The 52,659-nt window shown below is 41.4% G+C and carries 76 protein-coding genes (1 of these 76 only partly in view); 14 read left to right on the top strand and 62 right to left on the bottom strand.

The window, feature by feature from the left end; translation table 11 throughout:
- From ACTQ40_RS07170 to ACTQ40_RS07120, 11 genes are all read right to left on the bottom strand, one after another.
- Nucleotides 1–43, bottom strand: the 5' portion of a protein-coding gene (locus ACTQ40_RS07170; protein WP_432490341.1) for a hypothetical protein. 266 nt of this gene lie to the left of the window's left edge; 43 of the gene's 309 nt are visible here — the first part of the coding sequence; its start codon is at nucleotides 41–43; its stop codon lies beyond the left edge, outside the window.
- The gene (locus tag ACTQ40_RS07165; RefSeq protein ID WP_431455408.1) at nucleotides 44–214 is read right to left on the bottom strand and encodes a hypothetical protein; all 171 of its coding nucleotides are present in this window, start codon (nucleotides 212–214) and stop codon (nucleotides 44–46) included. It lies immediately after the preceding gene.
- 3 nt (nucleotides 215–217) lie between these two features.
- Entirely contained in the window at nucleotides 218–424 is a 207-nt protein-coding gene (locus ACTQ40_RS07160) for a hypothetical protein (protein WP_441541097.1), read from the bottom strand.
- Nucleotides 424–690: a hypothetical protein gene (locus ACTQ40_RS07155; protein ID WP_441541095.1), complete on the bottom strand. Its 267-nt coding sequence runs from the start codon at nucleotides 688–690 to the stop codon at nucleotides 424–426. The genes ACTQ40_RS07160 and ACTQ40_RS07155 overlap by 1 nt, the downstream gene beginning before the upstream one ends.
- Before the next feature lies 1 nt (nucleotide 691).
- The gene (locus tag ACTQ40_RS07150) at nucleotides 692–835 is read right to left on the bottom strand and encodes a hypothetical protein (protein WP_441541093.1); all 144 of its coding nucleotides are present in this window, start codon (nucleotides 833–835) and stop codon (nucleotides 692–694) included.
- Nucleotides 836–1,443: 608 nt separating this feature from the next.
- Entirely contained in the window at nucleotides 1,444–1,716 is a 273-nt protein-coding gene (locus ACTQ40_RS07145; protein WP_432490388.1) for a hypothetical protein, read from the bottom strand.
- Nucleotides 1,717–1,922: 206 nt separating this feature from the next.
- Entirely contained in the window at nucleotides 1,923–2,162 is a 240-nt protein-coding gene (locus ACTQ40_RS07140; protein ID WP_441541091.1) for a hypothetical protein, read from the bottom strand.
- 186 nt (nucleotides 2,163–2,348) lie between these two features.
- The gene (locus tag ACTQ40_RS07135) at nucleotides 2,349–2,750 is read right to left on the bottom strand and encodes a hypothetical protein (protein ID WP_441541089.1); all 402 of its coding nucleotides are present in this window, start codon (nucleotides 2,748–2,750) and stop codon (nucleotides 2,349–2,351) included.
- Entirely contained in the window at nucleotides 2,737–3,009 is a 273-nt protein-coding gene (locus tag ACTQ40_RS07130; protein ID WP_441541087.1) for a hypothetical protein, read from the bottom strand. Before ACTQ40_RS07130 ends, ACTQ40_RS07135 begins: the two co-directional genes overlap by 14 nt.
- Entirely contained in the window at nucleotides 3,010–3,408 is a 399-nt protein-coding gene (locus ACTQ40_RS07125) for a hypothetical protein (RefSeq protein WP_441541085.1), read from the bottom strand.
- A gap of 39 nt (nucleotides 3,409–3,447) precedes the next feature.
- Nucleotides 3,448–4,239 (bottom strand): hypothetical protein, encoded by a 792-nt coding sequence (locus ACTQ40_RS07120; protein ID WP_441541083.1) that lies wholly within the window; start codon nucleotides 4,237–4,239, stop codon nucleotides 3,448–3,450.
- Nucleotides 4,240–4,629: 390 nt separating this feature from the next.
- Between ACTQ40_RS07120 and ACTQ40_RS07115 the strand changes: the two genes are divergently transcribed.
- On the top strand, nucleotides 4,630–5,052 hold the full coding sequence (locus tag ACTQ40_RS07115) for a hypothetical protein (protein WP_441541081.1): 423 nt from the start codon (nucleotides 4,630–4,632) through the stop codon (nucleotides 5,050–5,052).
- Between the two features lie 54 nt (nucleotides 5,053–5,106).
- Nucleotides 5,107–5,607 (top strand): hypothetical protein, encoded by a 501-nt coding sequence (locus tag ACTQ40_RS07110; RefSeq protein ID WP_441541079.1) that lies wholly within the window; start codon nucleotides 5,107–5,109, stop codon nucleotides 5,605–5,607.
- Nucleotides 5,608–5,649: 42 nt separating this feature from the next.
- On the opposite strand, the gene ACTQ40_RS07105 is transcribed toward ACTQ40_RS07110, so the two are convergent.
- The 22 genes from ACTQ40_RS07105 to ACTQ40_RS07000 all read right to left on the bottom strand — a co-directional run bounded on the left by ACTQ40_RS07105 (nucleotide 5,650) and on the right by ACTQ40_RS07000 (nucleotide 27,679).
- A complete protein-coding gene (locus tag ACTQ40_RS07105) occupies nucleotides 5,650–6,678 on the bottom strand; it encodes an N-acetylmuramoyl-L-alanine amidase (protein WP_441541077.1) in 1,029 nt (342 codons plus the stop codon).
- Nucleotides 6,679–6,718: 40 nt separating this feature from the next.
- The gene (locus ACTQ40_RS07100) at nucleotides 6,719–7,813 is read right to left on the bottom strand and encodes a BppU family phage baseplate upper protein (RefSeq protein WP_441541075.1); all 1,095 of its coding nucleotides are present in this window, start codon (nucleotides 7,811–7,813) and stop codon (nucleotides 6,719–6,721) included.
- 11 nt (nucleotides 7,814–7,824) lie between these two features.
- On the bottom strand, nucleotides 7,825–7,977 hold the full coding sequence (locus ACTQ40_RS07095) for a CD1375 family protein (RefSeq protein WP_441541073.1): 153 nt from the start codon (nucleotides 7,975–7,977) through the stop codon (nucleotides 7,825–7,827).
- 1 nt (nucleotide 7,978) lies between these two features.
- On the bottom strand, nucleotides 7,979–8,218 hold the full coding sequence (locus ACTQ40_RS07090) for a hypothetical protein (RefSeq protein WP_441541071.1): 240 nt from the start codon (nucleotides 8,216–8,218) through the stop codon (nucleotides 7,979–7,981).
- Nucleotides 8,219–8,229: 11 nt separating this feature from the next.
- The gene (locus tag ACTQ40_RS07085; RefSeq protein WP_441563691.1) at nucleotides 8,230–11,955 is read right to left on the bottom strand and encodes a phage tail spike protein; all 3,726 of its coding nucleotides are present in this window, start codon (nucleotides 11,953–11,955) and stop codon (nucleotides 8,230–8,232) included.
- 18 nt (nucleotides 11,956–11,973) lie between these two features.
- Entirely contained in the window at nucleotides 11,974–14,085 is a 2,112-nt protein-coding gene (locus ACTQ40_RS07080; protein ID WP_441563690.1) for a distal tail protein Dit, read from the bottom strand.
- Nucleotides 14,082–16,982, bottom strand: coding sequence for a phage tail tape measure protein (locus ACTQ40_RS07075; protein WP_441563689.1), 2,901 nt, complete (start codon nucleotides 16,980–16,982; stop codon nucleotides 14,082–14,084). Before ACTQ40_RS07075 ends, ACTQ40_RS07080 begins: the two co-directional genes overlap by 4 nt.
- Before the next feature lie 11 nt (nucleotides 16,983–16,993).
- Nucleotides 16,994–17,377, bottom strand: coding sequence for a hypothetical protein (locus tag ACTQ40_RS07070; protein ID WP_441541065.1), 384 nt, complete (start codon nucleotides 17,375–17,377; stop codon nucleotides 16,994–16,996).
- A gap of 448 nt (nucleotides 17,378–17,825) precedes the next feature.
- Complete coding sequence (locus tag ACTQ40_RS07065) at nucleotides 17,826–18,518, bottom strand: phage major tail protein, TP901-1 family (protein WP_441563688.1); 693 nt, start codon at nucleotides 18,516–18,518, stop codon at nucleotides 17,826–17,828.
- 16 nt (nucleotides 18,519–18,534) lie between these two features.
- Nucleotides 18,535–18,966 (bottom strand): tail completion protein gp17, encoded by a 432-nt coding sequence (gene gp17 / locus ACTQ40_RS07060; RefSeq protein ID WP_441541063.1) that lies wholly within the window; start codon nucleotides 18,964–18,966, stop codon nucleotides 18,535–18,537.
- A 10-nt stretch (nucleotides 18,967–18,976) separates the two neighbouring features.
- Nucleotides 18,977–19,342 (bottom strand): hypothetical protein, encoded by a 366-nt coding sequence (locus ACTQ40_RS07055; RefSeq protein ID WP_441541061.1) that lies wholly within the window; start codon nucleotides 19,340–19,342, stop codon nucleotides 18,977–18,979.
- Nucleotides 19,324–19,698 (bottom strand): hypothetical protein, encoded by a 375-nt coding sequence (locus tag ACTQ40_RS07050; RefSeq protein WP_441541059.1) that lies wholly within the window; start codon nucleotides 19,696–19,698, stop codon nucleotides 19,324–19,326. Before ACTQ40_RS07050 ends, ACTQ40_RS07055 begins: the two co-directional genes overlap by 19 nt.
- Before the next feature lies 1 nt (nucleotide 19,699).
- A complete protein-coding gene (locus ACTQ40_RS07045; RefSeq protein WP_441541057.1) occupies nucleotides 19,700–20,107 on the bottom strand; it encodes a phage head-tail connector protein in 408 nt (135 codons plus the stop codon).
- A 55-nt stretch (nucleotides 20,108–20,162) separates the two neighbouring features.
- Nucleotides 20,163–20,603: an Ig-like domain-containing protein gene (locus tag ACTQ40_RS07040; RefSeq protein WP_441563687.1), complete on the bottom strand. Its 441-nt coding sequence runs from the start codon at nucleotides 20,601–20,603 to the stop codon at nucleotides 20,163–20,165.
- Nucleotides 20,604–20,685: 82 nt separating this feature from the next.
- Complete coding sequence (locus tag ACTQ40_RS07035; RefSeq protein WP_441541177.1) at nucleotides 20,686–21,495, bottom strand: N4-gp56 family major capsid protein; 810 nt, start codon at nucleotides 21,493–21,495, stop codon at nucleotides 20,686–20,688.
- A gap of 32 nt (nucleotides 21,496–21,527) precedes the next feature.
- Complete coding sequence (locus ACTQ40_RS07030) at nucleotides 21,528–22,211, bottom strand: DUF4355 domain-containing protein (RefSeq protein WP_441541175.1); 684 nt, start codon at nucleotides 22,209–22,211, stop codon at nucleotides 21,528–21,530.
- Between the two features lie 101 nt (nucleotides 22,212–22,312).
- Complete coding sequence (locus tag ACTQ40_RS07025) at nucleotides 22,313–23,059, bottom strand: hypothetical protein (RefSeq protein WP_441085769.1); 747 nt, start codon at nucleotides 23,057–23,059, stop codon at nucleotides 22,313–22,315.
- A 12-nt stretch (nucleotides 23,060–23,071) separates the two neighbouring features.
- Entirely contained in the window at nucleotides 23,072–24,601 is a 1,530-nt protein-coding gene (locus ACTQ40_RS07020; RefSeq protein WP_441541173.1) for a phage portal protein, read from the bottom strand.
- A 58-nt stretch (nucleotides 24,602–24,659) separates the two neighbouring features.
- A complete protein-coding gene (locus ACTQ40_RS07015) occupies nucleotides 24,660–25,946 on the bottom strand; it encodes a PBSX family phage terminase large subunit (RefSeq protein ID WP_441085683.1) in 1,287 nt (428 codons plus the stop codon).
- Between the two features lie 56 nt (nucleotides 25,947–26,002).
- A complete protein-coding gene (locus ACTQ40_RS07010) occupies nucleotides 26,003–26,275 on the bottom strand; it encodes a hypothetical protein (protein WP_432490425.1) in 273 nt (90 codons plus the stop codon).
- A complete protein-coding gene (locus tag ACTQ40_RS07005) occupies nucleotides 26,262–26,672 on the bottom strand; it encodes a hypothetical protein (protein WP_441085682.1) in 411 nt (136 codons plus the stop codon). Before ACTQ40_RS07005 ends, ACTQ40_RS07010 begins: the two co-directional genes overlap by 14 nt.
- A 404-nt stretch (nucleotides 26,673–27,076) precedes the next feature.
- Nucleotides 27,077–27,679: a terminase small subunit gene (locus ACTQ40_RS07000; protein ID WP_441541170.1), complete on the bottom strand. Its 603-nt coding sequence runs from the start codon at nucleotides 27,677–27,679 to the stop codon at nucleotides 27,077–27,079.
- A gap of 456 nt (nucleotides 27,680–28,135) precedes the next feature.
- Between ACTQ40_RS07000 and ACTQ40_RS06995 the strand changes: the two genes are divergently transcribed.
- From ACTQ40_RS06995 to ACTQ40_RS06940, 12 genes are all read left to right on the top strand, one after another.
- Nucleotides 28,136–28,720: a hypothetical protein gene (locus ACTQ40_RS06995; protein WP_441085680.1), complete on the top strand. Its 585-nt coding sequence runs from the start codon at nucleotides 28,136–28,138 to the stop codon at nucleotides 28,718–28,720.
- On the top strand, nucleotides 28,717–29,193 hold the full coding sequence (locus ACTQ40_RS06990) for a hypothetical protein (RefSeq protein WP_441541168.1): 477 nt from the start codon (nucleotides 28,717–28,719) through the stop codon (nucleotides 29,191–29,193). Before ACTQ40_RS06995 ends, ACTQ40_RS06990 begins: the two co-directional genes overlap by 4 nt.
- Entirely contained in the window at nucleotides 29,194–29,403 is a 210-nt protein-coding gene (locus ACTQ40_RS06985) for a hypothetical protein (RefSeq protein ID WP_441085678.1), read from the top strand.
- Nucleotides 29,404–29,584: 181 nt separating this feature from the next.
- Nucleotides 29,585–30,274: a DNA-methyltransferase gene (locus tag ACTQ40_RS06980; RefSeq protein WP_441085677.1), complete on the top strand. Its 690-nt coding sequence runs from the start codon at nucleotides 29,585–29,587 to the stop codon at nucleotides 30,272–30,274.
- A gap of 291 nt (nucleotides 30,275–30,565) precedes the next feature.
- Nucleotides 30,566–30,790, top strand: coding sequence for a glutaredoxin domain-containing protein (locus ACTQ40_RS06975; RefSeq protein WP_441085676.1), 225 nt, complete (start codon nucleotides 30,566–30,568; stop codon nucleotides 30,788–30,790).
- Nucleotides 30,790–31,089 carry a hypothetical protein gene (locus ACTQ40_RS06970; protein ID WP_441085675.1) on the top strand — a complete coding sequence of 100 codons (300 nt, stop codon included), beginning with the start codon at nucleotides 30,790–30,792 and terminating at the stop codon, nucleotides 31,087–31,089. Before ACTQ40_RS06975 ends, ACTQ40_RS06970 begins: the two co-directional genes overlap by 1 nt.
- Nucleotides 31,090–31,101: 12 nt before the next feature.
- Nucleotides 31,102–31,650 carry a hypothetical protein gene (locus ACTQ40_RS06965; protein ID WP_441085674.1) on the top strand — a complete coding sequence of 183 codons (549 nt, stop codon included), beginning with the start codon at nucleotides 31,102–31,104 and terminating at the stop codon, nucleotides 31,648–31,650.
- Nucleotides 31,651–31,917: 267 nt separating this feature from the next.
- Complete coding sequence (locus ACTQ40_RS06960; RefSeq protein ID WP_441085673.1) at nucleotides 31,918–32,043, top strand: hypothetical protein; 126 nt, start codon at nucleotides 31,918–31,920, stop codon at nucleotides 32,041–32,043.
- Nucleotides 32,040–32,375, top strand: a complete 336-nt coding sequence (locus ACTQ40_RS06955; protein WP_441085672.1) for a hypothetical protein — start codon at nucleotides 32,040–32,042, stop codon at nucleotides 32,373–32,375. The genes ACTQ40_RS06960 and ACTQ40_RS06955 overlap by 4 nt, the downstream gene beginning before the upstream one ends.
- Complete coding sequence (locus ACTQ40_RS06950) at nucleotides 32,369–32,707, top strand: hypothetical protein (RefSeq protein ID WP_432490328.1); 339 nt, start codon at nucleotides 32,369–32,371, stop codon at nucleotides 32,705–32,707. The genes ACTQ40_RS06955 and ACTQ40_RS06950 overlap by 7 nt, the downstream gene beginning before the upstream one ends.
- On the top strand, nucleotides 32,701–33,519 hold the full coding sequence (locus tag ACTQ40_RS06945; protein WP_441085671.1) for a hypothetical protein: 819 nt from the start codon (nucleotides 32,701–32,703) through the stop codon (nucleotides 33,517–33,519). Before ACTQ40_RS06950 ends, ACTQ40_RS06945 begins: the two co-directional genes overlap by 7 nt.
- A 64-nt stretch (nucleotides 33,520–33,583) precedes the next feature.
- Complete coding sequence (locus tag ACTQ40_RS06940) at nucleotides 33,584–34,438, top strand: HNH endonuclease (RefSeq protein ID WP_441085670.1); 855 nt, start codon at nucleotides 33,584–33,586, stop codon at nucleotides 34,436–34,438.
- 1,359 nt (nucleotides 34,439–35,797) lie between these two features.
- On the opposite strand, the gene ACTQ40_RS06935 is transcribed toward ACTQ40_RS06940, so the two are convergent.
- The 29 genes from ACTQ40_RS06935 to ACTQ40_RS06795 all read right to left on the bottom strand — a co-directional run.
- The gene (locus ACTQ40_RS06935) at nucleotides 35,798–36,145 is read right to left on the bottom strand and encodes a hypothetical protein (protein WP_441563686.1); all 348 of its coding nucleotides are present in this window, start codon (nucleotides 36,143–36,145) and stop codon (nucleotides 35,798–35,800) included.
- A 22-nt stretch (nucleotides 36,146–36,167) separates the two neighbouring features.
- Entirely contained in the window at nucleotides 36,168–36,395 is a 228-nt protein-coding gene (locus ACTQ40_RS06930) for a hypothetical protein (protein ID WP_441563685.1), read from the bottom strand.
- 82 nt (nucleotides 36,396–36,477) lie between these two features.
- Nucleotides 36,478–36,768 (bottom strand): hypothetical protein, encoded by a 291-nt coding sequence (locus ACTQ40_RS06925; RefSeq protein ID WP_441563684.1) that lies wholly within the window; start codon nucleotides 36,766–36,768, stop codon nucleotides 36,478–36,480.
- 192 nt (nucleotides 36,769–36,960) lie between these two features.
- Nucleotides 36,961–37,128 carry a hypothetical protein gene (locus ACTQ40_RS06920; protein WP_441541161.1) on the bottom strand — a complete coding sequence of 56 codons (168 nt, stop codon included), beginning with the start codon at nucleotides 37,126–37,128 and terminating at the stop codon, nucleotides 36,961–36,963.
- Between the two features lie 15 nt (nucleotides 37,129–37,143).
- On the bottom strand, nucleotides 37,144–37,554 hold the full coding sequence (locus ACTQ40_RS06915; protein WP_441541159.1) for a hypothetical protein: 411 nt from the start codon (nucleotides 37,552–37,554) through the stop codon (nucleotides 37,144–37,146).
- Nucleotides 37,547–37,840 carry a hypothetical protein gene (locus tag ACTQ40_RS06910; RefSeq protein WP_441541157.1) on the bottom strand — a complete coding sequence of 98 codons (294 nt, stop codon included), beginning with the start codon at nucleotides 37,838–37,840 and terminating at the stop codon, nucleotides 37,547–37,549. The genes ACTQ40_RS06915 and ACTQ40_RS06910 overlap by 8 nt, the downstream gene beginning before the upstream one ends.
- The gene (locus tag ACTQ40_RS06905; protein WP_441541155.1) at nucleotides 37,840–38,562 is read right to left on the bottom strand and encodes a hypothetical protein; all 723 of its coding nucleotides are present in this window, start codon (nucleotides 38,560–38,562) and stop codon (nucleotides 37,840–37,842) included. The genes ACTQ40_RS06910 and ACTQ40_RS06905 overlap by 1 nt, the downstream gene beginning before the upstream one ends.
- 33 nt (nucleotides 38,563–38,595) lie before the next feature.
- Entirely contained in the window at nucleotides 38,596–38,829 is a 234-nt protein-coding gene (locus ACTQ40_RS06900) for a hypothetical protein (protein ID WP_441563683.1), read from the bottom strand.
- A gap of 1,124 nt (nucleotides 38,830–39,953) precedes the next feature.
- Nucleotides 39,954–40,637, bottom strand: coding sequence for a hypothetical protein (locus ACTQ40_RS06895; protein WP_441563682.1), 684 nt, complete (start codon nucleotides 40,635–40,637; stop codon nucleotides 39,954–39,956).
- On the bottom strand, nucleotides 40,613–40,852 hold the full coding sequence (locus ACTQ40_RS06890) for a hypothetical protein (protein ID WP_441563681.1): 240 nt from the start codon (nucleotides 40,850–40,852) through the stop codon (nucleotides 40,613–40,615). Before ACTQ40_RS06890 ends, ACTQ40_RS06895 begins: the two co-directional genes overlap by 25 nt.
- Entirely contained in the window at nucleotides 40,843–41,247 is a 405-nt protein-coding gene (locus ACTQ40_RS06885) for a hypothetical protein (RefSeq protein WP_441541149.1), read from the bottom strand. The genes ACTQ40_RS06890 and ACTQ40_RS06885 overlap by 10 nt, the downstream gene beginning before the upstream one ends.
- Nucleotides 41,248–41,251: 4 nt before the next feature.
- Nucleotides 41,252–41,506, bottom strand: coding sequence for a hypothetical protein (locus ACTQ40_RS06880; protein ID WP_441541147.1), 255 nt, complete (start codon nucleotides 41,504–41,506; stop codon nucleotides 41,252–41,254).
- Between the two features lie 257 nt (nucleotides 41,507–41,763).
- On the bottom strand, nucleotides 41,764–42,387 hold the full coding sequence (locus ACTQ40_RS06875) for a hypothetical protein (protein ID WP_441541145.1): 624 nt from the start codon (nucleotides 42,385–42,387) through the stop codon (nucleotides 41,764–41,766).
- Nucleotides 42,388–42,963 carry a hypothetical protein gene (locus tag ACTQ40_RS06870; RefSeq protein ID WP_441563680.1) on the bottom strand — a complete coding sequence of 192 codons (576 nt, stop codon included), beginning with the start codon at nucleotides 42,961–42,963 and terminating at the stop codon, nucleotides 42,388–42,390.
- A gap of 213 nt (nucleotides 42,964–43,176) precedes the next feature.
- Nucleotides 43,177–43,725, bottom strand: coding sequence for a crossover junction endodeoxyribonuclease RuvC (locus ACTQ40_RS06865; protein ID WP_441563679.1), 549 nt, complete (start codon nucleotides 43,723–43,725; stop codon nucleotides 43,177–43,179).
- An 8-nt stretch (nucleotides 43,726–43,733) separates the two neighbouring features.
- Nucleotides 43,734–43,982: a hypothetical protein gene (locus tag ACTQ40_RS06860; protein WP_441541141.1), complete on the bottom strand. Its 249-nt coding sequence runs from the start codon at nucleotides 43,980–43,982 to the stop codon at nucleotides 43,734–43,736.
- A gap of 10 nt (nucleotides 43,983–43,992) precedes the next feature.
- A complete protein-coding gene (locus tag ACTQ40_RS06855; RefSeq protein WP_441541139.1) occupies nucleotides 43,993–44,469 on the bottom strand; it encodes an NUMOD4 domain-containing protein in 477 nt (158 codons plus the stop codon).
- Nucleotides 44,469–45,530: a hypothetical protein gene (locus ACTQ40_RS06850; RefSeq protein ID WP_441563678.1), complete on the bottom strand. Its 1,062-nt coding sequence runs from the start codon at nucleotides 45,528–45,530 to the stop codon at nucleotides 44,469–44,471. Before ACTQ40_RS06850 ends, ACTQ40_RS06855 begins: the two co-directional genes overlap by 1 nt.
- Nucleotides 45,517–46,065 (bottom strand): HNH endonuclease signature motif containing protein, encoded by a 549-nt coding sequence (locus tag ACTQ40_RS06845; RefSeq protein ID WP_441541135.1) that lies wholly within the window; start codon nucleotides 46,063–46,065, stop codon nucleotides 45,517–45,519. Before ACTQ40_RS06845 ends, ACTQ40_RS06850 begins: the two co-directional genes overlap by 14 nt.
- A gap of 4 nt (nucleotides 46,066–46,069) precedes the next feature.
- Nucleotides 46,070–46,315: a hypothetical protein gene (locus ACTQ40_RS06840; protein WP_441541133.1), complete on the bottom strand. Its 246-nt coding sequence runs from the start codon at nucleotides 46,313–46,315 to the stop codon at nucleotides 46,070–46,072.
- A complete protein-coding gene (locus ACTQ40_RS06835; RefSeq protein WP_441541131.1) occupies nucleotides 46,305–46,745 on the bottom strand; it encodes a hypothetical protein in 441 nt (146 codons plus the stop codon). Before ACTQ40_RS06835 ends, ACTQ40_RS06840 begins: the two co-directional genes overlap by 11 nt.
- Before the next feature lie 12 nt (nucleotides 46,746–46,757).
- Nucleotides 46,758–47,294 carry an NUMOD4 domain-containing protein gene (locus ACTQ40_RS06830; RefSeq protein ID WP_441541129.1) on the bottom strand — a complete coding sequence of 179 codons (537 nt, stop codon included), beginning with the start codon at nucleotides 47,292–47,294 and terminating at the stop codon, nucleotides 46,758–46,760.
- Nucleotides 47,284–49,674, bottom strand: coding sequence for a DNA polymerase (locus ACTQ40_RS06825; RefSeq protein ID WP_441541127.1), 2,391 nt, complete (start codon nucleotides 49,672–49,674; stop codon nucleotides 47,284–47,286). Before ACTQ40_RS06825 ends, ACTQ40_RS06830 begins: the two co-directional genes overlap by 11 nt.
- Before the next feature lie 73 nt (nucleotides 49,675–49,747).
- Nucleotides 49,748–50,164, bottom strand: a complete 417-nt coding sequence (locus ACTQ40_RS06820; protein ID WP_441563677.1) for a hypothetical protein — start codon at nucleotides 50,162–50,164, stop codon at nucleotides 49,748–49,750.
- A 4-nt stretch (nucleotides 50,165–50,168) separates the two neighbouring features.
- Nucleotides 50,169–50,498, bottom strand: coding sequence for a hypothetical protein (locus ACTQ40_RS06815; RefSeq protein WP_441563676.1), 330 nt, complete (start codon nucleotides 50,496–50,498; stop codon nucleotides 50,169–50,171).
- Entirely contained in the window at nucleotides 50,491–51,006 is a 516-nt protein-coding gene (locus tag ACTQ40_RS06810; RefSeq protein ID WP_441541121.1) for a hypothetical protein, read from the bottom strand. Before ACTQ40_RS06810 ends, ACTQ40_RS06815 begins: the two co-directional genes overlap by 8 nt.
- A gap of 179 nt (nucleotides 51,007–51,185) precedes the next feature.
- Nucleotides 51,186–51,728 (bottom strand): hypothetical protein, encoded by a 543-nt coding sequence (locus tag ACTQ40_RS06805; protein ID WP_441563675.1) that lies wholly within the window; start codon nucleotides 51,726–51,728, stop codon nucleotides 51,186–51,188.
- Nucleotides 51,729–51,953: 225 nt separating this feature from the next.
- Complete coding sequence (locus ACTQ40_RS06800) at nucleotides 51,954–52,157, bottom strand: hypothetical protein (RefSeq protein ID WP_441541115.1); 204 nt, start codon at nucleotides 52,155–52,157, stop codon at nucleotides 51,954–51,956.
- Between the two features lie 54 nt (nucleotides 52,158–52,211).
- Nucleotides 52,212–52,659 (bottom strand): hypothetical protein (locus tag ACTQ40_RS06795; protein ID WP_441563674.1); only part of this gene is annotated, 448 nt, incomplete at its 5' end.

Below are 52,659 nucleotides of genomic sequence, written 5' to 3'. Positions count from 1 at the left end.
CATCTGAGCTAATTCGATAATCTTCTACACGCATATCTAACATCTATTCTTCCTCCTGTTCACGAACTACTCCAACTATTACAGTATCACATTCATGGAACGTCTTAGCATGCTCTAAAGCTTCTTCATAGCTTGGGAAAACGTGGTCTAAGATATCCAGAGGGTCTCCTCCAATAACATAAACGCCATACTCTTTTTCAACATTTTCTAACATCTATTATTCCTCCTTCAATGTAATATATAAGAAGCTGGCATCGTAGTCGTGTTCTGTTTCAATCTCTTCAACGAGCCGTTCCCCATAATACTCCACAAGATACTCGATGGAGTACAGCTTCATAAAGGTAGACCCAGCTACATTAGAAACACCGTCAATGTACAGTGAAGTATTTGGGTAGATAACTTCTGCAAGCTCTTTGACTTTCATCACTCTTCCTCCTCATCTGGTAAAGCCATTAAAGACTCTCCAAAAAGCATGCGATAAGCATATTCATCATGCTCTGCCCACTGCTCTGGGAATTGGTCAGCAAACGTGTTAGCCCAGTTTCTAACAGCTTCTCCTAACGTGAAGTCAATCTTTCGGTTAGCTTCTTCAACGGATTCCCAAGTAAGCATTGGCTCGTATTCGTAGTAATTAGGAAGCACTGCCTGAGCCTCTACACATTCATGTTTCAAGTTTTCCAAAAGTTTCATATTAATTCTCCTCCTTAATAATTTCAACAATCTCTTCGACACCTTGTATAGTGGAGGCTATCCAAGCAGCTTCTTCTTGGCTGTTTGCACAGAGCCAGAAAACGTCATGGGCGCCTTTCCAAGTGATATAGTATACTTTATACATAGCTAACCTCCATAACTTTGATAAACCTATCATACCACGTAGTCAGCCTCTTGTCAAGCTTTTATATAAACAAAAAGACAGCCTCTGGCAAGACTGTCCTTCTCTTCTTGGATTTGTTTTCGTAAGGAGTTGGTTAAATTAAATGGGAAAGGTATTTCTGTGAGTCCAAAGGCCTTGGATAGGGGAGTATCCTCAGCCTCTAGAAACACGGACTGTGACAAGACAGTCAACAAACTATTCACGGCTAGTGACAGGTTTCGAAGGACTTCGGCAGGGTTTCCTAGTCCGTTCTTTTTCGACTCATTCACTCTTCGGAAAGCTACTCTCTAAGTCTAAGCCAATATTCTGGAAGATTTCTCCGAAGCGTATCTCCCATAAACCCTTGCAGAAGCTTGTTCCTCAGCCTTCCAAAATAACTGAGGCAAGCCGCCCTACCAACAGCTTCTACTTACATGCTACTGTATGGTTCGTGCACTTGATCCATCTCGTAGACTCGTCCATCCCAAAGCCCAAAAAGATGACTGGAGCAGCCGTTCAACCTCTGTGAGCTGTTGGGCTTGCTCTTTTTGAAGAACCTCGTCAGGAGCTTCCAGTGGGCTAATTGCTAGTTACTCTTCTTCCACCCCATAGTCTTCCAACATACGGTCAACTAGGTTTCTTGCCAAAGGCTCTACCATATCGGGGTCGTCTTTGAAGTTGTCGCCAACTGTCCACTTAGCTAATGGAGTAGCTTCTCCATCAAGCTTTGCTTGGGCTACGTACATGTCGCCTTTGAAGTCAGGCTTCTCAACTCCATGTTCAACAGTTACTTGCAAGTCTGTAACCTCTTTGCCAGTATCCGCAAGAAGCTCAGCGATACGTTTTTCAACAGTTTCTAACATGTTTATTTCCCTCCTTTGTAAAGGCGTATCCAACTAATTTAGACTTGTGGAAGGTTGCTGCCCGAGTCTCATTAGTAGATACTCCATCATAAGTGAAATTGATTACTTCTTTGTCGTCGGAAAAGTCTCTGACATTCTCAAACTTTAATGTGCCAACGTCATCTACCCAAATGATTAATGATCGCTTCATTCAGATTCCTCCAATCTTAGGCGAATACATCCAGTACACCATCTTTAGCAGGTAGTACAACAACTGAGTCAGATACTTCTACTTTAATAGTTCTACCATCCTCTTCCTCAACAACTCGAATGATAATAGCATTGCCATCTCCATAAGGCTGTACGATAACGTACTCGTCCTCTTTAAGATCAATTTCTAGCTCTTCTAGAATAGGTTTAGCAGCATCGGCTGTTTCATTGATCTCTTTGTTAGTATCGTACTTCATTAGCTTCCTCCAATCTTTGCAAACAGATAGCCCATCTGAATGAGCTTATCGTTTCCTGAATCATCTATAATGATACCATGCTTTGGCTTAGTTGTCAAGCGGACTACTTCGTAAGTCTTTCCCTTAGTCACTGTGTTAGCACAGGTAGTTCCTTGGTACAAAACTTTGTCGCCCACGTACAGTCTGCTATAATCCATTGATAATCATCTCCGGAAGCTGTGCAATAACTGTTCCAAACTTCATCACAGCCCAGTTAGCAAGGTCGTTCTCAACTGTTTCGCTCATGTCTTCGAAGTCAATGAAGTCGTGTAAGTTATACTCTTTATGGAACTCTACGCAGAGCCCTTGATATACTATGTGTGCATACACTACAATGTCTTTGTGGAAGTTGTCAGCAGCCTCTGCCACAACATCGTAAGCAGCTTCTCTGGCAGCCTCCGTAAGAGCTGCGGTAAACAACTCTTTTGTAGGGAGGCCTCCAATATACTTTGTCGATTCTATGTGCACGTCATCTAAGTAGAACTCGGACAACGTCTGGTAAACATTATTTCCATGGAGGTAGCCGGCTATATAACTAAACTTGCTCATAGTCTTCATCCTCTCCATGATTGTAGGTTACGTCCATGACTAACTCTACTGAGTCAAGGTCATTGCCAAATTTTGCTCGATAATATTTTTCAATAGCATCCTCAAATAAATCTAGCACCTTTTGGAAAGGCTCATCGTCAGCTTCGTCAATAGTAACGGAAGCCAAATGGACGATTGTCCATAGCACCCACAGAGCCCCTGCCAAAGCTGCCAGAAAGGCTACTAAGATGATTAGTAAGATCACTCCAACAACTGCCATCTAGTTTCCTCCGTTCAGACCAATTTTACCTACAGCTACTTGAGCTTCTTCTTCTGAAAGTCCATTCTCTACAAGACGTTCAATAGCTTTTTCACGGAACTTATCGGTAGACTCTTCGATAGCTGCTAGGTCAGCTTCTGGTAAGAAGTGTTTCCAGCGTGTTACCAAGACATCTGAAAGGTTTAGCAAATGCTTGCGAACGTCTTTGAACTCTACCGAGTCTTCGGCATGTTCCAATACAGACTCAATCACACGCATGTTGTCGTGGATTCGGATAGCCGTCGCAGTGTCGTCATAGTTAACGAAGTCTCCCTGTGCTAGTTGCCCTAGTAGATTGTAGATAGCCATGAAATCAACTAATGCTAGTTGCTCTTCTGTAGTCATTTTAATAGTATCCATAGTTCCTCCTAATAAGACTAGGAGAGGCTTGCGCCCCTCTTAGAATGGAATATCCTCGTCAGAAATGTCGATTGTGCCAGTTTCTTGCTGACCGTTTTCGAAGCCTTTCAAACGAGTAGTGTCAAAGCCGATTAAACGTAAGTCGTTCAATTGTTTTTCAGTATTGCTTTCGAATAGAGAGCCGTCGAATACTTCATCTGGAATAGATACTCCAGCAGTTTCTTCGAATACTTTCTTCTCGTTAGGCTCTAACTCATCCTCATCCAAAGCTGCAAAAGAGTATTGGTTAGAAGCGATGCAAGTAATTTCAAAAGCACGACTACCAAATTTCTTAGCGTTCGTAGGCTTTGTCAAAGCTGCTGTTAAGGCATCAATGTTAGCATTATTCTTACCTAAGTTAGTCTCCAACAACAACGGTTGTCCGGCTTCGTAAAGGTTCTCTTTCTTGCCTTGTACAAAGTCCGCTAATGGAATTACTCCAAATAGGATAGTTGGTTTAGGTTGTAGAATCATGGAGTTTCGATAAGCTTCTTTGTCGTCAGCCGCTACAGTTCCGTTAGCTTTAGCTGCTGCAAAGTCTTCTCGCATGATCTCGAACGCTTCATTGTAAAGGTCACGTTCTGAACGTCCCTCTGCTGCGTAAGAAAGCGTTGGTAAGATTTTTTGGAACACACTAACAACTTTATAGACGTGCAGGTTGTCTACAATGTCCTCTGGAATACGCACACGGATGCTCTGTCCTTTTTTCAAATAAGTCAATCGACTTGGTTCACGATCTACTTTTGTTTCCTGTTCAACAACTCGCTGAATAGCATCTAATCCTTTTGACATAATTTATTCCTCCTAATCTTTATTACATTTATAAGTATACCATAATATATGAAGTAAGTCAAGCGATTGGAGTTATTTTTGTTAGTTTATTAAGAATTGTTTAAGATTAATAGATTTACTCCATTTATAGCTTGACAGATTTATTGTAAATTTGTATAATGGTTTTAAGGGGTTTGACCTTAGTGAAGTGAAACGGAACGTTAAGAAGTTAGTGAACGAAGTGAACAGGGCTTCGACAGAAGTCCTTGGATTTAAGGACGAGTCTGTTCAAAGCTCTTTAAAGCTAAAACATCAGCTTCGGGAAACCCTCAGCTAGGCTTCGCCTAACCTATTGACAGACTCCATTATGTATGATAAGATTATTCCATTAGATGAATGGAGGTATATTAAATGGCTTGGGCAAGAACATTAGACGACAAGTTATATAAGGATTCAGAAGGTAACAAAGTTAGGACAGACGACTATGAGTCTCTTCCAATAGAGCTGTGGAATACAACTACTTTCATGACTTATCTCGAATACCTTAATATGATTCATTTCAAGCAGAATCCATCAACTCTTAATGTGAAACTCACTAGAATTCGCATAAAGTCTGATATGGAGGCTTACGGAAACGAGGTTCTTAAGAAGTGGATGGAGTTAGCTATTAAAGATTGGGGAGGCTCTGCAAGGTTTCCGACAGCTTCTTATATGCAGCTTCGGCAATTCAAGTGGAATAGGTTTATTGAGAAGGCTGTTTCAGAGGTTGGTCGAAAAGACTTCCATGACCCTAATGAGCTCTCTGCCGAAGAGTTGGAAGATCTATTCGCTTGACATTTTAGTGATTGTATGATATACTATTGATATAACTTTATGGAGGATGATTAAATGACTTTACCAGAACTTTTAACAGCTAAGATTCCAAACGCTCATATTACAATCTTGGCACGAATCTTTTACAACATGCCTAACCTAACTCGTCAAGAGAGCCGTAAGCGTACACGCTTTATAAAATGGCTTAACAAGCAGCAGGAAGCTTATGCAGAAGAGCAGATGGAGCTTATCGAAGAGTTTGGAGAACGAGATGATGAGGGCAATCTAATTAAGAATGTCAACGAGTCTGGTGGAACTTCTTGGAACATTCCAAAAGCTGTGCAAGACGAGTATACCGAAGCCTTGAAAGAGCTCCAGAAAGAAGAGATAACCTTCGGAGAGCTATCTACCCAAGACTTGGTAAACGCCATTGCAAACATCTCCTATAACTATCAAGAACCTCTTTCCGGAGCTGAGGCAGAAGTCTTTGACACGTTCCTTGAAAACTTCGACGAGCTGTTTGATAGCTTTGACGAAGCTTTTGAAAAGATGAATACCGCTGCTTCCGAAGAGTAACAAAAAGGCCTCCCACAGTTTTGTGAGAGGTCTTTTACTATGCTATTTAACGTCTTGTTCAAGAACCCATGACTGGATTCCATCTAACAGGTAAGCACGTTTTGACTTAGACTGTTTGACGGATTTAACCTGCTTGATCTTATACTTCTTACCCTTTACAAAGCTGGCAATAGGTTCTCCTGTTTGATAGCGAGAGGCAAAGCTTTGGACAGTAACTGTGTCCCCGACTTTCTTAGCAGCATATCCAGTGGATCCCCCAGAGACTTTCTGCAAGTCTTGTGCCAAGAACCAGCTGTTAACTCCATCCAATAGGAAGGCGTATTTGGAGACTGATTGGTTAACTACTTTAGAGTCTTTAACGGTGTAAGTCTGACCTTTGACAAAGCTTGGGATAGACTGACCAGTCTGATATTTAGTAGCCTTTGCCAAGACTTTTACTTTGTCTCCATTATTAAACTTAGTAGTATTTGTAATCTTGTTACCTCCACTGTTTCCACCAGTATTTGGCTTGCTTCCGGAGTTGCTGTTGTTGTTTCCTCCGCCCATGTAGTGTTTGATACGAGCTACGAAGTAGTCTACCAACTTGTTGCGGTTAGCTGTTGTATCAGCTGCTCCTCTACCTACATGCAACGCCCATGAACGGTGTGGGCAATCAGTCGGTACAAAGGCTCTGTGAAGCTTAACAGTTGTTCGAGATGGAGTTAATCCCCAGTCTTTCATGTCTTTAGCAGCTTGTTGGAATACTGCTTCTTCGTTTGCGATGAAGTCTTTGTCAGAAACTTTCAGAGACTCACAAACTTCGTATCCGACATAGTCCATGTTACCGTTGTAGTTAGCTACGTGCCAAGCTCCATTGTAAGTATCTTCTACACGAGCCATTGTGTTACGGTTACCATAGTAGTGAGCAAAGCCTGCTTGAAGCTGTGTAGTAGACTTATTGGCAAGCCATTCTACATAAGCTTCCGGAGTCATTGAGCCACCATCATTGTGGATAACGATACCCAAAGGCTTCCATCCTCTGGCACGTCGTCCTGCTACGCCTCGACAAACGCTCTTATTAATGTATTTCATATGTTAATTCCTCCTCTGTGGGATATACCCACAAAATGACTTAGGTGTCCTGTTCTAATGCTACGAAGGTCATTCCAATATTTAGCCAAGAGCCTGCTGGAATGTTTACTGTAGAGTTAGTACCATACCTTGCACCAGTTATCAGACCACCTTTAGTAACAGTAACAAGATACTTGTTCATCCATGAACCTTGGGCGATAAAGTTCAAATCCTCTGCCGGGCGATACCCTACTGGGAGTTGACCCATGGTAAATATGGCATCATTACCCGACAATACTACCTCTGAATTGTTTTTGAAAGCTCCTTTAGTAGTTACCACCCCAAATCTTCTGATAGCCTGTGGGAAGTTTGCCGAAGCGCTATTGGTATTATATTCCACAAATCCACTCATTGGAGTGATAGCTGCTTTAGACGTTGTGTACAGTCCATCGTAAGACGATCGATCAACCTTTTGCAACAGCAGTGCATCGGCTTCTGCCTTAGTATAGAAGTCAGCTGCATTAAAATCTTCAATGGCTGTATTCAGTTTTGCAACAGCATCGTCAACTGCTGCCAGAGCATCTGCCTTAGCTGTTCCGACGGCTGTTTGAGCTGCTGCTACCTTAGCATCCAAGTCAGCCTTTGCAGAAGTTATTTGAGTGGCTAGTGCATCAGCCTGTGTCTGTAGCCCTGCATAATCAGCTTCCCGAGAAGCTTTCCACTCATTGAAAGTAGCTTCCAAGGCATTAATAGTCTCTTGTAGAGTATTTACCCCAGCTGCTGCCTGTGTATCGTCAATGTCTACCCGACGGCTTACATGGACTCTGAAAGCCTCTGTGGTGCCCTCGATTTCATCGCCCTTCTTAATGACGAAGTAAGCTGTTTCGAACCAGCCTTCAACAGCTGCATCGGTAGGCGTGAAGGTGTATTCAATCTGTCCGTTAGCGGCGTTGACAATCTTTGCACCTCCACCACTAAATCTTCCCTCAGCATTGGCTCCTTCAAAGTTTACCGTGAAGCCAGTCAAGTCGTTCGGGATACCATACGTTGTAAGACTGACTCCGATAGTTGTAAACTCCTTTTCCCCAGTTCGTATATAAACCTTTACGTCTTGGTTGGTAGCCTTTCGAGAAGTATCTAAATTTATTCTTTGCATAAGGCTTCCTCCTATAACATCGCTTTTAGTTCGTCCATATGATTGTCCAAGATTGCTTGAACGTCTTCACGTAAGCTAGATGGAACACTGTTGATAGTCCGTCCGCCCAAGCCTTTTACAATAGCTAGGGCGTAGAGACGTGCTAGTGGAGAGTATTTATCCATTTTACATTCCTCCCATAAGTAGTTCTGAAAGTTGTAGAACAGTTTCTTGAAGCATAACAACTTGCTGATCTAGTGGAGACTCAGGAATGCCTTGGAGGTTGTCCATAAAAGCTGTCATAAGCTCAGGGTTATCATTAAATTCTTCCATTAGAATCTCGTCAAAAAGCTTGCTAAGTTCTGGAGTTAATTCATGTCCAGATTCCTTGAAAAGATTGGCAAAGCGTTTCTGTTTATCAGTCATTCATATTCCTCCTATACATCTCGTCCTGCATATACTGTTGCAATATTTAACCAATGACCTGTATTTATTTGTTCATAGTTTGAACTTGTACCATATCTAGCTACTCCGATGGTTCCATCTGTTAGGACAGATAATAAGTATCTATTCATTTGAGAACCCTGAACAATTGTATTGACATCCTGAATAGGCCTTGCCCATATTGGTGCTGTACCCATTTTCCTTATATCTCCGCTTGCTGGGATAACTACTGTATTTCTAAATGAACCGGCTAACTGAACTAACCGGCCCTTCCTAGTTGCAGAAGGGTAGTTACCCGAACTAGGGTCGCTGCTATAAGGCTCAAATCCAGCTGCTGCTGGTATTCCTGCTCGAGGCATACTATATAAGTCGTTGTAAGAAAACGAACCGCCTTTGCCATCTTTGGTTTGAAGTGTTAGTGCGTAAGGAGACAACTGCATGTTGTATTCTAATTGTCCAGAACTATCCAATTGATAAGAGGAAAGGGCTTGGTGGTCAATAATTAGCTTACCTGAAATGTTTTTGACTCCTGTAGACTTAACATAGGTTTCCCACTCATTGGTATATAAACCGTTACTTAGAGTAAGAGTTCCTCGTTGCCAAGTTGTGGAACCATCTGTTATAGGTCGATCATACGGAGATTGAATTGTCAATCCAGAGAGTGTTCCAGAAGTTATGCTAGAGGCACTCAAGTTGATTACACTAATCTTTCCAGCATCCAATGTACCAGTTGTAATCTTGCTGGCTGACAGAGAGCCTATCTTAGCATCTGTGACAGCTAGGTTAGCAATCTTGGCAGTGGATACTTGGAGGTCTCCTATCTTAGCTGTTGTAATAGATGCATCAGCAATCTTGGCACCGTTGACTGCTAGGTTGGCTATCTTAGCGTTTGACACAGCTAGGTCAGCTATGTTGGCAGTCTTGATAACAGCGTTGTCGATGGTCGTTGTACCAGTAATGTGGACGTATTTACCGTCTATCAGAACTCCTTCCGAAGAAACATTGATCTGTGCAATGACTCCATTCTTATTAACTTTTAAATTGATTTGGTCAGCTAATTGGGTAATCTGGGAAGCGGTGGCCATGTCCTCTGGTGCTAGTGTCCAGTCAGTTGCTTTATTTCCTTTTTCCACTTTAAAATCTTTGATGAAGAAATATGCCCAAGCAATATTTTGAAACTCCACAAAGTTATAAACTTCCGCAGTGTAATTAGTAACGTTGACAGTCAGGGATACTCTTCGCCAATTATTATCAGCAGTAACTGCAAACATAGTAGGATTCAAATCACAAATATCAAGAATGAAATACGATGTTACGCTTTGTGACCCTCTTAAATCAAAAGAAACTGTCCAGTATCCGTTTGACGTAATCACGTTATTAATTCTAACAGTACCGTTTCTGTCTTGTGCTCCTGTTAATTTAAAACCGTTAGGCGCTGCTGCTGTTCTTTCAAATTTAACGTCCGGATCTGTTACTGTAACAGAATTGTCTTGTCTGTAATAATTCCGTCCGCCAATCTCTAACCCATTTAAATCTGACTCCACTTGACTAACCGTACTAGTCAATCCATTAGCAGTCTGTTCAACTTGTGTAGCTTTAGTAAAAGCATTATTGGCAGTAGTTTTAACTTCCGATACAGTTGTCTTAAGTCCATCCACAGTAGCTTCTACTTGAGTAGCTTTTTGCATCGCTCCATCAGCAGTTGTCTTGACTTCTCCAACAGTTACTTTCAAACCATCTGCTGTAGCTTCTACTTGAGTAGCTTTGGACATAGCTCCGTCAGCGGTTTTCTTGACTTCTCCAACAGTTGCTTTCAAACCATCCACAGTCGTTTCAACAGTAGTAGCTTTTGAAAGAGCTGAGTCGGCAGTTGTTTTAACCTGTCCTACGGTTACGGTAAGTCCATTAACATTCGTTTCAACTTCTGTAAGCTTCTGAGTAGTCTCTCCTTGAACTGTCTCAATGTCTGAGATGGTAGTTTTCATACCGTTAACATCATTCGTGACAGTCGTTACTTTGCTATCAACTTGACCAACTTTAGAGATCGCTGTAGCAGAGTCTGTCAGAGCTTTGGTAGCATCAGCCTGTGCATTTGTAACGTCTGTCTGGAGTCCTTCAACATCTACTTGAATAGCATCTGCTTGAGCTTTTGCATTGGCTGCATCAGTAACTGCTTGATTAGCTTTGTCCAGCGCTGCTTGACCAGCTGCTGCGGCATCTTGGGCAGCTTCTTTAGCATCATCGGCAGCAGCTTGAGCATCTTTACCTGCTTGAGCAGCTTCGTTAGCAGCAGCTTGCGCTTCTTCGGCATCCTTTGCAGAGTAGCGGTCTTGCCATTCTCCTGTAGTTTCATTCCATATTCTAATTGTTGAATACGTCTTACCAGTCTCTGGGTCAACTGCATCAAGGAACCAGATATCTCCTTCTTTAGGATTTGGGTTAGGCGTATCCCCAACGCTTACAGAAGGCACGTCTCCAAGCTGTTCAATGATTCCTTCTTGGCCTTGTTGCAATACTGTGATGTCCTCAGTTACTTGGACAACTACTTGATTGATTTGGTCTTGCTGATTTTGAATCTGATTAATCATATCCCGAAGAGCTAAGACATCTTCCGAGTCAGCCGTGGAAATCTCTTTGAAGTTAGTAAAGGTTACTTGGTCGTCTTCTGGATTGTTGTGAGAAGTTACCAACTCGACTACCCGAGCTTCCAAACCTAACTCCATATCCCCAACTTTTTCCTTAAGCCATACAGTGTCTCCTAGATGGATTTGTTCAGTCCCTTCAAAGCCCAAAGCATTCTCAAGGAGTAGTACGTTAACTGTGTACGTATACGTGGGAGCAATGTAGTCCAACAGCTTATTACAAGCTTCAAGATAAGTTAGTTCGGGGTCTGTTGAAGACGACTTCATGATAAGGACTTTTGCATAGTCTCCTTGGTCATAGTCGTTGTGAGCTGCTTCATGAATGATAATATCCATTGGATTGTCTTTCCGGAATCCATTAATTTTGTTAATAGGAGAGTATCCTGCAAGCGTTCTAACAACGTCTTGTTCCATCCAGTAAGGAAGGATGGCTGTATGGATATTGTCGAAGTCTACTGTACGCTCAATGTTGATTAGATCACGGTCATATACAAAGTATTTACCAGTGTTACTTCCAAAGCGTTTATAGACATGGAGCACTCTTGTGATACGTTGTCCATCAAACTTAACACTAAAGCGATACTCGATGTCGTACAGCTCTCGGATTTTTTCCAGAGTGCTTCGGACATCTGTGTACTCTTTTACGTCAACTAACTCGTAGCCGATGTTGATTGTATCAGACCCGATAATATACTCCCAAGGAGTTGTTCGTAAAGCTCCTGCAATAGCATCTCGTAAGTTACCTGCTGTGAAAGGTACCACGTGAGACTTTAACAAAGCATCCACAGAGGAGTCTTCACACACCACTCGTTTGAGAGGCTGCTCTTGTGACCAGTCCTCCCATACGTTGATGATAGTAAGCTCTCTAAGAACGTTATCTTTATCTGGGTACAAGACTGTTCCGAATCCTTCCAACCATTCACTATCTTCGCTTTGGAGGGGTACTGCAAACTCAAGAGTAGTCTGCATTGTTTCTAAGTTGTCGGTAAATTTGTCATCAAAATAAGGAGTAGCATTTGGAATATTATTTACGTAGTTTCCACGATATACTCCCTGTGGACTTAAGACTGTAATCATTGAGTTTCCTCCTAAAGTTTATTTGTAGCGATTGGTGTACTCATACTCCACCTTACCCTTTACTCCAGATATTCCCAAAGTATTCTTGCCAGGCTTCAACGAGAACCAGTCTGTGGAAGGCTGTACATAAGATGGGGCGATTGTTCCATTAAGCCATACTTGGCCTTTGGTAAAGTCTACGATAAGCTCATCGTCCTTCTTGAATGAGCGAGTTATCTGAGGGCTGTTGGCAGGCTTTTGCAAGATTTCCCAGCACTTAGTGTGATGGACTGCCCATCGGTTAATCTGAGGTCTGTTGTCAATGTTTGCATACAAGACTCCATAAGCTGCAAACTTCCTATTCCAAGTCTCTTGAGGAAGTGAACGGAAGCCTGTCGAGCGGACGTTCCTCAGCATCGAAGTGCCATACTGTAAGTCAGAGCCAATCATTGGAGAACGTTTCTTAGACTTGAACTGGCCTGCTTGAAGTCTCCAACGGTTATCCTTACGTTCGATAGTAATCTTACCAGTAAAGTTGTACCACTCTTTACCTCCCCATCCAGGGCTGATACGGACTTCATCTTGAGTAGATGAGCCCATAGTTGCAATGTGGAATCGAATCTTCTTCTGCTTAGCTACATAGCCGAAAGCTACGTTGGCAAAAGGTATCATCTGGTCGTCGTACAGGATTATATACATATGATGGTCAGTCCAGTATTGAGGATTTCCTTGAGTTGAAAAAGCTATCTCCAAGGCGAAGTCATTCAAAGCTTTCGGGTTAACTCTTGTAATGCCTCCACCATACCATTTGTACCCGACAGTTTTTCGATCTACTTTAGGGAACTTATTATTCTTGAGTTTCAATGTACCAACCGTAGTTTCAAGGGTTGTGTTTCTGATAAAGTCTTGATATAATAAGAAACTAGGAGTCGTATTATTATCCATCTGTTTCAAGGAGTTCATGTTATCATAGAACTCTGAGAATTGCCAAGGCATTGGGTCGAAATTTGTACCAGTTCCAGTTCCTTCCGACGAGTCATAACCAAGAGTTACGTTCTCTGACTCTCCCATACCTACAATGTTAACCATTGGAGAATCTTCTTCAAAGGTTATTTTCATAACTGGATGAGTCTCTGCTGTCCCCTCATTGAAGATTTGAAAGAAGGTTCCTTCGTCGGTGTCCATAGTTACTTTACCAGTTACTTCCTCGCCATAAGAAGTTACTTCGATACACCGGAAGTTCAATGTGAAGTCTCCAACATTAAGGCTTTGGTTTATCTCAGAAGCTCCTTCAAATACGACTTTCCAAGAACGGTCTTTCGAGTCAGCAAATCGGATAGTTGTTTCTCCAATGTCCAAGAAGTTTGCCAAGTCTTCGATTAGATATGGAATATCATCTTCTTGGTTAGCTTTGATAAAGCAGTTCATAGAGATAACACGGTCTCCATAAGTTTTACCATAGTTGAAGTTACGTTTGCCTCTGTCATAGGCTGTCAGAAGGTTGTTAACAGCTGGTAGCACAGAGCGGTTGATGTCTCTTACAAATAGGTAGTAAGGTTGTTTCAATCCATTATAACGGAATGTTCGAGGCTTCGTGTCATAGACTGGGTCAAAGAGAAACTTAGGTGTGACTGTTGCCGACAGGTTTAGGTCAGCTAGTGAAGTAGCTGCTGGCACGACCACTGACAGATAAACCCATCCATTGTCAAACGTATAGTCGTCCAAAGGTTTCTCAGAAGATATTGTCCAAGTGAAAGTTCCTTGGCTTCCAGTAGACTTTCTAGCAAGCTGTGTATCTTCACTTTCTAAGTATACTTCCACATTATGATTGGCAGTTACTGAGAAGAGATACTCACGAGTCCTTTCACGGACTTTGGCAATCTTGTCTGCCTCGATGTAACAGTCTTGGAAGAACTCCGGAAACTCTCTTGCAATAGCTCCCATCACGTCGAATCCAAGAGTGATCTGAATACCATTCTCAGGAATCTGCTGAGACTGTACATAAGTTGTTCCAGAAGCTGGGGTAATCTCTGTCATGGAGTCTACGTTATAGGGAATCCATCCTAGAGCATCGCCAATCCCCCAGCCCAACGAAGGGGCTAAGGGATAAGTCGTATGAGGAGTATATACAGGAACGTATGTTGAGTTCATCGATTCATCTTTCCTTTCGGTCGATTCGTAAGCTTGGCATCGAACTGCTGTTGCTCAGTCATCTTTTTAGAGGTTGCTCGGACGATTTCCGTAGTGTCTAGGTAAACAGGTACGATGATCTCTGGAATATCTCCCCCACCTGCTGCTCCAGAAGCTTTCAGCTCGTCTGCAATAGCTCTTGCGAATGGTCTCATGTAAGTCCCATTCTGGATTGGGATGATGGCTTCTCGACCTCTTTCATTGTGTGTAACCCCCTGTGAAATGCCTCTTTGTCCCAATTGGTTGCCTGTTCCAAAGGCTGTCATGTTAGGGTTATAGGTAGCTGAACCAGAACCTATTCCATATCCTCCAGCTCCACTGACAAGTCCACCGGAAGCTTTGCGAGTGCCTGCTCCAGAGACTAGACCTCCACGTGCTTTACCCCACTTAGAAACCTTTTCAACAATAGTCCTAGTGGCGTTTACAGCTAGGTTGATAACTCCTCCAGCAGGAATTATACTAATTAGATTTTGGATAGCTGTCATAACAGTGTCGAACCCAGACTTTTTAGCCTTTACAGTAATCTCTTTACCATCTACCGAGTTAGCTTTAGTCTCGATACCTTCGATAGCCTCAACCGTGTCGTCCCTCATCGTTTGAGCATTCGTGACTGTCTCTGTCATCTGGTTACGTGCATCTTGGATAAGTTTCACTTTAGTCTTCCCTGTAGCTCTAATAGCTTCACTCGACATGCTTTTGATGGCAGCAACAGATTGGACATACTGTTGCTGAGCTGCTTGTACAGTAGAGTCTCTCTGAGCATCGGCATCTTTAATAGCCTTATCCTTCTGTTCTTGTGTGATTCTTCCTGATGAGTATGCTTGGGCTTTGAGAGCTAGGATAACTGCAGCTTTTTGAGCCGTTGTAGTATCAACTACTTGTTGAGCATTTTGGCGGGTCAAGCTGTCAATCTGTGCCAAGGCTGATTCACGTTCTGAGACAGACATGCTTCCAAGGTTAGAATACAGCTCCAGAATCTTAGCATTGTTGTCAGAGATAGATTGCTCTTGGTTGGCATTGTGGGTAGCTTGAGCTGCTAGAGCAGCTGCTTTATGCTCATTATCAATCGTATCACTGTTGTTGATGAACGTTGTCAAGGCATTTAACTTGTTCGTATTGCTTTCTTGAATGGTAGCCAACTGTGTTCCGAGAGCTGTCTGTAAGTCAGGTAATCCAGTTTGAACGGCTGCTGCTATAGCCTTCGATGGATTGTAGTTAGGGTCAGCCTGCCATTTAGCAGTCTCTACAGCAACCTGTGCACTAGTAGATAGTAGGGTTGATACAACTGTACCAGTAGCTACCGTAAGCTCATCTAACTTATCTGCGGAGATAAAGCTGAAAGAAGCTGCTTGAGCGTCTAGGTCTTTAAACACTTGGTTAACTAATTCAATCTGCTCCTGCGCCTTGCTTCCAAACATGGCTGAAATAGGGTCTTGAGTTTGGACTTCCATGAGGTTGTCTTTCATATTTACCAAAGCTTCTGTAAATCTACTAGCCTCTGTCGAAGTTGGGCGCAAAGCTTCTGCCCACTCATCCCACGGCATTTTAACTGTTCCAAACCATTTCTCATAGTCTTTGATTCTGTCAAATTGTTTAGTAACTCCATCAATGGCATCATTAACTAAGTCCAAACCCTTGTTAGCAAGTTCTACACCTTTAAGCCCAATAGTACCAGTAATGCCTTTACCAATCTTTAGCTTAAGGGCATCCCAGCTATCTCCTAACTGATCGAGCTGTCCTTCCATAGTCTTACGCATCTCCCCAGCTTGTTTAGCTGCTGTACCTGTGGAGTTAACCAGTGATTGAACTAGGTCGTCTGTCTCTTGATTAGTCTTTTGCAAGACCATTGACATACCAGCTGCACCAGTCTTACCAAATAAGATTGTTGATAGATCTAGGATTTCAGCTTTGGACATGTTCTGAGCTGCGTTCTGTAAATCTGCGATAACGTCTGGGATCGGCCGTGCCTTACCTTCGGCATCTTCTAACTTGATTCCTAATTCATCTAAAGCAGCCGCTGCCTTATCAGTTGGGGAAGTTAAGTTAGTGAAGGCTGTCCGGAGAGCTGTACCAGCTTTTGAACCTCGGATGCCTTGGTCAGCCATGATACCGGTATACGCTGCTAACTGCTCCATAGAAGCTCCACCTAGCTGAGCAGAAGCTCCAGCATATTGGAAGGTATATCCTAAGTCTGTCATATCAGCTGCGGTCTTGTTAGCAGTCTCTGCCAAAACATCGGCAATGTGTTCCGAGTCGCCAGCTGCTAGGTTCCATGTATTCAAAGCTGCGGCAACGATTTGAGCAGTTGTATCAACAGCTGACCCAGAAGCTTCGGCTGCGTATACGATACCCTCCATCGCATCGGCTGTCTCAGTAGCTGTAAAACCTAACTTGGCAAAGTCTACCATGGCCTCTACAACTTCTTGAGCACCTTTGGAAGTCTTACCTCCAATTTCGATAGCCTTGTCCCCAAGCATGTCCATATCTGCTTGAGTACCTCCAGCAACTATCTGAACCTGTTTCAGAGTTCCTTCAAAGGTAGCATAGCTTTTAACTGCATCAATAGCATACTTACCAGCTATCTTAACAGCCTGTGACCCAAGCGAGATAGCAGCAGTCATTGGAGTTAGTCCAGCAGTAAAGGTACCTAAGCCTGTGTTAGCCGATACCCAAGCTTTACCCATCCCTAGAATACCTTTCTGAGACTTCTCAACAGTACCAGTAGTTCCAGATAAGACTTTAGCAGACTGAGAAAGCTTGCTAGTAACTCCATCTTGAACCTTTCCCATAGACTGCATGGCTTTGACGTATTGGTTATTATCTACGGAAACCTTTATTCGCATTTCCTTATCTGCCATTATAGTTCCTCCTAATCAAACATATTAAATACATTGTCTAATTCTTGTTTGGCAAAAGCTCTACGGTCTTCCTCGTCCATATCTCTCAGTAAGTCTTCCGTAGTTATCTCGGATTCTGGAATATAGTCTAGGTCTCTGTAAAGTTTAAAACCAACATATTCGTCGTAGCTTATTGGCTTACCTTTAGCAGGCTGTTTGAACAAGGTAAAGAACAGTCCAGCCTCTCTTGCATGACGTTGGTAAGCTCCTCTCATCAATCCATTAAACTCATTAGGAGTGCTTGTCCAGAAATCGTTGACTGAAATTTCTAAGTCTGAACATAATATCATGAAGTATCTTACGTCTAAAAGCGGAGAATCGACGTCCTCCGATGTTTCTGGGAGACTTTTCTTCATCTGGGTTAGGCTCTTTCTCAAAGAGTTGTTTAATTATAATACTAGATTGATAACTCTGATTGACTTTTTCGAAGTATTCTGTTAAAGTAAATTCATACTCATCCAGAGACTTCTGTAGAAGATCAGATACTTCCAGTACATCTTTACCCTCATATTCGGGAATGTTTTGTAGCATCGCCCAGAATAAGTAGAGAGACTGGTTAAAGGGCGTTTGCTCTGCTACGAAGTCTATGTAAGCTTTCCCGAAGGCTAACTCAAGAAAGTGGATTGATTTATAAGTCATTCGCAAGTCTATATTCTTGCCTTGAAATTTTATTAGCATGTCTAGTCCTCCATGATAAAAGGGGCTAGGGATTAATTCCCCAACCCCTTGATTGTTATTGCCAAGCTAATTTAACAGATGTCGCAGTAACGTCGCTTGACATTAGGTTGCTTGGTGGCGTTACTGCTATGCTTCCTTTACCACAACATCTACTGTTGTAGAGATTGCTGTGTTGACTGTCGAACGAACGTTGATAGATGCTGTACCAGCTTTTACACCAGTTACTTTACCACTCTGATCTACAGTTGCGATAGATGGTACTAATGAAGTGTACGTAACAGACTTATCGGAAGTATTTTCCGGAGTGAATACCGGAGTCAGTGTAGCTGTTCCTCCAACTGTAATACCTTCGGGTGGTACCCCATTTACTGTCAAGCCTGTTGGCAAGACTGTTGGAGCTACTTGCTGCTCTTCCAAAGCACCTTTACCATTGAATGTCAAGCTGTAAGTTACAGCATCGTCATATGGTAAGTCGATCGGGAAGTCTGTCAGAATAGCTTGTCCAACATATGTCAAGCCCGATGGGAAATGAACTCGTACACGAACACAGTCTCCATTTACCCAAGCTGCATTCAACGCTTGGAAACCTGCATTGTCCTCTACGAACAATCCGTCACAATCGATTGACCAAGACTTCTGACCTTGCTCGTTGTCAGCCCATCCGAAACCTTCTTTGTTAGTGGTGTCCAAAGTATCTGCGGAGCGGTTTAATGTTCCGCCTCGTTGGGCTGCTACTTTAGTCCATTCGCCAGCTTCATCTTGAACTTCAATCAGAACGGCTGTGCCTCGTACGAAGCGTGATTTACATACTTCTGCCATGTGTATTCTCCTTTTCTTATCGTGGATTTACTAAAGAGTCTGCGACTTCAAAGTCTAAGAACAAGTATCCTCGATTGTTTTTAAATGTTCCATTAGAAGCTTCGGTATAACGCACGTGGTCAAGATTTGCATTGACTACGCAAAAGCCATCTTCCAGTTCTAATGGAGAGTTAACAAGCCTATCTACCAAAAAGTCTCCCAGAGCTTTAGTCTCTATAGAGCTTGAGTAGTCACTCCATAAGTGAAGCGTTAAGTTGTGCATCTTTCCGTAAGTATCTTTTGAGGTGACTTTACCAGATGTCAACTCTTCGCCAATCTTTACAAAGGGTAGTTCGGGCATTGTTTTAGTTCCATCCCAGACGTTTATACCTTCTGCTCTGAGAGCTTTTACGATAGCTCGTTGAAGACTTACGGAGGAACTTCTTGCACGGAATAATGGTCTACTCATAAGAATCCTCCTAGATGTTAATTTTCATAAGCTTATCCAACATCCTGTCCGTATACTCTTCCAAAGCCGGTATAAAGTTTGGGTAGTTACGTTCAACGATTGGAGCATAGCCTCTGTGTCCTTTAGGGTTTCCAGAGACGTTTGATTTAACTATTCCATATGAGATACGCCCTCCTCTAGAGACTTTTGTCTCAGCCTCTAAATTGCTAATCAAAGTAGACGTATCAATGTTGTCATGAGCGTGGATGTTATACTTAACAGCTTGTCTCATCTGGTGGGTATTTGTGTCCATAGCTCTCTCAGTCTCATCCAACCAGTCGTCGATAAGTTTGTCGAAGTTAATCTTCTTTATGATGTCTATTCGTACCCTTCCCATATAGTACCATCCTCCTTAGTACGTCTATAGTCTCGGTACTCAACTAGGTAAGAGACTGTTTGGTTAACTCCAGTGGTATTATTCTCATAGATGTTATACACCTTGCCAGTGGAGTGGAATCTTACCGCATCAATTACTAAGTCTTTCAACTCGTATATCTTATGCTGTACCCGATACCTTGGAAGCCATTGGACATCTTGGTTCATAAGTAGCTTCTGGTCTGTGGCCATGCTTCCGACAGCGGCAGGAATCCCTCTAGCAACTATGGTAGGCGTTGGGATAAGCGTTCCGAAGTCGTCGTCAGTATCAGTAAAGTCATTGTACTGGATGAGGTCAATGATTTCATTAATCTTCATATCACATCATCCTAAACTTTCTACCCTTGTATGTGCCGTTGTTATCAGCCCATGCGTGGAGAGTTGACATCCAGTTTAAATAGATGTCGTCTTTGTAGTCGTAACGAGTGATGTCAGTAGACTCTGTTTTAAGTCCTTCCGAGTTCAGACTGGACAACCTTGCGGCAGTTAGTTCATCGGCTATGTAATCAAGCTCCATTGGGAATTTGGTTACCTCGACGTTGATAACTTGGCAGATATGCTGTCTGGCACGTTTCTTAAGGACTTTCAGCAAGTTGTCTCGAATAGACGAGTTGAAGTAGCCTAGCATAAGCTTGATTTCGGATATATCAATAGCTTCTACATCTGGAGGAAGGTCGGCTTGTTGATAGGCGTTGAAAGCATCTAATAAAGCTTTTTGCTCTTCCATAATGACCTCCTATAAAAAAGAGGCTAGGGATTCTTTCCCTAACCCCTTGTTAGTCTTACTCCGCTGCTGGAGATACTGTTACAGCAATTTTAGCAGTTACTCCAGAACCGTCTTTAGCAGTTGCGGTAATGTCAGTTGTACCCTCAGCTACTGGATGAACTTTTCCCCCAACATATGTTGCAGCTGCTGGGTTAGTTGATTCAATAGTCAACTCTTTATTCGTAGCATTAGCTGGTGCAACAGCGAATGACACTGCTCGGTCAGCATCTCCTACTTTAATTGACATAGTTTGCTGAGAAGGTGTGATACCAGTTACTTTCTGAGCTGCTGTAGTGACTTTAAAAGTAGCCTTATCAGACTCTGTACCGTTCTCTACTCTAGATACTCCAAAAGTATATTCGGTAGCTGGGTCTAAGCCGTCTACTGTATAAGTCTTTTCCGCAACGTCAGAAGCAATCTTCTCTGAACCTTTGTAAATGTTGTAAGTAATTGCCACGATTAGTTTCCCCCTTCCCTATTCCCAAGACAACGTCACACTAGTGGCAGTGACGTCGCTTGAGCTAAGATTTTGGGGAGCATTAGGGTGTAACAGTTCCTTTGATGTAAACTACTTTCGTAGTATCTTGAACGTATGTTACGTAGTGTTGGTCAGCGGAGATAGTCGTTTGACGTTTGAAACCTTCACGGATTGTTTCTACGTTGTAGCCACGTTTCATAATAAGTTTCAATGCACCACGTTTGATAACGAATGCTTCGTCGTTAGCAAGTTTGTTAGAGATTACGATACGCATACCGAACAACTCTCCCAATTCTCCTGTGATGATCTTACGTCCTTGGTCAATGTGAACGAAGTCTCCAGATTTCAAGATGTTAGCACGACTCTTAGGAGAGATGAACAAGAATGTTTCATCGTCGAACTCTTCTCCAAAAGCTACTTGAGCATCCAATACCCATCCGTAACCAGCTGGGTCAATCTTAACATCAGTCGATGGAGTCAAAGCTTTAATCTTATCCACAAAGTCGTTGTCGATTTTGCTTGCGATTGCTAAAGCTAACTGACGTACAGTTTCGTTGACAGGTTGTGTATAAGCTGATAGAACAGCCTCGTCCGTCAATGTAACACCTTTAACAACTTTTTTAACAGTTGCTGTAGAAGATGTTGCAGTCAATTTAACTGGGTCGAACGCTACACCTTCCGCTACGTCGTCAGCTTCTCCGATGAAGTTCCATTGAGGTACTGTCAAAGTATCGCCTGGCTGATTGACTAAAGTATTGTCAATATCTGCCAAAGGTGCTAAGATAAGGTTGTCGATCATTTTCTTCTCTAGGAAGTCTCCAATGACCTCGGGGTTGATTAAATCTGCAATTTTAGTTACTTCTGCTACCATGTGTATTCTCCTTTTCGTATGGACTTATCTAATTAAGAGTTACGTCGCAAAGCTTCGTACTTAGCTGGGTTGCTTGCTTTAAGCTGCATAGCTTCTTGGGGAGATAAGTCGAATAATGATTTAGCTTCTCGCTGCCCTCCAACCCCTACAATATCTTGGTTGCTAGGTGCTGTCTGAGCTGCAAGGCCTTTTACTTTTTCCTCCACACGTTGTGACAAGAGGTTATTGATTTCTACGTCTAAAGAGTTGACGTTGTGTTTCGTAGCTTCTGGAGAATCTCCAATCACGTAGTCTGCAAAGCTTGCCGGAAGTCCTGTAGCTGCTAATGCGGCTGAAGCCACACTTTGCATTGCTAAGCGGTCTTTCTCTGCTTGGATTTCTTTGAGCTGTGACTGCATCTGCCGAAGTTGAATCTGCTCTTGTGTTTCTGGAGGGTTTAATTCTTGTAACCGTTCTTGAACGATCCCTTCCAAGTGCTTACTCTTCCAAGACTCAATAGCTTTGGATGCAAACTGGTCTAACCGAGGACTAATGATAGATTTGCCTGCTTCCGTTTCTAAGAAACTTCCTACTGTATCTTTGTTTAAGAATTGACTTTCTACGCTTTTACGCAGTTCTGGATTGGATTCGATAGCTCCTAAAACAGTTTCAACAGATAACCCTTCTGTGCCTTCTGCTGTCCCATTGCCTTGTTCTTTCATAATTTCGTCTGCCATGATTGTATTTCTCCTTCCGCCCTCGTAGGTACAACGCCCTACCGTGCTTTAGATATAGTATTTTGTAAAGTCCTTGGCTTAGGTGTCCTTTAACATTTAACCTACGAGATTACAGGGACAATGATGCAGACACAATGAGGATGCACAGGGAGAAGAGGTAATGTTTCTAGGGTATAGAGACCCTCGTTTCTGATACCTCCGTGAGCTAAGCTTTTGCAATGCTCACAAACTCCACTAACGGTTAACTCTGGTCTATTGCTCCATTTCCATAATGTTATCTCGTACTGTTTGGAAGCTTCCACAACAGCAAGATTTATAATTACTGAGGCTTGAGCCTCTACATGTCGTCTGAGGAAGTAGAGAAGGTTGTCTCTAAGCTGTTCTAAGTGAGCGAGCTTGCCTTGACTCTCTCCTAAAACGACTGTTCCTGTAGCTACGCCCTCCAATTCATAGAGTATCGGAAGTAAGATGCTAAAGAAGTAGTCGTAAGCTTCTTCGATAAGCTCTTGAATTGCGTTCGTTATATCTACAGAGGCTATCCCCTCTCCCAATGAGGGGTGTCCCACGACCTTTTCAGCAACCTCCGTGAAAGCTTTTGTAAGCTCTTCTTTGAAGGCTGTACCATAGACTGAGGTGTAGTATTCTAGTAAGCTCTTGGAGTCTTGGATAAGCATATAGTCTGGAGACTCTTTCATAGCTTCTATGATAATCTTATCAACAACAGCCTCAAGTTGGGGAGAGTACCTCCCGATAATATCTGCAAAGTCTTTCTGAGTATCTATCATGACATCTGTCAGAAAGGCTTCCAGAAGTTCTTGGCGTTTCTTCTTCCCCATCTTTCTAGCCATCTATAAGTCCTCCTAGTCTCTTGGTTTCTTGTTACGTGATTTCTCCTGCTCTTTAGCAGCTACTGCATCATCTGTGGTAATCGTATTGGCATCAGTTCTATTGTCTAGCTTCTTGACGTTTTGACCTGCTGTAGCGACTTGTCCAAGGTTAGTCTGTTTAAGCATTGACATCTCTGCTTGAATCTTCATACGTTCCTTACGCTGTTCGTTAGCTTTCTTAACCTCAGACTCTGGGTCAGTAATGAATGGGAACTGTGCAATGATCGTTTCATCTGGTAGAATGTCACGAAGTTTAACAGCCATATCAGCTAACTCTGAGAATGATTGTGGAAGGTTACGTACAAAGACTGGTTCCACTTTCTCTGGTTTAAGATCTTTAGCACCTTTCAAATTAGTCAAGTAGTGGCAGATGATTTCATAGCGTTGGCGAAATACTTTGCGAAGCTTAGACTCACGAACTGCTGACTTGTTCTCCAATGGTTGTGTAGCAGCTTTCATAGCTGTTCCAGTAGCTGCATTGAAGTCTTTAGATGTCAAGTCTGGAGTTTGAGAAAGACTAAAGATGTTACGTTCGGCTCTATCCTTGATGTTTTCAATGTGAGTATCGTTAATGTTCTTAACTAACCACTCAGCCTTCCCACCCTCTTCGGTAACCATGACACGATTGTTTTTCATCTTATCCAACTCAGAGTTACCGTTTTCGTCTTCTCCAATGTCAAATCCAGCTAACCACAAGTAGGCATCATTCAAATAGTTAATGTCATTTACAGAGTCTGATACAGCTAAGTTGTAAGCATCAATTAATGGAATCTGAGCTTCAAAGTCTCCTAGACGTTCCTCGTTAGCGATGACTTCAAATACATTAAACTTTCCAAGAAGATTCGGAAAAGTTTCTGGGATTGGCTTACTTTTAGTTCCATCGGCAAGAGTCTCTGTTTCAAATTTAATAATCTTATCTTTGGTATAGACTTCATAAGTCCGGTACACAGCTCCTGTAGCGCTTTGGTACACAGTGTTATAATAGATAGCTGCTAGAGGTTCACTGTCCAAGTCCATCGAGTAGCACATAACCATATTCATTGGAGAAATTGCTTTGATACGATAGTCTCCGTTACGGTCTAGGTAATGGATTTCAAAAGCATGGCCAAAGATTCCAGAAAGCTTAACCAACTCATTGTCAACGTCATGGAAATCATTCTTATTAAGAATTGGAAGCATCGCATCAATAGTTGTCTCGTCGCCTTTTAAAGTAATTGGTTCCCCAGCTAAGTAAGAAGCTGCTGTATCTACTAACAGTTTAGGGAAGTTGTGCACGACTTTATTATTAGGCTTTGTCTTATCGTCAAACGTTCTGTTTAGGATAGCGTGGTGCACACCTTTGTAATAATCATACAAAAGCTGGTAGCTACCTACTCTCCCATAATGGAGTTCAGCAGCATTAATTAATTCATCAGTTGTAAAGTCTCTGGATATATAGTGCTTACGATTATCAGCGACTGTATAAATGTCTCCAGCAGACAATTGGTTATTTGGAATAGCCATGTGATAGTCCTCCTTAATTATCTTCAAAGGTACAGCCCCACGCTTTTGTGGAACTGTCCTACAGCCCGAAGGCAGCCTTGCTGATAGACCTTACTTTGTTTCTTGGGATCATGTCTGATACAGCATATCGAAGAGCATCCATACAGTGGTCGAAGCCGTTGGATCGAGGTTTGTTAAGGTACTCGTCCTTAAGATGTTTGTTAGGTTGCCACTCATAATTCTCCAGCTCTGAGATAGTCCTTACACAGCGTGGGTCAACAACGATTGTGTAGCCTTGCAGATATTGGATACCATGCAAGATGCTGTCCTTCCCTTTTCGTGAAGGTTTAATACGTCGTGCCCCAAGCCTCCGAAGCTCTTCAATAGACTTTGGCTCAGCGCTATCTGCAAAGATTTCATTGTGGACTATCTTACGCTTCTTAATCTCTTCGAAGATGTCCTTGTTTAATAAACCTGTTTGATACATTTCATCATAGATGTAAAGACACCTAGAAGATTCATCAATCATAATGGAAAGTAGTACGGTAGGGTCATTGGTAAATCCGAAGTCAAGCCCCCATTTAGGTTTCCAGTGGTCTCTCAAAAGCTTCCGTAAGTCTAGCCGCTGTCTTGTCCAGTTTGTATAAATACGTTTACCCAAGCTGGCGAACTTGCCAAGAGCGTAGATTTCGTAGTATACTGGGTTAGTATTCTTCATGTCCTCTAACTGCTTGATGTATGATCTAGGAAGGAATCGATTGTCTTTGTAAGTTGTACTAATAACTTTGCAATTCTCTGGACGTTTCTTAGCTGGGTTATGAAACATGTGGTAGACCCAGTTATCTTTTGAAGCAGGGTTATACATAATAAATACTTGGTTGTTTCCGGCAGACTTGTTACGCAGCCGTAGTTGAAGCTGTGAGTAGTCGTCCAAAGTGAACTCAGTAGCTTCCTCCATAACTATGTCAGAGATACCGGAAATAGATTTGATACGCTCTGGGTCTTCCATCCCTTTAAATATGTACTCTGTTCCATTAGGTAGTTTAATAGTCATGTACGAAGCCTTTACATCACATAGGTCGTAGATGCCAAACTCCTGTAGACATGTCTTGTATTCTTGGAAGATGGAGTCCCGAATCGTATTATCAACTTTACGTGTTACTAGAAACTTACGCTTACTTGCTAAGCCTTTTAGAATCGTATTCTGAACCACAAACTTAGACTTACCAGAACCTGCTCCTCCGTAGAAAACCATTGTACGATACTTACCATTAGGCTTATTGTATAAGTATGGAAGGTAAGCCTCGTTAAAGATTCTCGGAGGGACTGTAAGTTTTAATGGAATTGTTTTATTATCGTTTGCCATAGTGTCCTCCTAAAGTAGATAAAAGCCCCACAGAGGTTTTCCGTAGGGCTTCTTGATTATTTGTTGATAGCATTGTTAACAGACTTGCCAGTCTCGTAGAAGCCTACAGACGAAAGCCCTGCAATAAGTCCTGCAACTGCTCCGATAACTGGTTCGACATCAAATACAACCATACCTCCGGCTACTCCAACGATAACGCCTAAGACGATAGCTGCCAAAGGAATGTACCGAGCTGGAATATACTCTTGAGATTTAATCATATTCATTAAGCCTGTCATGATTGCCCCGATGCCGACTGCAACGGTCATGATGATTTCAGTGTTGTTCAAATTTACCACCTCCTTTAAAGGTTTCTAACTCTTCTTTCAGAGAGGCGTTTTCTTCCTCAAGTTCGTCGACACGTTCCTCTAGCTGAGAAATCTGTAGCAAATAGCCGTCTTCCTTCTCTTGCATGGATCGCTTCAAGTCAGCCATCTCAAATTTTAACTGGCTAAACTTTTCCTCTAAGTCGAAAACAGTTTGTCGAACAGAGTTGTACTCAGCTTTAAGCTCGTTGTGGTCAGCTGCCTTAGTCTCGTACATCTCTTTCCAGCTAGTGTAAATCTCGTCACGATTCTCTATCTCAGTCTTTCTGACTAGCCCTTTGAAGTCTAAGTTTTTGCCTACCCAAGCAGTTACAAAGGCTAATACACCAGTGATTAGTACATCCCAGTGCTGGAAGTTCATTTAAAGTCCTCCCGAATGAGAACTCCATAGGCTGTCCAAGCACATCCAATAGCCAGAATAGCAATCGTATTAGGGGTAGACAGATAGGTTACTCCCATAACAGACCAAAGAACTGCTAAAGAGGTTACTCCTGCTATACGAAGTCTGTTTCTGTTAAGGATGTTACCAAGAAGTTTGATAAATCCAGCTGTTACAAAGAAAGCTGATATAAGTCGTAGATCAAAAAGACTGGAGATGCGGTCGTATAAAGCCTCGTGATTAAGTGTGTCTATATTTAAGTATAGCCTTACGCCATACAGAATGCTGACTACAGATAGTCCTATGCCGTGCCATTTCAAATAGAGTATTGAAATGACTTTCCGAAGGGGAGTCGGAAGCTTTTCCATAAGGATTTCTCCCTTCCTTTAGTAGTTTTCCAGAAAACCATAGTCTAGTTCTTCGTCGGTTTCTTCGAAGTCTGCTTCCAAAGCATCGTCCTCAACTGCTTCGGCCTGCTTAATTTCTTCTTCGTCGTCTTCCGGCTCAGATATATCAACTATGATGTTTAATTCATTATTGACTTGTACGTCTGGAGTTAGCAAGTCATGGAATTTAGCTAGTTGTTGTAAGGCGGTCAGCTGGTCTTTTGTAGAAATCCTTGCTTGAATCTTATCCCCTTTAGCTGTTACGATTTCATCATAGCCATCTCGCTTAGCAATCTTTGTAAGATGCTCCAAGACTTCTGTAGCAGTCATGATGTCAGCGTTGGACTGCTCTGTAATAAGCCATTGAATGTAGGCTTTTACATCGTCTCGTTTTAATAAGCGGTGTCCAGAAGATTCATTGTAACCAACTGATCTACAGCTTTCAGCAATGTTTACCGTAGATACATAATGCTGCGCAAAGCGTTTCATCTTTGGCTTAAGGGTTGTTAAATCTACTCCATCATAGTAGTCTGGAGTCTGTGAGGAAGTCATGTACTGCTGCTGTCGCTCTCCGACTTCTTTTCCTTGAATTTTAAGAGCCATCTGTCTCCTCCTTCCAACAGATTAATAAGTCCTCATTCGATAGCCCCTTTAGAAGCTTGGGACGTCCCATGTAAGAATTATTAGAATATTTTAATATAATGGAGTCAATCACTTGACAAGCTTTTTAAATAATGGTATAATGCTTTTAGAGAAAAGGTTTTAGCGCTGTCGGTCGCTGATACCGACGGTACTCCAAGAAGCTGCCTTGCAAAAGCCTTTAGAAAGCTTATCCGAAACTTGGAAAAGGAAAGGAAGGCTTTGCAATGGAGTTTAAATTAATTACAAAAAGCTATTGACAAGTCTCTAAAGACGTGGTAAGATAGATTCATAGAGCTAAGGAAGCTACAATACGCCTATGAGTCGTTGACAACCGTCTGAGGAGACTTTTATTATCTTCTGGGATGATTAGGCGTAAGTGACGTAGAACAGCTCTCAGACTATTTTAGGAGGCTTATTATGCTGTATGAGAATTTTCAGAGAGCTGCAAATAAAGGTAAAGCCGTCCAAGAGGGTATTCGGCTCATAAAGTACCTATTGAGAAATAAAGGAACTGATAAAGAAAACTTTTTATGGGCTGAGCAAATTATATCATCCTATAAACTGCGATTTGGGGAGCCTCCAGAATCCCTCTCCGAGTGGGTATCTCTATTAGCTTTGGCAAACGATACGGTAGGCTCTATTGGAGGAGATAACAAATACGCTAAGTGCAGTAGTTTTGAGTATAGCTTTTATAGCTTTCGTAAGCACCGTAGAATGAAGACACCCTCTGAGAAGTATGCCCATGAGTTTCCGATGGGGCTTCTTGACCATCTAGCTGTGGAAGTTTCCTTAGAAGATGGATGGATTGATGCCATTTACTTGACAACTGAGATACTTCCATGGTATGATAAAGAAAGATTGTCACTATTCGTTGAAAGGTACATTCGAGAGTCTAGTGTTAGAGAAATTGAGAAGTCTTTAGGAGTACCTAAATCAACAGTAGCTAGAAAGATTTCTAGGCTAGACAAACAACTTAGTAAAACATTAGGAGGGTATTTATGACAGAATTTAAAGTAGGCGACAAAGTAAGGTATTTCCAGGACTTATCGGGAAGGTATGTAATTTCATCTCCAACAGTTCCTATAGGAACTATCGGCGAGGTTAGAACAGTGAATCCAAACAGAAGGGTAGAAGACCCCAATGTCATGGTTGGATTGGAGCAGGGAGAAGTTATCTGGTTTTATGCAGACGAACTGCAATTAGTTGACGAAGAGACTGATCTACCATTCGTTCCACAATTTACTCACAAAACTGTCCTAGATACTTCACTAGACATTAACTTGGATGTGTACCTAGCTGCTTTATCAAACATGACCACAGCTCGTAAGCAGATGGCGGATTTGTCATTGGACAGATACCTTCCGGAAGCTGTGCGAGATGCTTTGGAGGAACGATTGGATAATAAGATTCAAGAGTCTGGCAAACAGGCTGAGGAAGCTATCAAACGGATGTCCAAGATACTGGAGGTGGAGTAGATGACTGAGTGGAGAGAGCTGAAAGGGTTCACTAAGTATGATGAAGACGGTCATCTCAAGTATACAGGTATCGACGAACAACTTACAGAGCTTGCTAAATCCTATGAAATTCTAAGAGTGTTCTATGGAGCGTTTAGTTCATCTGATTGGAATGTTATGAGTGGCGGCGATACAACGGCTCTGGTAGAGCTGAGGGAGGATTCCAAATGACAATCTTTGCGCACGATGTTCAACGGCGACCAAAGGACTTCGAAGTGGCATTATAGGAGAATCTCATCGACTTAAGCATTGCCATGCTTCGTAGTACTCATACGAGGGAGTTCCACTGGCGATCACAAATGTTTGGCACAACTACTGGATTTATTATGAATATTATGAGGAGTGATTTATAATGATTACATTAAACTTTGGAGACAGCTTGGAGTTCATTAATACACTGGAGGATAACAGCATTGACGCAATTATTACAGATCCCCCATACAACATCAGTAGAGATAACAACTTCCAGTCCATGGGCAGAGGAGGGATTGACTTTGGCGAGTGGGACAAGGAGTTTGACTTAAGCTCATGGATCGAACTGGCTACTCCAAAACTTAAAAAGGGAGGAAATATCCTAATATTTAATGCTTGGAAAAACCTAGGAGAGATCGCTGCTACTTTGGAGTCACTAGGGTTTGAGGTTAAAGATATGATTCGCTGGGAAAAATCTAACCCGATGCCTCGTAATAGAGATCGGAGGTTTATTGTAGATTATGAGGTAGCCGTATGGGCAGTTAAGAAGGGGGCAAAGTGGACATTCAACCGGATCAGTGATACCTATGATCGACCTCTGATTAAATCAGGCTTAACTCCAAGTAGCGAAAAGGTAGGCAAGGGTCACCCTACACAGAAGCCAGTAGCTGTAATGCAGTGGATAGTGGAACATTTAACTAATGAGGGAGACGTTGTACTAGATCCTTTTATGGGGAGCGGCTCTACAGGAGTAGCCTGTGCTAATTTAGGGAGAGGATTCATAGGATCTGAACTAGATCCGGAGTACTTTGAAATTAGCAAAGGGAGACTACTATCAGAAGGAGCCTGAATCAGAAGAGGAATACGCCTACGTGGAAGGGTGGGATGAGTTTTGAGTGACAAATTTAATTGTTGGATAAGCCTCTTAGTAGCTTTTCTACTATTCCTAATAGGGTTATTCCTACTATTCGTGGTAGGCGTTTCAGCAACGGCTTTATTTCTAGGTTTGTGGACATTCCTAATTCTATGGATGATCTTGTGGGCTATTCTAGAAATGTGTTGTTAGATAGGGAGGTGCCAAAATGAAAGAATTCCGAAAAGCTATTAAGAAACTATTTTTACAATATGGAGGACTGGTAACTTGTTAAAAATCTATACTAAGCGTACTTTCTGCGCCGCTTGCCGCCAGACGAAACTGTTTTTGAACAAGCAAGGAACGAAGTTTGAGGAGATTGTTGTTGACGAAACTGACGAAGAGTTGTTGCAACACCTTCGTGACAGTGGTTTTAGTCAATTTCCTGTAGTGATTAATGGAAAAGTAACTTGGACAGGCTTTCGACCTGACTTATTGAAGGAGGTTGTATAATGTTTAATGTAGGAGAACTTATTAAATACCTAATTGAACGACGTATTGAGCGGCTTGGGATAGATGCTTTATATGCTGACGAAGTTGAATTAGGTAAAATCATGGCTGTTCAGGAAGCTTTGGAAGACATTATCACAGATGTCGTGGAGCCTGTCGAAGATTTAAGTCTCGAATTTGAAGACGATCAAACTTACGATAACTTTGGACAGCAAATTGTAACCGACTTACCTCACATTACAACAACTACTGGACGAGACATGGCAGAATTTTTCCGTGAACGCCACATTCCATTCAATTAAGGAGACTATTAAATGACTAAAATTATTTTATCTCACGAAGACTATGAACGAGTATTACGAGAAGGCTTAGATTTGGATGCTTATTTACAAGGGCGCTTCGATGAAGCTGCCTCAGATGTCAAATATCTTAATGAAGAAGTCGATGTGACTATTCCAATCAGCCTTGATGGAGAACGCCTTGGGGAGGCTTTGGTACAGGCTAATTTACAAGAGGAGGCAGATGCTGCTAAATCCCACGCTTTATACGCTCAGTACACCGCTGACCGAGCACTTAATAGTACGACTGAATTAGCTGCTAGAATCGAGGCGCTGGAGCATCCAGAACCACTGAAAGAGACTGGAAGTGTTGCTTACCCAGCTAAGTCATTGACCTGCGAATCAGGCCGTACCTATGCCGTTCGAGATGCTATGGTATTCCCTGATAGAGGGGATGTGGCAATTATCTTTGAAGTAGAAGATAGCCCGAATGACACACTTCCTGTTAATGTATTCTGGGAAAAATCTAAATGCTGCGAGTGGATGGCAGACGCAGAATTTGAAAATGCCTTTAAAATCAACTAACAAACTTGCGAAGAGCTCTTGACAGGGCTCTTTTTTTGTGTTATGATAACTCTATAAAAGTTTTTAGGAGGCTGTATGATGAATTTACTACTACTACTTATCTGTTGGATCATCTTTCTGGCTCCATTCATAGCAGTTTTATGCTATCTTGGCAAGTTTAAAGAATTCTGGCAATTCCTTGGCTTAGTCTTTGGAATGCTGCTATTGATAGGAGCTTCTTTCGTAGCTTTTATTGTACTTTGTTTAATGTGATTGGAGGGGATTTTTATGAAAAAGCTTAAAATACTGTACCACCAGCTTATGAAAAAGTTCCACTACTATGTGACAAGAGACATGAGGGCTGGGGAAAAGCATTGGAAAGCTCGTAAAAAACTATTGGAGGAGATTAAATGAAGTTTGAAGTAGGAGATGTTTTAGTAGATGCTGGGAGAGATCCAGAAGAACCACGGATGAGCGCCGAGGTAATTAAAGCCTCAGAGGAATTTAAGCAATATACTATTAGAGTAGCTAATGGTAAAGTATTCAATTACCCTAGCGCAAGTGCTGAGTGGATATGGCGAAAAGCTCCTATAGGAACTGTGGCATGGCTTATCCATGAGCTGTCCAAGCATGATCCTACTGACAGTGTTAGTATTTGCCAATGGAACACTAATGGATGGAAAGTTGACGTAAAAGATGTAGAAATAATTAGTAAATTTGAGGAAGGGGAAGTGACTCTATGGTAAATAGACCAATGAAATACTCCAAAGGAGACTTACTGTTAGATTATGAAGGAGACCTTTACAAAGTCCTATCAGTAGATTCGGAAACTAATTGCTACGACATTGGAGGTTTACTCGACCCATGGAGTGATAGATTAGATGCAGACGTCTTGGAACAGTCATTCACAAAGCTTCCTGCCGGAACTATTGGAGAGCTTGTCCACAAGCTACTGGATTATCCTATGGACACTCCTATCAGCATCTATCGGGCATCTGGCTCAGCAGACCTTTACCTAGACTCCATCAACGACATTGAGATAGACTATGAAGATACTGGAGGAATTATCTTATGCTAGACTATTCCATTGACATCAAAAAGTATAACCCAAGCACTCCAACAGAATATCAGCCAGACCTTCGGGTAGACCACTGCAATAGTCGCCTAGTGATTTCAGAGAAGCTGTTGCCAAGGCTTCTGAGGGCTGTGGCTGAGTATGTTAAAGATGACTCCATACTAGTCATGAAAGGAGACGTTGAGGCATACTTTACTCAAAGTTTTACGAAGCATGCTTCCACCCTAAATGAATTGGCCGACCGCTTGGAGACTTTACAAGAGGCTGAGGAAGTGGAGTTCGATTTATCTGAGGCTCGTGATAGCCGTTATTTACTTACTAAGAAGGTAACCTTTGAAGACTGCCTAGAGGCTACCAGAGAGCGGATGGAGGAGCAGTGGCAGGCATCTGCTCTGGAAGCTGTCCAAAAGGCTGCGGACATATTGGCTAAGGATGCTTTAGACAGTCTACTACTTGAGAAGTCTCGTGAGGAGATTCCGGAGCTATTGGAAGGAATTCAAAAGGTTTCCGAAGCTGCCAAGAAGTCTGCCAAAGACTCCACTGAGCTGTTCAGCAATGAGACTCTGGGAAAGCCTCAGTCGGAAGTCGTTGACGATAGCTACTGGAAGGAGTTACATCAGCAGGAAGCTGAGCTTATGAAGAGGTTTGCTGGAAAGGATTTGGAATCAACTGCTAAACGCTTTGAAGAAGCTCGTGAAGAACATGGCACTCCAACATGGAGAGTAGGGGCATTGATGCAGGAGAGCCCAGCTAAAAAGCAGCGGAAGAGTTTAGTAAGAGCTATCATAAACCTGCTGGACACTAAATATAAATAAGCTAATAGAGTCGCTTTCCAAAGCTGTGGGAAGGCGGCTTTGATAAGTATAGGAGGAAAGTTATTTGAAGCCGATTAGATTTGAAGGAGTTTATGACCCAACTATTTGGAAGCCTGTTGAAGGGGCTGAGGGATATTTTGTCAATATGGAGGGAAAGATTAAGGGGAGACGTGGGAGAGTCTTGAAAGGTTTTCTTGCAGGAAGTTATCCCTCAGTTTCTGTGGGTAGAGGAAAAAGCTCTCTGCGTATTCACAGGGCTGTAGCCAAAGCTTTTATTGGAGATATTCCAGAAGTCTGGGTTGTTAATCATATTGACGAAGTTAAAACAAACGCCAATGTAATGAATTTAGAAATCTGCACAGCAAGCCATAATGCACGTCACTCATTAGCCTCCCGAAAGCCTCGGAAGAACCTTGGTAAAGCTATTGAATACCTGTCAGAATGGAAGCCTATCCCCAGCATCCCTACAGCTATGGCACATCCATCTGGAAGAGTTGCTTCTTTAGATGCGCAGGGCAAGTTAAGGGAACGTTTGGGCTATGTGCAAGCCACTGGGTACCGTCGAGTGAGGGTAAATGGTAAGTCGTATTACACGCATAGGCTTATTGCAGAGACTTTTTGTCCAAACCCCAACAACTTTCCAATAGTAAATCACATAGACGAGAATAAACTTAACAACTGTGCCAGCAACCTCGAATGGTGTACCTATCAGCATAATGTCCTCCATGGAACGGCTAGACAACTAGCTACAGAAAAACTTTCCAAGCCAGTTGTTGCAAAGGACTCAGAAGGAAACATAGTGTACACCTTCAAAAGTGCCGCAGAGGCTATTCGTATGGGGTTCCATCCGGGGCATATCAGTAGCTGCTGTAACGGCCGCCAAAAGACTCACAAAGGTCTCTACTGGAGCTTTGCCTAAGCCTCCATAATAATTGATTGAGCCACCTTTTGACAGCTTGTCGAAGGGCGGCTTATTTTGTTATGTATGGAGTTATAAATAAACTAACCAAACAGCTTATCGTGCGTGTGATCGTAACAGTTGTCGGAAGTCTTATTAGGAAAACTGCAAAAATAAAATTGGCCAGCCGTTTTCGGAGTCTGTCGGAAAGCTATCGGACAGCCCTATATAGAAGATCCAGAAAAAATAAATCGGACAGCCTCACACGGAAACTTGCAGAATTTCTAAGAGGCTGATAGTGCGCGCGCCTTCGGTCAGCTGTGGCAAGACCCCCTCCCTTGGTGGGGTCAACGGTGTATGGTACGCCTTGGGAAGCCTGTCAGATAGCTTATCGTGTCAGCTGTTCGTGAGTCTGTCGTGTGTCTCGTCGGTCGGTCGTCGGTCAACGTGTGTCGAGACTGTCGAACAGTTGAGTCAATGTGTCATGTCAACTTTGTATAATACACATTATGTAAACTAGGTCAATAGATACGCGAACAGCTGTTCGATAGCCTACAGAAGCCACTCCATAAGGACAGTAACAGCTGGTCGGCAGTTGGTTGTCGGCTCTATATAGGTTTTACGTTTATGTTTGACTTATTGACTGTACTCTGACAGCTGCGGCAAGGTGCCTGGCAGCCTATCGAACACCATGCAACATACTCCATTATAAGCTATTATCAGACGATCAGAAAGACTCTCGAACAGTTACCGGAACAGCTACTCGGATAGTTGTGCACCACGTTCCAGAATAACCGTTTGAGTAACGCCTATAATAGTTGTTATAATAGCCTTTGAATATATGCCTTGTATATTCTCATATACGCCCTCCAAATGATAGGATAATAGTAGCTTACCTTGCTATAGTTAAACGTCTGAGAGGGCTTCTCGTGAGCTATTTAAGAGGATATAAAAAGAAGCTACTCCAATCAATGGTGCAACTTCTCTTCTGACTATTTAGTTATACGTTAGGATAAGCTGTTGACAGGCTTTCTAATAGCTTCTGGATAAGCTGTTGACAGTTACTTACCTAAGCTTTGGGAAGCCTTGGGAAGCTTTTGCAAAGGCTGTTGAAAGCATGCTTGGTAATAGATAATGGAATAGCTTTTATAATAGCTTATTATAATCTGTTACTCTCATAACAGATACCCTTTTAAAAAAGTTAAGTCCCACGCCCTCTTAAGAATAACATCCAACACGTATAAACAAGTGGAATAAAAGCCTATCTGCCGGCTTTGAAAGCATTTAATTTAACAAACAATAACAGATCACTTCTTAATCTTTTCTTAATAATTAAAAAAGCCACTCCACAATCGGAGTAGCCTTTCTAAGCCTATTTGATTATTTGTTGACAGCCTCCAAACCGATTCCCTCGTCAACTTTGAATGTCTGAATAGTTTTCTTATCGTTGTCGATAGGGTAGACGTATAGCTTTTTCGTGTCACTTTCAACTATAACAAAGTCTGCCTTGATAGTTGCGTACGAGTCTAGCTTTTTATTAAGGTCTGCAATCATGTTACGGTTGCTTTCGATAGTATCTTCTGCTTCTGCGAGAAGCTCATTGTTGACTTTGTTAGCTCCCGAAGCTTCTTGATAGCCTTTCTCATAAGCTTTTGTACCTATGAGAAAAGTTATATTCAAAACTGTAATAATTGTTAGCATTGTAATTGTAAAGTTTTTTAGTTTCATTTTGTATGCCTCCCATGTTTATCTATAGGTGTGAAAAAGTAGCGTTATAATCGTCTAATTCCAGCATTGCAATTCTTTCATAGTGTGAATAAAGTCCTGTTTTCCACTCGTGATTATAGTCTGATACGTTTTCAGGTTTTCTAATTTCGTCTAATTCCAAAACTTTTTCATCTAACATATTATAGATGGTTGCTGAAACATAGTCGTGAGTTCCCTCTTTCATGTCTACATATAATTTATAGTGATTCATACTCAAAAACTTCCTCCCTTTATCTTATGATCCTAGTTTAATACCTTTATTGCTTAATGTCCATAGATTTAGCTAAACTTTTTTAAATTATTTCTAATTGATCTGATAGACAGTCCGACGGCTTAAAAACTTTATAAGGCGTTTCTTTTTCTTCTTTTAAAGAACCATATAAAATGGAACCGTCAACAGCATAGATCAAAGTATTTCTACCGTTCTTATAAAAGTAATCTATTTTGATAGGCTCATAATATTCATGTGTAAGCCAGCGATATCCTAGTTTTGAAAGCTCAAGCATAAGCTTGTCATACGCTTTTTGAGATCTTACGTTAAAAGCTTTTTCCAGAGCTTGGTATTCTTCCATGGTTGCGTACATTTTTATCATCCTTTCAATTTCTTTTCTATAGTGTAGCATAGCTTTTTTACAATTTCAATAGTTTATTTAAAAATTTCTGCTTCTTTTATAATTTCGTCTAATTGTTTCATTGATCGACTTGTGCAAAAGCTTCCACCAATTAATGCAACAGCTATGAAAATAAACGATTCTAACATTTCATGACCTCCTCTCTTATCTACTTTCTAAGTCTTTTTGCAACTCGATTTCAGTGATACCTAATTCTGACTGCAATAGTTCAATGCTTACTTGAATATTTTTTCTACTTTCATCGTCGATGTTAAAAAAGTTATCAGCTTTCAGATCGTTAATGATGGCAATTATTTTTTGTTTATTTTTCATAGTCACTAGCCCTTTCTATAAATCTTTATCAAGTGTTATCAAGTCATCATCTGAATCATCTCCAAAAAAGCTCGGTGTTTCTATCAGCTCACTAGGCTTTGCCAGTCCTTTCCTTATTTCTTCTTTTCTAATCATATCAGAAAGCTTTCTTACCACGTCTTCATAGAGAAGCGGGTCAACTTCTTTGACAGCCTCCAAAAGTAACGCTAGGTTATTTATGGATAGCTTTCCTCTTCGATACGTTTTCAGCAAGCCTTTGCCTGTGACTTTATTATAAGCTTTCTCAAACTGTTTTTCAAGTCTTTTTTGAAATTGTTTGTCCTTTCGTCTTTCTAAGTAGTCGGAAAGTTTTTGGCAAGCTTTTTTAAGAGTAGTCCAGACAGCTATACCAAAAACTGCCCATAAGATAGGTAGCAAGTCACTCACTTCCTTTCTTAAAACTGTGGTGTATGTTTCTAAAATCTAGTTCTACACTTAACATAAGAGCAGAAGCTTTCAAAAGATTATCCTCTAGCATTTGCATAGTTTCATGATAGCTTTTTGAATCGTTTGGCAAGCCTTGTAATGCCTCTTGAGAAGTCTTTGCTAGGACTAGGGAACGTTTTAAGCTGTTGATAGTTGTGAAGCCTCGTTTGAAAGACTTATTTACGAGGCTATTTTCTTTCTTCTCTTTTTCTGCTTCATACATGCTTTTATATTCGTTTTTAACCATTAGTCGACAACCTCCAAAGAGCCTTCGACAAAGTCAATTTCATTATCTTTCATAAACTCGGTTAGGCTTTCGATAGCCGTTTCTTTGTCGTATACGTCAATACATTCTTCGAAGTCTCTATCGTCAAATCTGAAATAGCCTTCGATATATTCGCTTGTTGCTGAACCATATAAAGATATTCCTTGAATATCTCCGTCACTGTCCTTATATTCTAGGAAAGCAAGCTCGAAGCGTTCAGACAGTTTTTCTTGAAATTTGTAAAGGTTGTCGAATTTCATCGAAAAGTATTTTGTATAACCTGCTCGCACGTCTATGCCAATATGGACAGCAAAGAAAACCAGAGTTTCTTCTGTGCAATCATTCTCATAGATAATAAAGTTTAAATCTCTTTCAAGGTAGCCACAATAATTGTAAGTATTGTCGGCACCATATTCATACCATGAAACGCCTCCCCAATCGTTGTCTAATTCGTTGAAATAGTCTTTAAATTCGTCAACGGTTAACCATTCGCCTGCATATTCCATCTCTTCAAAAAAGCTTAGTAAAGAGATTCGCCCAAAGTGATCTTTGCTTAAAGTTGGTGCTGTTTTTCCTGTAAAGTTGATTGGGCTTTGCATTGCTTCAAGTTCCTTTTTAACAGTTTCCCAATCGCTCAGCCCAAAGCTTTCTTCTATAGTTTCAAGAATTTCTCCGACTGTGATATAATGTTTTTGTTCGTTCATTTTTATAACCTCTTTCAATTTTTTATTTTTTATCTAGTTTGTAGTAATTTGCAATTTTGTATTTTCCTTTTTAATACCTTTCAAATATTCATATAATTCATTTGTTAGTTCTATTGAGTTTGTATCTATAAAAACAGTTAGAAAACCGTCTTCCATATCATTCATTTCATTATCTGCCACAATAGTAATATCATTATTGCCGATATTAATTTCTATATTTAACAGTGTGCCATTTTCTTCATACTCGCTCAAAAATTCTTTAATCATATTTTTATTCATTTTTATAACCTCTTTCAATTTTTTATTTTGTAGGTACAGTGTAACAGCTCTTTAAACAGCTGTCAACAATTTTATTTTAATCATCTAACCAAGCAACAAAAGCAAGGGCGCTTGCCACGACACATACAGGCGCTAAAATCAGCCATGAAACAACCATTATAAAACCTCCTTTCCTGATCTCGTCATAAGCTTATCAAAATATCAAGCGACTGTCAACACTTTTATCTTATCTTTTGAAATATACTTTTCAAGACTAGCTACAAGACTATAAACAGCAGTTAGGCTTCCACAAGTGGCGTAAAAATTGTCGTTTGTATAAATGTTATAAGTCATGTTTTTCAACTTCCTTTCTCTTAACTTGATACCAATATACCATGACGTTTTTTAAATTGCAATAGCTTTGCTAAAAGTTTTTTATTTTATTTTTCGAAAGCTGTCCAAAAAGTCGCCTTATATAGTAGAAAACTTTCAGCGAGACTTCTTCCTGATCTTGTTCAAAAGTCGTCTAAAAGAAGCTTAAAAGCTGTGGAAAAGCCTTGATAATGTTGTGTATAGGCTATGACGTTTTAAGTGAAAACTGTTAAAAAATCCCGGGGTGCATCCTGTGGACAGCTGCTGGAAACCTCGTACGCCTGTCATGATGTTTTAAGTGATTTTTCTTAAAAATCCCGGGGGACTGTTATAAAATTCTGGGGAAATCCATTAGTTAAATGTTATTTTAGGATGGATATGAGTTATTTGAATAGTTTTGTGCTACTTGATGTAGTCTTATTGGCAGCTGTGGCAAAAGCTTGGCCAAGACGTGGTAAGTTTTTATTATGGAGGCTGATTGAAAGGCTGTCAGATGATTTTTAACGGATGATTGTCCAATCTTTGATCTGAAACGTGCTTAGAATGCTCCTCTGACGACGTTAAAAAGCTGTTATAGTGCTATTTTAATAGTTTGTTGAAATAATTTGAAAAATTAAAGGAAAAATTTTTAAAAATTTACTCCATTCCTAGAAAAATAATTTTAAAAATATCCCTTAACTTAGAAAAATATTTTGAAAAATCTGCCTCCAAATTTCTTGGCAAAAATAAAAGACAGCTACCCTTCGGCAACTGTCAAAAAATTATTCTGTAATTGTTACATTTCCATCCAAAAATTCTGTGTAAAATTCTCCTGTCATACTAATACATTCTTCGGGAATATTTGTTAGAGTTTTTAGATCCGACTTTATCCCAAATACTCCAATAGATGGCTGGACTCCTTGTAAGCCTTCCGTACCTTCTGGCACAACTGTAAACTCACTTTCGTAAAATTTTGCCTCATAGTGATCGAGGTCGAACTCCAGAAAAGAGAAAGAAGCTTGTGGAAATTTTACAGTAAATACTTTACGACTTTCTGCTAGGCTGTTACTTACCTTTACAATCTTTCCAACGTAACCACAACGACTTGTATATAGCTTGGTAGATACCTCCAAATTATCCTTGGACTTAATCTTTACAAAATCTCCTACTTTAGGCTCCTTTGTCCCCTGCTGAGCGGCCTTTAACGCTGCTTGAGTCTCTTCTAGGGCTTTAATCATTTCATCCGACTGCTTCATAAAATTACTCAAAGCAACATCTAGGGAAGCTTCTGGATGTTCTACGTACTCGGCCTCTCCATCAGATATGCTAAAAAATCGTGACACCTCATCCGGAAGTTTTACCTCAACTAGGTTGTAACTATCCCAAGGAACTGGGAAAACTTTTCCGACATACTGGTCAATATCTGGGTACCCTCCATTATTCAACAAACGTACATATCTTTGCATAATATCTCCTCCTCTTTCAATAAACCAATCTTACCACGTATCTTGTACAATGTCAACAGCTTTCGTGAATTATTTTCTAAAAGCTCTCCGACCAGCTCCTGTGACAGCGCCGATCCTTCCAAAGGAATACGTGCTGAATGAGCTATTTCAATATGCGAGTCCACAAGCTCTCCGAGAAGCTGTAGCTCGTCTGTTTCAAAAATTCTTAGCTCCATAGCTCTACTATAGCATCTGGAAATTCTTTAGCAGCATCACAGGCTACATGAATGTCTCGGAAAAACATTAAAGATTCGTTAGCCCAGTTCTTTGTAAAGGCTGCCTGATTGTTATTTAGCTTCGTAAGAGTCCATCCCCCGAGGGTTACAATGAAGAGTTCTTCGGTAGGCTCTGGCAACCTACTGTCATCTAAAAGCTCTGGAACAGTTGTATGGAGCCGTTCAGCGATCCTAGCCATCTTTGCAAGGGTTGGTGGAGTATTATTCCGAAAGCCTGTTGAAGAGGTTCCGTCTCCACAGACTTCTACCCAAGACATCTGATGGAGCTGTCGAAGAGCATCCACGTTCTTCCAAAAGGTTCTTGTAATGTTTTCTACATAGGTGTCTTTAGTCATGTCTTCACTCCATCCCCATAGTTTCTAAATAGCTGTTCAGTTGGTCAATGACATTGTAATTAATTTGAATCTGGTCATTGTATCGTGCCACACGTACCCTATAACTTTCTCTCTGAGTACGATTTTCTTCAAATTCAATTCGGTCATTAAGCTGCTCAATCCGTTCATTCAAAGATGCGTTAGCCATGTACAAAGAAGTGATAAGTGGCTTAACTCTTTTTGGAGCTAATTTAACCATTGCGTATGTTTCTGGATTCATTCCAATTCCTCCTTAAACCTCATTAACAATATCTACTCGGACAGCTTTCCCACGTTCTCTCCAACAAGTCTTTCCAACAGCTTCCTCAGGGCTGTGGGCTATCACTACATAACTTCGTGGAGTGCTTTCAAAGTCTAGGTAATAGATTACTTCATACCGCTTCATCATATTCAACATCCTCTCTACTAACTTATGAATTAATCATATCATGACTTTTGGAATCTGTCAACAGTTTTTGCAAAATAAAAAGACAGGAGTTACCCTGCCTCTTTGCCATACTTTTTAACTGCTTTGGTAAACTTCTTACGTGCATCTTTCAGTCGTCTGCCTAGAGTGCTTTTAGAAAGTCCGTTATATCCTTCCAACTTTCTGAGGGATATGCCTTCCAAAACATTCTTCCGGAAGACGTATTCTTCATCAGATCGAAGGTTGCTTCTGTCAATAACTTCTTCAAGCCAAATCCAGTAGTCTTGGTCAACCATGTAGTCTCCATAGACTTTGGAGTTCTCTATCATAGGACTAAATTCCGATTCTAGGAAATAGTCTTCGGTGGCTATCCGCTTCTCTTTTCGATAAGAGTAGAAACTATACTCAAAGCTGCTACACTTAGCATACTTATTGTCTCCAGAAAGACCCCCAGTGGTGTCGTCCTGCATGTAGAAGGTGCTTAAGGCGTGAGCTAAGGTATCTGGAACATCTTCCCCCCAAAGCTTATGAAACAGCTCGTAGGCCTCTTCTACAAACAGCCCTCTGACTTCTGCTGGAAGTTTACTACGTCTTAGGACAACTGTCACAAAGCGTTTGAGATGCAAGGCACACTGCCCTGCTGTCTCAGCTTCTGTAATAGCTCTGTAAAAACCTATCTCATTATACAATGGCATCTAATCAACCTTCCCAAACCTCGCTTTATACTCTTCAATAGCTGCTCTGGCAACTGCTGGCATAGCTTGGAAATCAGCTTCTCCATTATTTAGAATAGTCACGTCCGGCTGAATGAGATCAACCTCAGAATCCCCTTCATTATCTAATTTCAAAGTCTCTCCCAAAGCTTCTGCACGAGCTTGGCGGATCAGTGGGTCAGCATCTACCTTGACTACTAAGAAGCCTTCTTGACTAGCCCAGAGAGCTTCGTTAAAGTAACGTGTGTCAGTGATAATCATTGCTACTGGCTTTCCGAAGCCTTCTGTATTTTCAAAATAATCTCTAATGGCCTCTACTGGACGAATCCAAAAGTTTATATCAATCTCACGAAAAGCATTTCCAAGGGTTACGTAAGCATCCCGAGGCTTCTCGTTGTTGACTAAATGACCGAAGAATTGCTGATAGATTTCTTTTAAGTAGTCTGCAAACGCTACTCGAATAACTTCATAACCCTGTTTGGATAATTCTTGCTCCAAGACGTTTGCAAAAGTGTCTTTGCCAGCCCGGGCAGTTCCTGCTAATGCTATTTTAATCAATTAATCTTCCTCCTTGCTTGTGATGGAAATTCTCCTGTCTTCATAGCTGTGCAATAGGTTTTCCAAGCAAATCGGATAGCTCTAAAAGGAAATGCTAGTAGGCTATCAATCAGCTCCTGCACGAATGTTGCAACAGGTGCTACTAGGATATAGAATAGATACTGCACAAGCTCCATAACAACTTTAAAGATAAAAGCTATTGTTACTTGGACTCTAAACATCATCTCCGACAGCCTCCATAGCTTCCTGCTGCTTCTCATCAAACTCTTTAGCAGCATTGATCTCAGCTTTTGGAATGAGCATAGAAGTCTTTCCAATATGAGTAAGAGCAATTCCAATAGCATCGGTTTCATCTGTGGTCATATCTGATACATCAACGTCTGTGTAGATTTGGATAGCCTCTGCTACGTCTGCTTTAGAGGACTTCCCAGAGCCTGCGACAACCTTCTTAACAGTCGTCGGGCCATACTCATAGTAGCGTGGGTACCCTTCTAATTCCAAGACTAGCTCGAAGGCTGCGAAGAACTTCATATTAATAAATTGAGTAGCCATCCGACAGATTGTCGTCTCCTTAATTACAAAGTCTGGCTTAAACTCATTGAGAAGTCCTGTCATCTCTTCGGCAAATATTCGGAGGCGTTTGCCAGTCTTATCCTTGGAGTTTGTAATAATGTTTGTGGTAAAGACTAACGTAAGGTTACCGTTAGCCTCTTGGTCTAATACTGCTACACCTGTTGAAACAGATGAGATGTCAAAAGCCATGAAACGCATCAATCTTCCTCCTTATGAACCATGATAGAAGCGATGTTGTGGTTGTTTAAATACAGTAGCCCCTCGGTTGTTCCAATGATTACTGCTCCATTTGTATGAAGGTCAGTTAACATCTCCTCAACCTTCGTCTCCGGAAAACCTTCTGAGGCTTCGAAGCTATATGTTTCATAGAAAATGTCGTCCCCAGACTCATTGGAGATAGGGGTTAGATAGGTAATTGTGAAAGTTGTGTAATATGTGATCTTCATAATCTTCCTCCTAGAAATACTCCCAAGTGTACCCTCCATGGCTTTTTCGCTTACCTTTAGCACAAGAGGTTATATGACTTGGGTTAAATCCCCAATCTTTTGCATCAATTATACTGTTAAATAAGATTGGAGTTCCTTCTTTAATAGGTGTAGCGATAACCTTTTTGGAAACGGAAGCTATTCTTCTAAGCTCCCGAGTCCCATAATTAGAGTTCTGCTTGGCGGTTACCCATTCAAGGTTACTGACATGATTATTAAATTTATCCTCGTCAATGTGATTTACTTGGGGATTATTTTCGGGGTTAGGAATAAAAGCTTCTGCCACTAATCGATGAACCAGCTTTCTCTTGCCCGAAATACATACCTGATAATATCCCCTAGCTAATTTATTAGGCTTTAGCAACTTCTTAGAAAGTTTACTATATACATTTCCATGATCGCTTATGGAGTAGTCTGGGAATCCTTGAATCTCTTTCCATTGTTCCATTACACAATATCCTTTCGAATCCGTTCAATCTCTTTGATAGCCTCTTTTTCAAACTTAGTGGAAGCTTCTAACTTAAGTTCCTCTAATTCCCTATAGGTAAGGCTTAAAGCGCAAGCTGTCTTGTAGTCGTTGAATTGGAAATCAGCCAATGAAAGCTTTGGAAATACTCCTTCGTGAGCCATTTCAACAGCTGTGAAGAAACGATTCCGAACCTCTTTCTTCTTCTCTTCTGGAGTCTCCACCCCAAATACTCGGAAATCTGGGTACTTGGCATAGTCTTCCTCAGTCATGTTCCAGCCTTTGTGAGAGGCGTTTACATAGACGATGAGATACTGGTCAAGGTCTTTTAGCATAGCATAGTTAGTAACCTGCCATACGTGTTTGGAGTTAGCTTCCTTCATAGACCAATGACCAGTCGCTGCATAAGTTGTTTGCTTAGACTTAACCTCAAGTCCTACCCGATACTCTTTTCCAGTCTCTGGGTCAGTGTAAATCATAATGCCGTCCAAAGAGCCTCCGGTAATGAAGTTTATCTTACCACTCTTGAACTCTTGGAACGTCGTGGAAAACTCTTCAAACATCGGGTAACCTTCTGGAGTCCTTTCAAATCGGAAGTGGCAAGGCTCTCCAACAAGTCGTTCATAATGCTTCTCCATCATTAAGACATACAACTGCACCATGTCTCCGATAGCTGTACCGATGTTTTGCCAACGATTCTGCCAAGGGCTTACCAAACGCTTGTCTGCATTATTGGTAAACTCTAAGGCATCAATCGCTCGGAGAGTCTGCTCACGAAGACATTTTCCAGTGCCACTTGAACGGAAGAATGGAACGCCTTTCGGAAAGTCTTCAAAGGGGTTGTTGTCAAGAACGTTGATATACTGAGAATAGAGTTGCTTAGTTATTTGTAAGTCTGTGTTAAATCCGGTGGCACAAAAGCGATCAAGCTCCTGTGCAAAGTCTATTGCCATCTTCTGTGCCAAAGTCTGTCCGGAAGCCTTGTTAACTGCTGCTAAACCTTTTGCCATTAAATGTAAACCTCCATGATTAAAATTGTCCAAATTCTATGATAGTTGCTTTCCCAATCAGCTCTTCAAAATGCTGTGAGCGTGGGGTTGTGCCACCGCTTTTGATAACTTCCTTAGCAGCCTCTTTGGACACAGCTTTAATATGATATGTTCGGAATCCACTTACAGGGACTGTTACAATGAAGTCGTCTAGAATAATCTCTCCCGAACGCTGTTCAAGGCTGTGCAAAACGTTTTCTGATTGACTTACCCACTCTAAGTTGGAAACGTCGTTATTCTGCTTGTTGCCATCTTTGTGATTGACTACATCACAGCCTTCCGGTCGGGGTAAGAAAGTCTCTGCCACAGCTCTGTGAATCCTAACATTAATCGTCTGATCTCCGTGAGGGATTCGTACATGTAAGTAGCCAGTATCTTGAGGAGTCAAACACTTATTCGTTTTAATATTTCGAATGACTCCTCGGGTGCTTATGAAATACTTGTCTGACTGGATTCCATTGTATATTAATGGAGCCTCATGAATCGTTTCTACATTAGTCAATAAAGCGACCTCCTCTACCTGTCCCATTATATCACATTTCATCGTCTTTGTCAAGTCTGTCTCTTGCATGGGAGATCGCTAGGGTATGAATACATCCTCCAAAAAACCAGATTAATGCAGCTATTCCTATAACAAAGCCAAGACCTATTGCCACTACTTGGTAATTTGCTAGAACGAAGATGGTTAGTAATAGTAGCAAAATGATGCAAATTGCTATGGTTAGTGCCCCTAAAAACTGTCCAGTAGCTATCAGATAGTCTTTCAAATTAGGCTTCATTGTAGATGTCCTCCAACTCTTTGCGAATCTCGTTAAGTCTCTCTTCCTTACCGTCGTTGTAGTATCCCCAATCAGCCATTACATAAATCATACTGGATTGGAGTTTGGCTACCCTTGCCAACTGGTCTTTCGATAGCTTCTTGAAGTCTTTCAAAGCATATCCAGAAGGCTTACCAGCATCTCGAAAGTCCCTCATCATCGAGTCGTGCTTACCCATTAGCTTGCGCTCCTCGTCGATAAGTTCGAAAGTTTTGATAAGCTTTTCGAATTCCTGCTCGACATCGTGTTTAGCTACTAGAGCATAAAGGGAGTGGTCTAAGAAACGACCGTCTTTACACGTCTTAGATAGCTCTCGCTTAGTTGCTTCCATGATGTAGTCGTTAACCTTCGTAAAGTTCTTGGCGATCTCTTGCTTAATCTCTTCGTTCATTTAATCTTCCTCCTATTTAATATATCTAAAGGATGTACCTTTATATTTGATGCCATATTTTAGCGCCTTAGAAATCCCCGACTGTTTATATTGAGGGTGCTCCTGCATGAAAGGTCTCTGGCCACTGAAATTCATAGTTGAACCATCTTCGAAGGTAACTTCAATAGGTTTTAGATGCCCCTTAGCACACCTCTCAATGCGTGTTCCATGATGTTTATTAGCTAATGGAGTTACCTCTTCGAGATTCTCTAAACAATTATTCTGTGAATCCTCGTCAATATGGTTGAGCTCCTTAGTTAAATCTCTTTCTCCAAGGAACGCCTCATATACAAGATGGTGGATATAGTGAATATATTGCTTACCATCTTTCCATAAACCTACTTTTAGATATCCTTTAGGATGATTTAACGACGACTTAATTATATTACCCTTTTTAAGATACCAAACTTTTCCATTAAATACTTTACGATTCAAACTCCTAACAATCCCTGTATTACTTACCTCATACATACCTTCAAATCCTTTAATTGGCCTCCATTTAACGACCATTAAAAAACTCCTCTCTGTCTACCAACTTGCCCCAGACTTTTCCGATAGCAATGTCAGTCTTGCTCGGAACAATTAATTTAACAGTGTTAATCATGACATCCTCAATGGCTGCTACTTCCTCGGGAGTAACGTCTTTTGGAACTTTGAATAAGACCTCATCGTGGATTTGGGCAAGCAGATTAAAGCAACGCTTCTTGCCACGTCTTTCGGACAGCTCCTGCAACTTCGGAACCATTGCAACGATTACTTGCTTAGTTTGGCAAGCAGCTCCTCCTTGGACTTTGAAATTAGTTGTCTGGCGGAGTGCTCTGTTAACCATTGAACGAGTCTTCTTATCTTCTGGAGTTAAGTCATTCCAAGCCTTCTTAAGGACGCTGAAATCCTCTTGCACAAACCGTCTGCGAGTCCCCCAAAGAGTTTCTACATAGCGGTTCTTCTTAACCTCTTCTTGGTTATCTTTTATCCATCGATCAACCTCCGGATAGGCTTTGAAGAAGTCGTCAATCATCTTCTGTCCTTCATCCTTGGATACTCCCAAAGACTCTGCCAAAGACCATGCCGACATTCCATACATGATAGCTAATACAACGACTTTGGTACGTTTACGCCAGATGGAGCCATCTCCACACTCTTCGATAGGTTTATTAAAGATTGCCGAAGCCATTTCAGAGTATAGATCACGAGCCTGTTGATAGACTTCAATAAGAGCCTTACACTTAGACATATGAGTCATGAGCCTTGGCTCCTGCTGTGAGAAGTCTGCCGACATGATTAACGAATCTTCTCCAATACCGAACATGTTACGAGCCTTGTAAGGTTGCTGTTGGAGGTTTGGGTTAGCTGCGGCATAGCGTAGAGTTACTGTACCAACCTGTTTGAAGTCTCCGTGCAGCTTTCCGTCGGGCTCTATGAAGTCTTTAATCTTATCTACAAAGGCTGATAAATGCTTGCTCTCATCCTTCCAATCAAGAATCAACTGGACTTCTTCGTGATGCTTGGCAATGGCTTTCAGAGCATCTGAGTCGGCTGGCAGAGAGTCTCCGACAGTTTCTCCATTAACTACCCGAGGATTGATTAAAAGCTTCTTGCCTTCAACTAAAGCAAACTTACGGTTGTTGCTAATGTAATGGTCGTCAAAGCCTACATGACCACTGAGGATAGACTTCTTATCACGTGTCACATACTTGCTCCAATCATTGTCAAAGTACAACATCTTAGACAACTGCTGTGGAGAGCCAATGTTAACGTCCCCGAAAGTCTCCTGAATAGCCTCTTGGAGTTCGTCCAAGTGCTTGTAGCCTTCCTCACGCTGTTTGGCTACTTCTCTCTCATCAATTACAAAGCCTTCTGACTCCATGATGAAAGTAGCTTTGATACATGGATGTTCAATACGCTCATAATACTTCTTAATTTTTGCAAAGCTAGACTTATTAAGAATGTTCATCTGCCATTCAAAGAGCAAGAAGCCTACGTAAGTATCCTTTGCACCATACCATCTAGCGGCATCCAATGGAACGTAGCCAAACTTTGCATCTTTTCCGAACAGCTCCCCGAAGGTATCAGACGGAATCTTCAAGAAGTATTCTGCAAGGTTCTTCAACTGATATCCGACTCCGCTTGGAAATGCAGGTGTCCGAACGTCGCTTAAGTTCTCATTCAATAGCTTCATAATAACCATTGTATCGTGTGGCATATGAGTTGCTTCGATGTCTAAGGCAGCCTTTACCAAGCCTAAGTCAAAAGTGGCGTTATGCCAGATGGAGTTCTTAGGGCTGTGGAACAGCTTTTCGATGAGATGGTAGGACAGCCCTTTGCTGACGTTCCGAGGATCTTCGACAAACTCTCCAGTAGCCGTCTCCTTGTAATGGAGGATTGGTAAGTATCCATTGACAAGCTTTCCATTGAATCGGTAGGTTAGTGAGAAGCCTGCTATCTGCTCTCGATACTTGTATTTACCACCGTTATCTCCGACTGTTTCAAAGTCCATTGCAAAGTAGTCGTCGTCAGCATTCAGACAGTTATCAACCCACTGTTCGGCATCTTCTTGAGAGATCAGTGGATACTTTTCCCACTCTTTAGTAGCCATTTCCTCAATCTTTTCCTTACGTTCAGCCTCTTGGATAGCTTTGTAAAGGCGTAGTGCCTCAGCTTTGGTAAAGGCTTTGGACTCTTTGCCAGCTTCTCGGCCAATCTTTCCTTCCTTAAACCATTCCTCCACCTTTTGGAGTCTTGCCAAGTCTGTAGGAGAGTTCTTACGGCTGTAGATAAGCTCCCACGACTCTTCCATAGTTGGTATTTCCTTTGCCTTAGAGGCTTTCTTAATCTTTTCCTTAGCTTTATTATCTTCGGTAACTGATGTCACATTCACTGAGATCTTCATACAGTTTGTCCCCTTTCGTTTACCTTCTTATAATAGCACATAAAAAGAGCCCTGTCAAGAGCTCTTCCAAAGATTATTTATTAGATTTATAAAATGTCATACGGAATAGGTCGATGAAGTCTCCGATGTCAAGGTCTTCCTCAAAGTCATCTATAGTAGTGATCGCTTGGAATCCACCGTCACCTTCAATGAAAACTCCTGTTGTTCGATGGTGGAATGATTCAACAGCTTCCTTAATCATTTCAAAAGCTTCCTGCCAGCTAATCTCAATGTAGTCTGGAATCAGGTAGTAGGTAGTTCCAACAGTTACTTCGGTAATACCTACTAACCTGTCATTGGACTTCCATTTAAGAACCTTTTGACTGTCTGCTTGAGGCTCTGTTTGAGTACTTACATAAAGCTCGCTTCCATAGTCTGTTTCGAAGCGTGTTCCCACAGGCGTGTCAGGCAGCTGTTCAATAATGTCTACTAAAGATAATGCTTTATTCATATAATCACTCTCCACGTCCGAATTGTTTTTTGAGTCGTTTAACTTCCTTGTCATACTCGTTGGCAAGGTCTTCTCGCTTTTCCTCATAACTACTTACCTGCAACCATCCCCCAGTAGGATCATCCCAATCGCCACCATAACAGTAGTAGTTCATGATATTGCTTTTTCCGTCTATGAAGTTACTCTCAGAGTCAGCAAACTCATCACTGTAACAAAGGTCGTCCAAATACGCTGCTCGGTTCTCTGGAGTATCTTCTGCTACCCAGCTCTCCCGAAGCTCTTCACCATCGCCCTTACCATACGTCACATATACTTCAAACAGTTTCTTAACCATACTTAACAATCTCCCCTCCAAAATCTTCTTGTAGCATTAAAGCATCTCTGTAATTCCATGGCTCAAGGTAGTCTGAAAGTGTTAGTACATAGCTTCTCATATAGCCGTACTCATCTTCCCGATCAGGCATCCACCGATAAGTCATTGAAGTACGTTCTGAATCTACTTCGAATGATTTTGCAAACTTCGTGCCAAACCTTACAGCAACCTTTGGAGCATGTACTACGTAGCCGTCCATAAGTGCTCGAAGGATATGAAAACGAGTCTCTCCTCCAAACATATTATGATACTTCTTAGGATCTTCCCCGAAGTCATATTTTTCTCCAGTAGATCCTTCTACCCAATGCCCCCAACCAACATTACAAATACGTCGTGCAGCATCCTCTTTATCATTCATAGTCCAGATGCCTCCCCTTTGGAAGCTCTCCAAATAGTCTGCAATAGCTTCTGGGATAACTACCTTTCCTCCTACAGTGCTCCATAATCTTCTTGAACTATATTCTCTCATTACTCTTCCTCCTCCACTTTCTCAACGTGACAAATATCAATCTCTGATAAAAAAAACGTGCTCATTAATTTCTATATCTTCTAGTGCATTGTCAATTGCAGACTGTATAGAATTAGTTACTACTACACAGTAATCAGTGAATTGTGACCCAATTAAACGGTAGTATATATGGTATTTATTCATCTTTCTTCCTCCTCTAAATGTAGTGGCTTACCAGTCAGTGTAGTAAGCTTTTTACCGTTTATTAAAATAGCTTTCCGAACGTCTTCCGCAGTATATGGAATTAGCTCATACATAACTGTTGTAGAGACTTGGAAAGTCGTTCTGAATAGCCGTACAACATCCTCCATCGACCATCCCTCAGATTCGATATCGTCCTTAATCAGCCCTCGGATAACTTCTGGAGTCGTTTCCAAAGCCTCTGCAATGTCCTCTAAATTCATCCCAGTATCTGCCAGTCGTGCAATGGAGTATAAAGAAGCCTTCTCCCAGCCTCTGCTAATGATTCTGGCATGAGCTACTTCATCAGCTATCTTACCTAGCTCAGTAATCTCCTTACACAGTTTGCATGCCTTATTTTTGCAAGCTGCGAAAGAGACTTTCGTAGGGACTTTCAGAAACTCTCCGGAGTCTTTGTCATAGACTACTTGGAAGTTATGTGATTCAATTTTATTACCAATCAAGGCCAAGTCGTTTTCATGAGCCTTGTAGAATGTTTTCATACGTTGTGCATATGTCATTTAAAATTCCTCCAATCAACTTATGAATTAATCATAACATCAATTAGAGGAATTGTCAATACTATTTCTTATTTATTTTTCGAAGCTTGTACGAAGGGATTGCCCAGTATACTAACAAAGCTACTACGAAAACTACTACCACGACTGCTCCAAAAGCCCATTCAAAAAACTTGCTCCAAGCCCAGAGCTTTAACATAAATTCTACCATTATTCGTCCTCCTCATATTTCTGTACTTTAGCCAGCTCTGAAAAGACTTCCGAAGCTGTTTCATACATACTATAAACAGAGTAGCCTTCTGGATTTGTATAGCATACGCTCCAGCGATATTCTCCATCATCAACTCTTGCCACGCTTACTGACCAGTTGTTGGAAAAGGTTGTTACAAAAAGTGGATTCTTAACTGCTTTCATATTTGTACCCCTTCTTTGAAAAAGTCTACTCTATACTTCATTTAACATTCTCCTTTAAAATTCAATATCGTCTGCAAACAACTCTTCTACGACTTGCTGACTGTTCTCCTCAATATACCCAATGGAAGGTAAGAATATTCCTTCTATGCCTTCTCCCTCGCCTCCGGAACGGCCTTTGGAAACTTCTAGCCCAAAGATTCCATCACAGCTGTCGAAAGCTAACACAATAGCTGCATCCTCCAGCAAGGCTTTCGTCTTCTTAACTTGGCTACGCTTTGGAATGTTTAGCTCACGCTCATCGCCACGCTTCTCGGAGTCGTCTTCCTCAGCCTGTGTAATAACGTGCATAACAACTTTTGTACGTCCGGCAAGCTTTCGAAGAGCTTTGGAAGTAGCTGCGGCATCTCCTCCGTTAGTTTTTGAGGTATTCTTCTCGTAGTCCATGTAGTAAGCTGGGTCAACGATTACTACATCTGCTTCACTCTCTACAATGTCTCTTTCC

It is taken from the genome of Collinsella sp. Sow4_D11 (genome assembly GCF_052116465.1).
Classification (GTDB): domain Bacteria; phylum Actinomycetota; class Coriobacteriia; order Coriobacteriales; family Coriobacteriaceae; genus Collinsella.
Note: the sequence above shows the minus strand (reverse complement) of the source record. Positions and strands in the feature narration are given on the sequence as shown.

Coding starts and splice junctions, on each gene's coding strand:
- ACTQ40_RS06920 (WP_441541161.1), bottom strand. CDS start 37,128: ATGAAAAATAAACAAAAAATAATTGCCATCATTAACGATCTGAAAGCT.
- ACTQ40_RS06875 (WP_441541145.1), bottom strand. CDS start 42,387: ATGCCATTGTATAATGAGATAGGTTTTTACAGAGCTATTACAGAAGCT.
- ACTQ40_RS07165 (WP_431455408.1), bottom strand. CDS start 214: ATGTTAGAAAATGTTGAAAAAGAGTATGGCGTTTATGTTATTGGAGGA.
- ACTQ40_RS06985 (WP_441085678.1), top strand. CDS start 29,194: ATGACTGAGTGGAGAGAGCTGAAAGGGTTCACTAAGTATGATGAAGAC.
- ACTQ40_RS06845 (WP_441541135.1), bottom strand. CDS start 46,065: ATGGGACAGGTAGAGGAGGTCGCTTTATTGACTAATGTAGAAACGATT.
- ACTQ40_RS06810 (WP_441541121.1), bottom strand. CDS start 51,006: ATGAGAGAATATAGTTCAAGAAGATTATGGAGCACTGTAGGAGGAAAG.
- ACTQ40_RS06890 (WP_441563681.1), bottom strand. CDS start 40,852: ATGGAGCTAAGAATTTTTGAAACAGACGAGCTACAGCTTCTCGGAGAG.
- ACTQ40_RS07085 (WP_441563691.1), bottom strand. CDS start 11,955: ATGATTACAGTCTTAAGTCCACAGGGAGTATATCGTGGAAACTACGTA.
- ACTQ40_RS07135 (WP_441541089.1), bottom strand. CDS start 2,750: ATGAGCAAGTTTAGTTATATAGCCGGCTACCTCCATGGAAATAATGTT.
- ACTQ40_RS06995 (WP_441085680.1), top strand. CDS start 28,136: ATGCTGTATGAGAATTTTCAGAGAGCTGCAAATAAAGGTAAAGCCGTC.
- ACTQ40_RS07160 (WP_441541097.1), bottom strand. CDS start 424: ATGAAAGTCAAAGAGCTTGCAGAAGTTATCTACCCAAATACTTCACTG.
- ACTQ40_RS06965 (WP_441085674.1), top strand. CDS start 31,102: ATGACTAAAATTATTTTATCTCACGAAGACTATGAACGAGTATTACGA.
- ACTQ40_RS06840 (WP_441541133.1), bottom strand. CDS start 46,315: ATGAAGCCTAATTTGAAAGACTATCTGATAGCTACTGGACAGTTTTTA.
- ACTQ40_RS06925 (WP_441563684.1), bottom strand. CDS start 36,768: ATGTACGCAACCATGGAAGAATACCAAGCTCTGGAAAAAGCTTTTAAC.
- ACTQ40_RS06970 (WP_441085675.1), top strand. CDS start 30,790: ATGTTTAATGTAGGAGAACTTATTAAATACCTAATTGAACGACGTATT.
- ACTQ40_RS06885 (WP_441541149.1), bottom strand. CDS start 41,247: ATGACTAAAGACACCTATGTAGAAAACATTACAAGAACCTTTTGGAAG.
- ACTQ40_RS06865 (WP_441563679.1), bottom strand. CDS start 43,725: ATGGCTTTTGACATCTCATCTGTTTCAACAGGTGTAGCAGTATTAGAC.
- ACTQ40_RS07050 (WP_441541059.1), bottom strand. CDS start 19,698: ATGAAGATTAATGAAATCATTGACCTCATCCAGTACAATGACTTTACT.
- ACTQ40_RS07115 (WP_441541081.1), top strand. CDS start 4,630: ATGGCTTGGGCAAGAACATTAGACGACAAGTTATATAAGGATTCAGAA.
- ACTQ40_RS06990 (WP_441541168.1), top strand. CDS start 28,717: ATGACAGAATTTAAAGTAGGCGACAAAGTAAGGTATTTCCAGGACTTA.
- ACTQ40_RS06945 (WP_441085671.1), top strand. CDS start 32,701: ATGCTAGACTATTCCATTGACATCAAAAAGTATAACCCAAGCACTCCA.
- ACTQ40_RS07045 (WP_441541057.1), bottom strand. CDS start 20,107: ATGGAAGAGCAAAAAGCTTTATTAGATGCTTTCAACGCCTATCAACAA.
- ACTQ40_RS07140 (WP_441541091.1), bottom strand. CDS start 2,162: ATGAAGTACGATACTAACAAAGAGATCAATGAAACAGCCGATGCTGCT.
- ACTQ40_RS07030 (WP_441541175.1), bottom strand. CDS start 22,211: ATGGCAGACGAAATTATGAAAGAACAAGGCAATGGGACAGCAGAAGGC.
- ACTQ40_RS06820 (WP_441563677.1), bottom strand. CDS start 50,164: ATGAATAAAGCATTATCTTTAGTAGACATTATTGAACAGCTGCCTGAC.
- ACTQ40_RS06800 (WP_441541115.1), bottom strand. CDS start 52,157: ATGAAAGCAGTTAAGAATCCACTTTTTGTAACAACCTTTTCCAACAAC.
- ACTQ40_RS07090 (WP_441541071.1), bottom strand. CDS start 8,218: ATGACTGATAAACAGAAACGCTTTGCCAATCTTTTCAAGGAATCTGGA.
- ACTQ40_RS07110 (WP_441541079.1), top strand. CDS start 5,107: ATGACTTTACCAGAACTTTTAACAGCTAAGATTCCAAACGCTCATATT.
- ACTQ40_RS06960 (WP_441085673.1), top strand. CDS start 31,918: ATGAAAAAGCTTAAAATACTGTACCACCAGCTTATGAAAAAGTTCCAC.
- gp17 (WP_441541063.1), bottom strand. CDS start 18,966: ATGAGTAGACCATTATTCCGTGCAAGAAGTTCCTCCGTAAGTCTTCAA.
- ACTQ40_RS07025 (WP_441085769.1), bottom strand. CDS start 23,059: ATGGCTAGAAAGATGGGGAAGAAGAAACGCCAAGAACTTCTGGAAGCC.
- ACTQ40_RS06935 (WP_441563686.1), bottom strand. CDS start 36,145: ATGAAACTAAAAAACTTTACAATTACAATGCTAACAATTATTACAGTT.
- ACTQ40_RS06830 (WP_441541129.1), bottom strand. CDS start 47,294: ATGGTCGTTAAATGGAGGCCAATTAAAGGATTTGAAGGTATGTATGAG.
- ACTQ40_RS07100 (WP_441541075.1), bottom strand. CDS start 7,813: ATGCAAAGAATAAATTTAGATACTTCTCGAAAGGCTACCAACCAAGAC.
- ACTQ40_RS07145 (WP_432490388.1), bottom strand. CDS start 1,716: ATGTTAGAAACTGTTGAAAAACGTATCGCTGAGCTTCTTGCGGATACT.
- ACTQ40_RS07065 (WP_441563688.1), bottom strand. CDS start 18,518: ATGGCAGAAGTATGTAAATCACGCTTCGTACGAGGCACAGCCGTTCTG.
- ACTQ40_RS07155 (WP_441541095.1), bottom strand. CDS start 690: ATGAAACTTTTGGAAAACTTGAAACATGAATGTGTAGAGGCTCAGGCA.
- ACTQ40_RS07035 (WP_441541177.1), bottom strand. CDS start 21,495: ATGGTAGCAGAAGTAACTAAAATTGCAGATTTAATCAACCCCGAGGTC.
- ACTQ40_RS07000 (WP_441541170.1), bottom strand. CDS start 27,679: ATGGCTCTTAAAATTCAAGGAAAAGAAGTCGGAGAGCGACAGCAGCAG.
- ACTQ40_RS07105 (WP_441541077.1), bottom strand. CDS start 6,678: ATGAAATACATTAATAAGAGCGTTTGTCGAGGCGTAGCAGGACGACGT.
- ACTQ40_RS06905 (WP_441541155.1), bottom strand. CDS start 38,562: ATGAACGAACAAAAACATTATATCACAGTCGGAGAAATTCTTGAAACT.
- ACTQ40_RS06860 (WP_441541141.1), bottom strand. CDS start 43,982: ATGAAGATCACATATTACACAACTTTCACAATTACCTATCTAACCCCT.
- ACTQ40_RS06835 (WP_441541131.1), bottom strand. CDS start 46,745: ATGAACGAAGAGATTAAGCAAGAGATCGCCAAGAACTTTACGAAGGTT.
- ACTQ40_RS06895 (WP_441563682.1), bottom strand. CDS start 40,637: ATGCAAAGATATGTACGTTTGTTGAATAATGGAGGGTACCCAGATATT.
- ACTQ40_RS06910 (WP_441541157.1), bottom strand. CDS start 37,840: ATGGTTAAAAACGAATATAAAAGCATGTATGAAGCAGAAAAAGAGAAG.
- ACTQ40_RS07020 (WP_441541173.1), bottom strand. CDS start 24,601: ATGGCTATTCCAAATAACCAATTGTCTGCTGGAGACATTTATACAGTC.
- ACTQ40_RS06825 (WP_441541127.1), bottom strand. CDS start 49,674: ATGAAGATCTCAGTGAATGTGACATCAGTTACCGAAGATAATAAAGCT.
- ACTQ40_RS07070 (WP_441541065.1), bottom strand. CDS start 17,377: ATGAAGAAAAGTCTCCCAGAAACATCGGAGGACGTCGATTCTCCGCTT.
- ACTQ40_RS07125 (WP_441541085.1), bottom strand. CDS start 3,408: ATGGATACTATTAAAATGACTACAGAAGAGCAACTAGCATTAGTTGAT.
- ACTQ40_RS07150 (WP_441541093.1), bottom strand. CDS start 835: ATGTATAAAGTATACTATATCACTTGGAAAGGCGCCCATGACGTTTTC.
- ACTQ40_RS06855 (WP_441541139.1), bottom strand. CDS start 44,469: ATGGAACAATGGAAAGAGATTCAAGGATTCCCAGACTACTCCATAAGC.
- ACTQ40_RS07075 (WP_441563689.1), bottom strand. CDS start 16,982: ATGGCAGATAAGGAAATGCGAATAAAGGTTTCCGTAGATAATAACCAA.
- ACTQ40_RS06930 (WP_441563685.1), bottom strand. CDS start 36,395: ATGAATCACTATAAATTATATGTAGACATGAAAGAGGGAACTCACGAC.
- ACTQ40_RS06900 (WP_441563683.1), bottom strand. CDS start 38,829: ATGATTAAAGAATTTTTGAGCGAGTATGAAGAAAATGGCACACTGTTA.
- ACTQ40_RS06980 (WP_441085677.1), top strand. CDS start 29,585: ATGATTACATTAAACTTTGGAGACAGCTTGGAGTTCATTAATACACTG.
- ACTQ40_RS06815 (WP_441563676.1), bottom strand. CDS start 50,498: ATGGTTAAGAAACTGTTTGAAGTATATGTGACGTATGGTAAGGGCGAT.
- ACTQ40_RS07005 (WP_441085682.1), bottom strand. CDS start 26,672: ATGAACTTCCAGCACTGGGATGTACTAATCACTGGTGTATTAGCCTTT.
- ACTQ40_RS06880 (WP_441541147.1), bottom strand. CDS start 41,506: ATGAATCCAGAAACATACGCAATGGTTAAATTAGCTCCAAAAAGAGTT.
- ACTQ40_RS07080 (WP_441563690.1), bottom strand. CDS start 14,085: ATGAACTCAACATACGTTCCTGTATATACTCCTCATACGACTTATCCC.
- ACTQ40_RS06805 (WP_441563675.1), bottom strand. CDS start 51,728: ATGAAAACATTCTACAAGGCTCATGAAAACGACTTGGCCTTGATTGGT.
- ACTQ40_RS07130 (WP_441541087.1), bottom strand. CDS start 3,009: ATGGCAGTTGTTGGAGTGATCTTACTAATCATCTTAGTAGCCTTTCTG.
- ACTQ40_RS07015 (WP_441085683.1), bottom strand. CDS start 25,946: ATGGCAAACGATAATAAAACAATTCCATTAAAACTTACAGTCCCTCCG.
- ACTQ40_RS07120 (WP_441541083.1), bottom strand. CDS start 4,239: ATGTCAAAAGGATTAGATGCTATTCAGCGAGTTGTTGAACAGGAAACA.
- ACTQ40_RS07055 (WP_441541061.1), bottom strand. CDS start 19,342: ATGGGAAGGGTACGAATAGACATCATAAAGAAGATTAACTTCGACAAA.
- ACTQ40_RS06950 (WP_432490328.1), top strand. CDS start 32,369: ATGGTAAATAGACCAATGAAATACTCCAAAGGAGACTTACTGTTAGAT.
- ACTQ40_RS06955 (WP_441085672.1), top strand. CDS start 32,040: ATGAAGTTTGAAGTAGGAGATGTTTTAGTAGATGCTGGGAGAGATCCA.
- ACTQ40_RS07095 (WP_441541073.1), bottom strand. CDS start 7,977: ATGGATAAATACTCTCCACTAGCACGTCTCTACGCCCTAGCTATTGTA.